A 57,671-nucleotide genomic window follows, 5' to 3' on the forward strand; every position below is an offset into this window, starting at 1 on the left:
CGCCACCGTAGTAGGTGTTGCCACCCGCGCCGCCCGCGCCGCCGTTTATTTGGCCGGTGTTGGTCAGCGTGAATCCGTTGCCAGTAACCCCAACGCCACCGCTACCGCCGCTTCCGCCGTTACCGCCATCGCCACCATTGCCGACAGGAGCACTCGAATCGATGTAGCCGAAACGACCACCCCTGCCGCCGTAACCGCCAGCACCACCGGTACCACCCGAAATCTGGCCCTGGTTAGTGACCGTGAAGCCTGTGCCGGCGATGGCATCGCCGCCCGCACTGCCGTCGGCGCCGTTGCCGCCAGCGGTCGGCAGCGTCGAGCCACTGCGGTTATAACCATTTGAACCGTAGGCACCCGTGTTACCCGAGCCTCCAGTGACCGATACATTGGCACCTACTCCCAGGGTGGTGCCCGAGGCCATGGTGAAGCCGCCGGTGAAGGTGCTGCCGGCGCCGGCCAGATCCAGTTCGCCACCCAGCACCGACCACGCCTCGCTGAGGCCCGCGGTGCCGGTCAGCGTCCATGTGCTGGCGCCGGTTTTTTCGTAGCTGGCGAAGCCCTGGTATTGCGCACCACTATTCAGTTCGCCCAACGAACCGCTGAGCGTGGCGTTGGTGTCGCCACCGAGATCCAGCGTATCGCCACCATTGGTCGTGCCACTGCTGCTGACCACATTACCGGTGATGGTGGAGCCGGCTTCCAATACCAACAGGTTACCGCCGCCACTCAAATCGATCGCATCGGCTTGCGCACCGTTGCCCATGCCACCGGCGATGCTGCCGCTGTTGGTCAACGTGGAACCACCCGTCGAGATCACACCCACGCCGCCGGCGCCATTCGTGCTGCCGCTACCACCGTTCCCACCGGCAATGCTGCCGGTATTGGTCAGCTGTAACGCCGAACCGGTGACGCCTGCGCCACCGGCGCCGCCCGCACCGGCCACACCGTTGCTGCCAAAGCTGCCTCGCTGGCTGGGGCCGCCGCGAGAGCTATATCCGCCGATACCACCCGTACCGCCCGTGCCACCGGCGCCGCCTGCGCCACCCTGGATGCTGCCGCTGTTGCTCAGCGTCAACGCGGCACCGCTAACACCCGCTCCGCCGTTACCACCCGCACCGCCGTTGCCGCCATTGCCGCCGGCACCACCATGCGCGTACTTGGAACCACCACCATTGCCGCCGTTGCCGCCATTGCCACCTCGGCCGCCGGCACCGCCAAGGATGCTGCCCGCATTGGTCAATGTGAAGCTCGCCCCACCCACGCCCGACGCGCCGATACCGCCCTGCGCACCGTTGGCGGCAGCGAAGGTATCGCCGCCATTGCCCAGATTGTCAAAGCCGCCCGGGCCGCTGGATCCGCCATTGCCGCCGGCACCACCCGCGCCACCGGCAACGCTGGCGTTGTTGGTAAACATGAAGCCTGATCCGTACACGCCCGCGCCACCACTCGCGCCGAGACCCGCGGCACCCGCCGCGCCACCGTGCGGATTCTCGCAACAGCTCGATCCGGCGTTGCCGCCATTGCCGCCATTACCACCGGTGCCGCCCAATCCACCGCCGACCTGGCTGTTGTTGATCAGCGTGAACCCGTTGCCGCTGGCGGCTACCCCGCCAGTGCTGCCATCGGTACCGGCGCTGCCGTCTCCACCACCGGTGTTGTAGCCACCAGAGCTGCCGTCGCTACCGCTAGCACCGTTGTCGCCGCCAGGGCCCGCGGCACTAATGCTTGCAATGGCATCGCCCACCGCCAACGTCGTGCCCGTCGCCAGCGCGAAGCCGCCGCTGAACGTGCTCGCATCGCCCAGCAGATCGAGTTCGCCACCGTTGACCGACCACAACCCACTGGCATTCGCATTGGCACCCGTCAGACTCAGCGTGCCGTCGCCCGATTTGCTCAGACTGCCGCTGCCGGCAACGGCTCCGCTCAACGTCAGGGTCGTACCGGTATCGGTGGCGATGCCGCCGCCGGAAGCGCCCAGCATCAGGTTGCGTGAGGAAGTGAAACTTGCCGAGGTCTCCAGCGTGCCGCCGTTCAAGGTGAGGCCGCCGCTGATGTCGCCCAGATTATTGTCCGCGCCGACCGACAGCACGCCACCGTCGATCGTGGTGCCACCGGTATAGGTGTTGGTGCCAGTGAGAGTGAGCGTGCCGGTGCCGATCTGATTGAGCGAACCGGTACCGCTGACCGCGCCAGCGAAACTCACCGCGTCGCTGCGATCAAATGCCAGCGCACCGTCGTCGATCACATCACCCATGATCGAGCCGGCGGTACCGCCATTGCCAAGCTGCAACGTGCCCGCGTTGATCGTGGTGCCACCGGTGTAGGTGTTGGCGCCAGTGAGAGTGAGCGTGCCGGTGCCGTCGCCACTGAGCTCCAGCGTGCCCGGCGAACCGCCGTCGGCGATCGTGCCGCTGAGGGTTTCGGTCTGGCCGCCGCTCAAGGTGACGGTGGGATCGCCGTTGAGGGTGAAGCTGTTGGCGATGTCGAGACCGTCGGCCACGAAGGCCAGGGTGGTGCCGGCAGCCATGTCGACGTTGCCGGTACCCAGGGCGCCGCTGTTGCCTGCGACCAGCGTGCCGCCACCGATGGTGGTACCACCCGTATACGTATTGTCCGCGGTGAGGATCGTCGTACCTGCCAGCGCATCAACCGCGCCGTTGCCGGTGATGGTCGGTGCGAACGTGTAGCCGGTGCTGGTGTGGTTGAACACCAGGGTGCCGCTACCCGAACCAAATCGCACTTGGCCATTGCCGCTGGTCACCGCGCCAGGTGCAGCGGCCGCGTCGCCTGCGGCCGCACCGATATTCAGCGTACCGGTCGAGCCGTCATTGCCGATCACGATGTCCGGCGCCGACACCGTCGCGCCATCGGCGATGGTCAGCGTGCCGGTGGCGTTGTGCGTGCCGACAGCCAGCTGCGCACCCGTCTCGACAATGGACGATCCCGCGCCGGTTACCGTCACGACACCCGTGGACCCGGCACCATCGCCAATCGAAAGATATTGACTGACGTTGACCATGCCACCGGCGGACACGTTCAACGTGCCCACGCCCAACTGGCCCACGTTCAAGTATCTCAGGGCATTTACCGTGGCACCGCTCGTGACGTTGAGCGTACCCGTATCCCCTGCATTGTTGCCGAGGTTCAACTCGGCGGTGCTGGTGATCGTTGCACCGTTGCTCACGTTCAGCGTACCGGTACCGTTGCTACCCACAAGGAATGGTGCGGCGCTCGTCGCGGTGACGCTCGAACCACTGCCGTCGACGTTGAGTGTGCCGTTGTCGACGACCGTGGCGGTATTCGCCACGCTGCCGCCATTGGTGATCGCCAGCGTGCCGCTGTCGATGGTGGTGCTGCCGCTGTAGGTGTCGGCGCCGGTGAGCGTGAGCGTGCCGCTGCCGATCTTGGTCAGCGCGCCGCCGGCGCCGCCATCCTGGATCACGCCACCGATGACGTCGTTGGTGTTCAGGCCGCCCAGGGTCAGCGTGTTGGCGCCGAGACTGATCACGCTGCCCGCGCCGCCGGAGACTTCACCAATGCCGACGCCGCCGGTGTGTCCGCTGATGTCGAGGATGCCGCCCGTGCCGTTGTCGATCGTCGCGGTGTCGCCAGTCGAAGTGCCGGTGAACAGTACGGTGCCGCCGAGAATCTGGTTGCCGTTGGCATCCGAGAGCGCGCCGGCGACACCGCCAACGCCTGCACCGTTGCTCATGCTCACGCCGTTGTGGATCGTCGCCGTGCCCGCGCTGGACGAGCCGCCGAATGTGACCGTGCCGCCGCGAATCGTATTGTTGCTGACAGCGACGTTGCCGCCGCTGATGTTGTTGCCGATACCGTCGTTATTTCCGCTCAGCGTGACACCGTTGTTGATGGTCGCGTTGCCGGCGTTCGCACTGTCATTGAAGCTGAGCGTGCCGCCGCCGAGCGTGTTGCCGGTGACGTTGACGGTGAAGTTGCCGTTGCCGAGTCCGTCGCTGTTGCCGATGCCATTGTCGGTGCCGCCGCCGCTCACCACGACACCATTGTTGAGCGTCGCGTTGCCGGCGTTCGCGCTGTTGTTGAAGCTGAGCGTCCCGCCGACCAGCGTGTTGCCGGTGACGTCGACGCTGCCGGTGAGATAACTGTTGCTGGCGTTGTCGCCGTTGCCGATGCTGGTGGCGCCGCTGCCCAGCACGACACCATTGTTGAGCGTCGCGTTGCCGGCGTTCGCGCCACCGTTGAGGCTGAGCACGCCGCCGGCCAGCGCCTGATTGGTGAAGCTGATGGAGCCGGCGCCGCCGTTACAGTTACCGATCCCGTAGCAGGATGCGCCGTTGTCGTTGATCCCGTTGGCAAGGGTCTGGCTGGCCAAGGCGGCATCGGTCAATGCGACGATGCCGGTGTTGTTCACGGCGTCGCCGAATGTGCCGGTGCCGGTGAGATTGAGAGTGCCGGCGGCATCGACCGTCACACCCCCGGTGCCCAGTGTGTTCACGTTGGTCGCATTCAGTGTGCCGGCACTGATCGTCCACGGCGTGATCGCTGCCGTCACGCCAGTCAGCGTCCAGGTGCTGGTGCCGGTCTTGAGGTAACTGCTGAAGCCGGTGAACTGGGAGCCTATATTTGTAACGCTAAAGCTGGCGTTGGCGGTGCCACCCAGAGCGAGGACGTTGCCCTTCCCCGAGGCCGATGCCACGTTGCCAGTGAAGCTGTAGCCGTTGTCCAGTTCGAGCGTGTTGTTGCTGCCGATGATGTCCACCGCATAGTTGCGGCCGACGCCGGCGCCGTTCAGACCGCCGCTGACGCTGCCAGCCACGATCAAGGTGTTGTTGTTGCCGGAAATGCCGATGCCTACAGCGCCGGCGCCAGCCGTATTGCCCGCACCTCCGTTGCCACCGGCGATGGTGCCCGTGGTGTTTATCGTGTTGCTGTCGCCAGTGACGCTGACACCCGCGCCGCCGCCGCCACCCGCCTTGTAGGAATCTGCGCCTGCACCGGCCGCGCCACCAGCCCCGCCCATGATGGCTCCGGAGTTCGACACCATGTTGGAGGTGCCGCCGATGCTGAGGCCCATTCCGCCGCCGCCGCCACCTGCCGCATAGCCCAGTCCAGCGTCCCCGTTGCCACCGATGCCGCCGGCGCCGCCAATGGTCGTTCCATCGTTGGTGAGTGTCGAACTGCCCAAGGCGAAACTGACACCCGCGCCGCCGCCGCCGCCGCCACCGCCACCAGCACTGGAATAGGAGCCGCCGTTGCCACCGGCACCTCCCGTGACAAGGACACCAGCGCCTACCGTCAAGCTTCCTGTGGCAACGAGTGCGGCGTTTCCGCCGCTGCCACCCGCCGCCGTATTGCCACTAAATTCCAGGCCACCGCCGCCACCGCCGCCGTAAATGCCACCACCACCGCCCCCGCCACTGAAATCACTGGCCCTGCCGCCATTACCTCCAAAAGCGGTACCTGAGCCACCTGATGCTCTACTGCCATTGATCCCGGCTCCGCCGCCGCTGCCGCCGCCCGTCCCGCTGCCAACGCCACCAGCTGATGGTGGATAACCTGCCGCGCCGCCATTCGTACTCGTCGTCCCGTTGCACGACGTACTGATCGTCCCCGATGTCGTGGTGCAGCTTTGCGCCCAGGTCGGCAACGCGACGGTTCCCAACGCCAGACCCAACGCGGCAACCAGCATGCGCACGCGCAGATTTGCGGCCGGCGATGCGGCTACGCCACCGACAACGACGCCGCCCGGCGCGCTCGCCAGCTCCGAAACCACTTGAGGCACACCCAAGGTGCGGTTGAAGACGATGCGGTAGATACGGTTCATTGGTGTGGCCCCTGAGTTGTAGCGTGGCGAAACAAGCCCGCTTGAAAATGGCGTAAGTGGTCGCCGGACCAGGTCAAGCCGGGTCCGGTAAGAAGTGACTGGAAAGAGGGATACCGGCGACTCTTCGCCGAACAGAAGATGGCTGCTAGATGACCTGCACCCCGCGCAGGTTGAGTGCGGGGTCGCGCCAGAAGGCGTCGTTCTCGAAACGGCGGAACACATCCGGCGGCAATACGCTACGGCGTTCGCGTGCCTCGATCTTTCTGCGCACGGTATGCAGCCCCGGCGTGCCGGCGCGCAGGTCGAACTCGTCGGCGTTGTAGCTGACGTTGTCGAAGTCGTGCGCAAACGCCGGCTCGCCAATGAAGTCGTAGATCGCCTTCAGTGCACCAGCAGGATCGCTCACCAGCGTCTCGTACTGCAGCAGCATCAGGTTCGCGGTGTCTTCGCCGTAATACGCTTCCTTCAGCGCGTTGTAGGCGAAGCCGACCATGCCGTCGCCGTTGGCGAGCCCCTCGCTGCGCGAGTAGACCGTGCCGCCGGGCTGGTAGTTGAAGATGGACGACGGCTGGAAGGCGTTGCGGCGGACCAGCTGCTCGATGCTGTCGATGATCCACGGCATATGGCGCACGCAGGCGATCACCTTGGCCTCGGGAAAAAGCTCCTTCAGGATGCGTAGCTTGCTGCACCAGACGCGGTTGGTATCGAACAGCACCTCGGCGGTGAATTCCGGGCCGTAGTAGTCGTCGAAAAGGCCTTCCAGAATGCGGCGGCGCTGCGCGTCGGTGATAAAGACCGAATATTCGTTGCGGCCGCTCATCTCACCTTGCAGCGTATTGAACAAGCCGCCGACGGGGCCGCTCATGCCCGCGTGGAAACGGGTGTTCTGGCGCAGGAGACCTGCCAGCAAGGTCGAACCAGATCTCGGCAAGCCCGAGATGAAGTGAATACTGCGCAAGCCGTTCCTCCAACCGTATTTCGATGGAAAGCAAACAAAGCAACGGACGCATCGGACCTGCGTGCAGAGAGTGATTTGCAACGCACTCGTCCACGCACAGAAGCCGGCTTTTTTTCAATGATGGAGACAGCACGACCATCACTCGCTAGCAAATACGAGGTTTACTGTCAGCGACATACATCACAGTTATCGAATACTAAGCGGAGGGCGTCGGAAGCAACATGTCTGTGCGTCGCATTCTCGGTACGCAGATGCCGGAATCGCACCTTCCGGACGAACGCGGCCTCAGTCGAGCTCGGTCAGGCTATGGGCCCAGCGCCGTGTCATGAAATCGATCGACGGGTTCTGCGCGCCCCGTATGCTGGCCGCGCGGTAAGCGCCCGGTGCAACACCGAAGGCCTGCTTGAACAGACGGCTGGCATGGCTCTCGCCGGAGAAGCCCGACAGCGGCGCCAGGTCGGCCAGCGATTGACTGTCGTACGCCCTGTCATCCAGCCATTCGCGCAGCTGCTGCAGCCGACGCAGCTGGATGAAGCGAATCACGCCGCCCTGGGACTCGAACAGGCGATACAGGCTCGCGCGCGAGATGCCCGTTGCCATAACGATGTCCTGCACCGACAAGTCGCGGGCACCGAGACGCGCCTCGATCGCGCGCTGGGCCGCTTCGCGCCGCGCATACTCCAGCCGGTAAAAGTCGGAACGCGCGCCGGTGCCGCCCGGGTTGATCGCTATCGAGAGCAAGTCCACCAGCGTGCGCGTGATGGCGGGTTGGGCACCAGGCGGCAGACGAGACGCCTGTTCGACCAGCGCACGCAGCAACGCGCCCAGCAGCGCTCCGTCCTGCGCCCCGATCCGAACACCATGCAGACCGTCGAGACTGCCGGCAGCCGCCCGCACAGCGTCTCGCGCCAGGCTGACCGTAATGAGGCGCACGGCACGAGCACCGCTCTCCATGGCCTCGCAGGTATCGAGCAGCAAAGTCTCTCCCGGAGCGACCGGCACCGCCGCACCATGAGGACCGCCGACCAGCTCGCCACTGACCACCTGATGCAGCACGAAGTGATCGAACCCGTCCTGCGCCACCCGCTCCCGGCGACGGTGGCGCATGCCGCCGTACTCCCTGTCGAACAACAGCATCCGATCCAGCCGCCAGCTGCGGACGCGGGCAAAAAACGGATCCGCCGTACGCTCCACATCCGTACCCATGGCATAGAGGTCGCAGTAACGCGCAAAGGCAACACCCGGCGCGTATCCCGCGCTGTCGAACGCGAACATCTCGCTCACCCGGCAGCCTCCACCACCGCGCCGCGCCAGCCCGCGCGCGCCAGCAACGCCGACACGATGCCAAAAGCCGCCGCGCCCGCGCACACGAGGTACAAGGCAGTGGACAGGCCACGACCGCCCATGCCGATGCCGTCGCTGATCAGTCCTGCGAAGAACGGCCCCAGTCCCACGCCCAGCACCGTGATGAAGGCGAGAAACAGGCGCAGCCCCGCATCGCGCAGCGGCGCGGGCAGTATCGAAGGCAGCCCTGCCAGCGCGGCTACAGCCGCGACGTCGCCGACCAGATAGGTGAGCGTCAGGAAACCGCAGGCCGCCGCCGCCGACGAGGCTCGCAACACCGCCCAGAGCAAGGGGACGGTTAGCAGCAGCGCGCCGGCCACGACGACCATCGGGGTCAATTTTTTCCGGCGCATATCGACCAGGATGCCGGCAATGAGATGACCCAGTGGCGCGGTGACCAGCAGTGCCGCGCCGAAGACGAGCGCCGCGGTGGCGGGCACCAGCCCTTCCTCGCGATGCAGCACCGAAGGTGCCCATGCGCCGATGGTCTGCACGATCAATACACTGGCTCCGGCGCCGCAAAAATACGTGCATATCAGCCCTGGACGCCGCCGAAACGCGGCCAGTATCTGCCCGGGAATCGCCACGGGAGGCGCCGCCGCCGGTGACCACTCGGCGCGGCGCAGCAGCATGAGCATAAGAATGAGGTTCGGCGCCGCCATGAGCAGGAACAGCAGACGCCAGTGCGCGAGGCCCAAAGCGGGAACCCACCGGGCGAGCAGAGCCAGCGCCCCACCGCCTCCAAGGAGGGCTACGCTGCGTCCGACCGCCGCCGCCGCTGTAAACACGGCCATCGAACGGGCTCGCCACTGCGGCGCCGAGCCTTCCACGATCAAGCCCAGCGCCAGCGGCACGAAGGCCGCCTGTCCCAGCCCCACCAGCGCGCGGGCAGCGACCAGCACGCCGAATGATTGTCCCAGTGCGAAAGCCGCCATGCCGAGCACCCATAGGGCGACACAGCCCGCCAGCAGGCGAAAACGATGCCGCGAGCTCGCCAATGGCCAGCTCGCAAGCATGCCGACGACATAGAGCAGGACGAAGGCCGGACCATCCAGCACACCCAGCTGGGCGTCCGAAAGACCCAGATCGGATTTGAGCAACGGCGCCGCCACGGCAGGCAGATTGCGGTCGGCGAAAGCCGCACAATGACCGAGGGCGAGCAGGCAGATGAGCGAAGCGGAGATACTCCCCGACATTGAACGAGAGTTGGGCAACGGCATTTTTCTCGGATCGAAGATGAGGGAACGGATCGAGAGTCGCGATGATTCTTGCCCCAGGTGATTCACCTGCGCGGCGGCAACTTAAGCACTGTTCGTGCCATGCCGATGTTCAATTGTGATTGGCATCACACTTTGTTCTGCTGACGGGGGTGGCGGAAGACACCGGATTGTGGTGCCCCGCGAGGTCACCTTGTGACCTTCGACTGACGTGATGCGGAGGCCGCGGCGTCGACGTGACCGGCTGATCCCTGGCCATCTTTCCAACTCCCTCAACGCGCCAGTCGCCCATCAGCACCGCGGGCAGGCCCCCTATCGGCCTCCGGGAAAAAAAACGAAAAACCGGCTGGAGGATTTATGTATTTTCAAGCCGCGCACCGCGTGCAAGGCTCGATGCTCTCTGGCGATCGAAGGACCGAAAGTGAAGCGTCTCCTGCTTGGCATGATCGGCGGACTGGTCTTTTCCATCGCTCACGCCTCCGTGACCGTCAAGGAAGTCAGCTACCGCGGCGACGATGGCAGCCCGGCTCTTTCACCGATGCAGTACCGCAACCCGGTGCTGGCCGGCTTTTATCCCGACCCTTCGGCGATCCGGGTCGGCGACGACTTTTACCTGGTCAACTCCTCGTTCGGGTATTTCCCCGGACTGCCGATCTTCCACAGCCGCGACCTGGTGAGCTGGACGCAGATCGGCAATGCGATCGACCGTCCCGGCCAGATCGACTTTGGCCATCATGAGTTGACCCGCGGCTTGTTCGCCGCCTCGATCAGCCATCACGGCGATACGTTCTACATCAGCAATACCTGCTTCTACTGCGATGGCGGGAATTACGTCATCACGGCAAAAAATCCGGCCGGCCGTGGTCCAACCCTGTCTGGCTGGACATCGAAGGCATCGATCCCTCGCTGTTCTTCGATGACGATGGCAGCGCCTGGCTGGTCAACAACGGTCTGCCCGAGGGCAAGCTGCGCTATGAGGGGCACCGAGCAATCTGGATTCAGCAGTTCGATGTGTCCTCAATGAAATTGGTCGGGCCACGCAAGGCGATCGTCGATGGAGGCGCGAATCCCGCGGCCAGGCCGGAGTACATCGAAGGCCCGCATCTGTTCCGCCACGACGGTTATTACTACCTGAGCGCGGCCGAGGGCGGTACCGGCGAGCAACATGCGGAGATGGTCTTTCGCGGCCGCGTCGTCACCGGCCCTTACGAGCCTTGGACCGGCAACCCGGTGCTCACCCAGCGCGATCTTCCCGCCGACCGCGCCCTTCCGGTGACGTCGACGGGCCACGCGCAATTTGTCGAATTGAAAGACGGTTCCTGGTGGGCGGTCTTCCTGGCGACCCGTCCTTATCGCGGGAACCAATACAACCTGGGCCGCGAAACCTTCCTGCTGCCGGTCACGTGGCGCGACGGCTGGCCGGTGATTCTTGCGCACGGCGAACGCGTGCCGCTGGTGGAACAGCGCCCCGCGCTGCCGCGTGATCCACGGGCGACGCCGATGAGCGGCGCATTCCATTGGACCGAACGCTTCCGTGCGCCAACGTTGCCGATGCCGTGGATGACGATCAACGTTCCGCATCGGCCCTGGTTCGCCACCGGCAGCGACGGGCTTCGCATCGAGCCTTCGGCGACGCCGCTGAGCAGTTACGAGTCGGGCCAGCCCGCCTACATCGCCCACCGGCTGCAACACCACAAGGCCATCATCGACATCCGGCTGGATGGACGCGGCGTGACTGCCGGCGAACAAGCGGGACTCGCCTTGCTGCAGAACGAAACGCACTTTTATGCCGCGGGCGTGACACGCGACGCTGCGGGTAGCTCGCTGGTGCTCTATCGGCGCAACGGAAAGGACGGTCCGCCCGCCGGCGTTGCGCTGAGCCGTGTCGCTCTGCCCGATAACAAGACCTCCGTTTCCATCCGTTTCCGGCTGGATGGTCCGCGCCTCGACGTCTTCTACGCTGTAGACGCGAACGAATGGCACCCTCTGCTGCAGGGACTGGATGCCAGTCTGCTGAGCACCGCCAGCGCAGGCGGCTTCACCGGAGTGACGTTCGGTCCTTATGCGTATCGGCCGAATCCGGCCGACTGACACCTCGATCGCCACGCCTCAGAGCTTTGCGGGATCGATCACCACGTGCTTGATGCGCAGCCGCTTCCATGTGTAGACGATATGGACCTTTCCATCGCGGCCCTGGATGACCGCCGGATAGGAGAACTCGGCGCCGAGCGTGTCTTCCAGGGTCAGCACTTTCGTCCAGTGTTCGCCATCGCCGGAGACGGCGACGGCGAGCGTGCCGCGCCCGTCCCACCAATTCTTGCCGGACTGCGTGGGGTTGTAGACCAGCAGCGCGCGATGGTCGGCCAGCATCACCGCGTCGATGCCGGAATTCGGGTTCGGCAGCGAGAGCAGCTTCAGCGCCGACCACGTGCGTCCGCCGTCGCCGGAGCGCGTCGTGAAGAGATGGTTCTGCCGGGTGCGCCCGATCGCCTGCAGACCGCCGCCGCTCCATGCGAGCAGGCTGGGCTGGATCGCCTCGATCGCGTCGGAATTCGCGATGGGCGCACTCGACGTCCAGCTCCGGCCGTTGTCGGTGGAGCGTTCGAAGTGAATGCGCCAGCGACCCAGCTCGGTGCTTGAAGGACTGACGATGCTGCCGTCGGCCAGTTGCACCGGCTTGTCCTTGATCGGGCCGAGCACGCCATCGGGCAGCCGCTGCGCCGTCGACCAGTGCACGCCATCGTCGTACGACGTCTTCAGCATGCCCCACCAGTGCGCGGGATCGGCACCGACTTTGTAGAACAGCATCAGCGGGCCGCCATGCGGATGGAACAGCACGGGATTCCAGCTGGGCTGGCGGGATCCGTCCGGCTGCTCTCCGTTGGCCGCTTCGATCGGCGCGGTCCAGTGTCCGCCCTGCTGTCGCGCGAGCCAGATACCCACACCCGCATCGCGTTCCTGCTTGCCGCCGAACCAGGCAACGACGAGTCCCGACGGCGTGTCGACCAGCGCCGATGCGTGGCTTTGCGCCGTCGGTGGCGAAGCGCTGACGAACTCGCTCAGGACGATGGCATGCGTGTTCACCGTTGCTCCGACGCAAGGATACCCGGGCAGCAGAAAGCCGAGGCAACCGATGATTCGCGCTGCCTTTGGAATATCGATTTTACCGGTTGACATGCGCGCTAATTGCAACCTCTAATGGCCGAATCCATATGGACGTTTTTACGTCCATACAAAAAAATCCTGACCTGGAGTACATGATGCCGATCCCCCGCCGCTTTCTGCGCCAGGCTGCCGTGACCTGCGCCGCGCTGTGGGTCGGTACGGCGTCGGCGCAGAACTTCGCCGACGTGAAGCCGTCGCCCCAGCAGACGCACTGGCAGGACCTCGAATTCGGCGTCATCGTGCATTTCGGCACCAATACCTTCCTCGATCGCGAATGGGGCGACGGCACCGCCAGTCCCAAGGTGTTCGATCCCGACCGGGTCGATCCCGGCCAGTGGGCCAGCGCGGCCCGGGCCGCCGGCGCCCGCTACCTGGTGCTGGTGGCCAAGCATCACGACGGCTTCGCGCTGTGGCCGACCGATGAGAGCGATTACTCGGTCAAGGCCAGTCCGTGGATGCACGGCAAGGGCGACCTGGTGCGGATGACCGAACAGGCTGTACGCAAGCAAGACATGGAATTCGGCATCTACCTGTCGCCGTGGGATCGCCACGAACCGAAGTACGCCGATGCCAAGACCTACGACAAGTTCTACATCGCGCAGTTGAACGAGCTGGTCCAGCACTATGGGCCGCTGGCCGAATGGTGGCTCGATGGCGCCGGCAGCGCCGGCCACGTCTATGACTTCAAAAAGTACGTCGAGGAGCTGCGCACCTACCAGCCCAACACCATGATCTTTGCCGACGTGTCGCTGTTCGGCTACGGCGACATCCGCTGGGTCGGCCAGGAGGATGGCCACATCCGCGGCGAGAACTGGAACACGATCGATCGGCACGGCGAACTGCGCTGGCGTCCGGTGGAAGTGGACACGCCGCTGCACAAGTTGCAGTGGTTCTGGCATCCGGACAGCGACAAGACGCTGAAGAGCGTCGATGAGCTGGTCGAGATCTGGGAGAACAGCGTCGGCCTCGGCGGCCAGCTGATGCTGGGCATCGCACCGAACCGCCACGGCCTGCTGCCCGAGGCCGACGTCGCCCGGCTGAAAGCGTTCGGCGCGGCGCTGCAGGCGCGCTACGGCGCGGATAAGGACTTGGCCCGCCACCACACCTCCACCGACGCCAACGTCGCCGCCGCGCTGGACGGCGATCGCGACACCTTCTGGTCGGCGCCGGACGACTCGCATCAGGCGACGCTCGAAGTCGATCTCGCGCAGCCGGTGACAATAGACCATGCGCTCACCATGGAGTGGTTGAACGCGGGCCAGCAGGTGCAGAAATACGCAATCGAGGCATGGACGAACGGCGGCTGGACGACGGTGGCCCGGGCCGAAGCGATCGGCCACATGAAGATCGACCGCTTCGCGCCGGTGACCACGAGCAAGGTGCGCCTGCACATTCTTTCCAGCGTCGGCGCCGCGCGCATCCGCGAATTCCAGCTGTTCGACGTCGGCCGCTGATCCGGCGAAGTCCCTTGTAGGAGCGACTGTAGGAGCGACCCCACGTCAGCCGCGCAGCAGCTCGGGACGACGGTGATGCAGATCGACGATGAGTTCGCCGAACAGCGTGTTGGCCCAGGCGAACCAGGGGCGCGTGAAATGCGACGGATCGTCCTGGTCGAACGCCTCGTGCATGAAGCCGGTGCCGGCATCGGTGTCGCGCAGCCATGCAAGGGACTGGCGGATCTCGGCGGGATCGTCGCTGGTCAGCGCACGCATCATGATGGCCATAGGCCAGATCATGCGCAGGCCCTCATGCGGGCCGCCGATGCCTTCGGCCGCGGTGCCCCTGAAGAAATACGGATTGTGCTCGCTCCAGGCCAGCGCGCGGGTACGTCGATAAAGCGGATCCGTGCGTTCGCAGCAGCCCAGATAGGCCAGGCTCAGCAATCCCGGCGCATTGGCGTCGTCCATGAAAAGCTGGTTGCCGAAGCCGTCGACTTCGTAAGCCCACACCTCGCCGCCGTCGGCATCGCGCATGCGGCCATCGCGCTGCACCGCCTGCTCCACTTCGCTCGCCAGCGCTTCGCACTCGGTGGCGAAATTCCCGTCGTGATGAATGGCGCGGCTCATCTGCGCCAGCTGGCGCAGCACGACCACGGCGAACAGGTTGGCCGGCACGAACAGCGGATACAGGCATGCGTCGTCGGAGGGACGGAACATCGAATGGATCATGCCGTTCGGCCGGGTCGGATTGCCGTAGCCGCCGAGGAACTGGCTCTCGGTGGGAACCTGCGAAGTACGCTGAAAATGGTAGGGCCCCGGCCCGTGCTTGCGCTGCTGCTCGCGGAAAGTCTCGAGCACGCGCTGCATGGCCGCGCGCCAATCGTCGTCGAACGGCTCCGTGTCGCCGGTGGCCTGCCAGTAGCCGTGGGCCAGGCGGATCGGATAGCACAGCGAATCGATCTCCCATTTGCGTTCGCCCACACCCGGCTTCATGTCGGTCTGATCATGCCGCGCCCAGCTCAGCGGCGAGGCATGCGGATCGGGCATGAACGCGTTGGCATAGGGATCGAGCCGGATGCAGCTGGCCTGACGGCGGATCAGGCCGCGAAACAGCCGCCGCAGCGCGGGATCATTCCTGGCCAGCGGCAGGTAGGGATGCACTTGCGCCGACGAGTCGCGCAACCACATGGCATCGATGTCGCCAGTGATGATGAAAGTGTCCGGCTTGCCGTCGCGGGTGCCCAGCTCGACCGTAGTGTCCAGCGTGTTCGGGTAACAGTTCTCGAACATCCACGCCAGCTTCGGATCGCCGATCGCCGCCTTCACCGTCGCCAGCTGTTGCTCCACCGCCTCGCTGACGAACTTGCGCCGGCCCGGCAACGGCCGCTTGCTGGGGAACGGCGAACGCGCGCCCGCAATGGTGCGAGCCGGTATGACGCCGGCGAAAGCGCCCGAGACGGCAGCGGTGCCGATCAACTTGAGAATGTCGCGACGGGTGGGCATGGTGTCGATCTCCTGCGGCGTTCGTCTTCAGCGCGGCAGCGCTTCGCGGCCGACGATGGTGAATGTGGCGGTGACACCGTCGGCAGTGCCGGGCTGACCGCCGCCGATGAACAGACGATACCGCCCTGCTTCGACGGCGCGAAGGCCGGCGGCATCGACCAGGCTGAGCTGGCGCGGCGACAACTCGAAACGGACGCGGCGGCTTTCGCCGGGAGCAAGGTGCACGCGACGGAAGCCGACCAGGGCGTGCAGCGGTGCCAGCGGTGCCGCTGGTGGGTCCAGATACACCTGCACCACTTCGTCGCCGGCGCGCTCGCCGGTATTGCGCACATCGACACTGACCGTCAGCGGCTGGCCGGCCGCGAACTGCGTCGTCGACAGTTCGGGTTCGCCATACGCGAAGCGCGTGTAGCTCAGGCCGTAGCCGAACGGATACAGCGGCGCGCCGGAGAAATAACGATAGGTGCGCTCCTTCATCGCATAGCTGGCGTAGGGAGGCAGGTCCTTGGTCGAACGGTAGAACGTCACCGGCAGGCGGCCGCCCGGGCTGTAGTCACCCGCCAATGTCTGCGCGATGGCGCGGCCACCTTGTTCGCCCGGATACCAGGCGGCGAGGATCGCATCGGCGTGCTGCTGCGCCCAGTTCAATGCCACCGCGCTGCCCGACATCAGCACCACCACCAGCGGCTTGCCGCTGGCGGCGACGTGTTCGAGCAACGCGCGCTGCGGCGCCGGCAAGGCGATGTCGGTGCGGTCGCCGCCGTCGAAACCCGGCACGTCGATCTGCAACTCCTCGCCCTCGACATCCGGCGACAAGCCGACGAAGGCGATCACCGCATCGGCGCGTTGCACCGTCGCCTCCGCCTCTGCCAGCTGTGCCGCGGGCGGCGCCAGCCATTGCAGGCGCACGCCCTGATCCTGTCCGCTGTGCACCAGTTCCAGCCGGATCGCACGGGGGTGCGTATCGGCGAAGTGCAAGGTCGCCTCGACTTGCTTGCCGTCGCCGTCGTCGACGACTACCGGCTTGTCGTCCACATAGAGGCGCACCGGGTCGTGCCCGGCGCAATCGAAGCAGCGGTCGACATGCACCACCAAGGTGTAGTCGCCGGCGCCGGGAGGAACCAGCTCGCCACTCCAGCGCACCGCGTAACGGTCTGCGCGCAAACCCTCGGCCGGCACGACATGGTCCCAGTCGAAATCGATCATGCGATCGATGCGGGTGATGTGCGGCCTTCCGCTGAAATCGAGCGTGTCGTAATACTCGCCCTTCAGTCCGATATCGGCGCCGGTGCGCAACACGCTCTCGGGAACCGGCACCGGCACGCCGTCGGCGATCGGCGCGCCTTGCGCATAGCTGACATGGTCGGCGCCGAAGCGCTGGCGCAATCCCTGCAGCGGGGTGACTGGCGCGCGTGCGGTGCCGTGATAGTTGGCTTCAAGTGTTTCCACAGTGTCGGCGTTCGGGCCGATCACCGCCAGCCGCGACCCGGCGCGCAGCGGCAGGGTCGCGTGCGCATTCTTCAGCAGCACTATCGATTGCAGCGCGGCCTGCAGCGCCAGTTCGCGATGCGTCGGGCCATCGACCTGATCCGGGCCGATACCGGCGTGGGGCTCGTTACCCTTCGCGCCCAACTCGCCCAGACGGTAGCGGGCGGCGAACAGCCGCGTGAGCGCGGTGTCCAGCACCGACTCTTTCACGTAACCCTTGCGCACGGCCTCGAGCAGGTCGGCATAAGCGACCCCGCAATCCAGGTCGGTCCCCGCGCGGAGCGCGGCGGCGGACGATTGCGCGTTGTCCGGCTTGAAGTAATGAAACTTGGTCATGTCGTCGACGGCGTCGCAATCGGACACGACATAGCCCTTGAAGCCCCAGTCCCCGCGCAACCGCGTAGCCAGCAGTCCACCGTCCGCGCACACCGGCGTGCCATGCAGCGCGTTGTAAGCGCACATCACCGAACCGGCCTGGCCCTCGGTGATCGCGGCGCGGAACGCCGGCAGGTAGGTGGCCTCCAGATCATGCGGCGAGACATCCACATCGAAACCGTGGCGGCCCGGCTCCGGCCCGCTGTGCACGGCGAAGTGCTTGGGCGTGGCGATGGCGAGCGGGTGCGCCGGATCGTCGCCCTGGATACCGTGGATGAAGCCGACCGCGAGCTGGCCGGTCAGGTAAGGATCTTCGCCATAGGTTTCCTGTCCCCTGCCCCAGCGAGGATCGCGAAAGATGTTGATGTTCGGCGACCAGATCGTGAGGCCTTGATAGCGCGCATGATCCCGACCCGCACCCACGGCGTTGAATTTCGCGCGGGCCTCGGTGGAAACCGTGCGGCCGACCTGCTGCAGCAAGTCGGGATTCCAGCTCGCCGCCAGCCCGATCGCCTGCGGGAACACAGTGGCGTAACCGTTGCGGGCGATGCCGTGCAGGCCTTCGCTCCACCACTCATACGCGGGTACGTTGAGCCGGGGGATCGCCGGGGCGGCGCTCTGCAACTGGGCGACCTTTTCCGGCAGCGTCATCTTCGCGACCAGCGCTGCGGCGCGCGCGTGGTCGTCGGCCGGTACTGCGGCGTGGGCGCCGACGGCGGTCAGGCCGGCCATGCCGAACACGGAGCCCAGGCCGAGCGCGAACATGGGGAAGAACCTGCCGCGCCATGTCGCGCTCACGGCGGGCACCGACCTCATCGCGCCGCACCCGCCATGACATCGGCCAGATTCTGCACGGCCAGCGCCTGTCGCAACGCATCGAGCCCGACCTTGCTGTGCACAACCACGGTGACGCTCTGGCCAGGCAGGATATCGAACGCGTTATCCGAGACCTCGGCGTCGAGGTCACCGAAAGACACCCACACGTCTCGCGCCAACGCGGCGGCCGTCAAGGTCAGCCGGTAGCCGCCGGTGGTGGCTTCCCACTGCGTGCGGATCTGCGGCGACGGCAGCTGCAGATTCTTCGCCTCATCGAAGAACACCAGGTTGCGCGACACGGTGTTGCCGCCATCGAGCAGTTCGAACACGGCGAAGCTCGCGCGCGGATCGGCTCCCTTGAGCAGTTGGGCATCGGTGTAGCTCGCCACCTTGGTGCTGGCCAGCGGCGCCACGCTGATGTCCGCGGCCTGCTCACGCAGCACCTTGCCGGCGAAGTCCATCACCCGCAGACGCCAATGCGCAGCCAGCGGCACGGTGCGATCGGACACCAGTGAAACGTCAGTGCTGCCGTCATGCCGCAGCGCGGCGATCAGCAGCGGCGCATAGAAGCGGCGTGCATGGAACTGCAGCGCCTTCCAGCGACCGTAGTAGTCGATGCTGGACCAGGATGCGCCGGGCCACACATCGTTCAACTGCCAGTACAGCGAGCCCATCGCCTGCGGCCGCGAGGCGCGCAGGTGTTCGGCGGCCAGCTGGATACCCTCGGCCTGCACTACCTGGCTGAGATAGACGAACGACGGGAAATCCTTCGGCTCGCCGAACTCGCGGCGGATATACAGCAGCAGGCGCTTGTTGCCGTTGCCGCTGTCGTACTTCTGGTGCCCGCGCATCACCGGCGATTCCGGCTGCAGATCGCCCGCGTCGGCGAACGCGCGGATGGTGCGCATCTCCGGGAACGACTGCAGGCCGTACTCGGACTGGAAGCGCGGCGTGATGTTGAGGTATTCGGTGATCGGCTTGGCCTCGCCCGACCACACATTCCAGTAGTGGTAATCGCCGTCGTCCAGCACATTGGCCGCACCGTCGTAGTCGGTGCTGGGCGAACTGGCCCAGTACGGCACGTCGCTGTCGTAACCCGCAACCACGTTGCGCAGCACATTGCCGAACAGGTTGACCATGCCAGTCACCACGCGCTCCTGCTCGTCCGGGCCGATCGCCTTCTTGAACGCCTGGCGATCGGGCCACGACTCCCAGCCGGTCTGCACTTCATTGTTGCCCGCCCACAGCACGATGCTGGGGTGATCGCGCAATCGCTTGACCTGCTCGATGGCCTCCTGCCGCACGTTTTCGCGGTAAGCCACATCGTACGGCGGGATCGCGCCGCCGAACATGAAGTCCTGCCAGATCATCAGGCCGAGCCGGTCGGCCATTTCATAGAATTTGTCCGATTCGTAATAGCCGCCGCCCCACATGCGCAACATGTTCATGTTGGCGTCGCGCGCGGATTCGAGCACCTGGCGCATCTGCGCGTCGCCGGTCCGCGTGGGGAAGCTGTCGAACGGAATCAGGTTGGCGCCCTTGGCGAAAACCGGGATGCCGTTGATGACGAACTCGAAACTCTTGCCCCACGCATCCTTCTGCCGGCGCAGCTCGACGGTGCGCAGGCCGGTGGCGCGTTCGGCGCGGTATTGCTCGCCGTCAGCGTCGCGGATGCTGGCCTTGAAGGTGTACATGTCCGGCGCGCCGTAGCCGGTCGGATACCACAGCTTGGGATCGGCAATGCGCACCGGCAGGCCGACCGTATGGCTGCCGGGATCGACCGTGACTTCGCGCTCGACGCGGGCGACCGGCTTGCCATCCGGCCCGATCACCTCGACGCCGACATGCAGCGGCCGGCTGACGTCGGCCTCGATCTCGAACTGCACCTCGACTTGTACGGCCTGCCGGCTGACATGAGTCTGCGCGACATGGAAGTCGGCCACACGCGCCGCATCCCAGCTGTCCAGGTGCACGCTTTGCCAGATGCCTTCGGTGACGATACGCGGGCCCCAGTCCCAGCCGTACTGGTAGTTGGCCTTGCGCACATAACCGGCGGTCTGCTTGCCCTTGGGCTCGTCGCCGAAGGCCGAATCGAATTCGCCCGGCAACGCGTACGGCTGCTTCAGCAACCACGGCTGCAATCGCTTGATCGGCGAATATAGCCGCACCTCCAGCGTGTTGCGGCCCGCGTGCAGCTGCGATTTCACGTCCACCCGCCAGCGCCGGAACATGTTGTCGGCGGCAAGCAGCTTGCGGCCGTTGAGGTAGACGTCGGCGAACGTATCCAGGCCGTCCAGCACCAGATCGACATGGCCGCGCGCCAGCGTGGCGCGATCCACGTCGAAGGTCGTGCGGTACTCCCAGTCGGACAGGCCGACCCACTGGATCGCCGCCTCGTTGTCGCGCCGGAACGGATCGGCGACCAGCTTCGCCGCCAGCAAGTCGGTCTGCACCGTGCCGGGCACCGAGGCAGGCAGCCAGCCGGCCGCTTGCGGATGGGCCTTGGCCTGGCTGTCGCCGGGTGCGAGCCGGAACTGCCAGCCACCGTCCAGCCGCTGCACCGTCAAAGGCGCCGCCAGGGACAGCGCCGGCATCGACAAGGCGAACAAGACAGCGACAGCCCGGCACACCCTCCGTAGAAACGACTGTGGGAGCGACTTCAGTCGCGATGGCCGCGGCAGCGGCCTGCCCCGTGCTACCGCGGCTCGATCGATACCGGCGCCGCAGCGCACTGCGTGCGCATCGCGACTGAAGTCGCTCCCACATCCGCTCCTACAAATGTCGCTCATTTTTGCCACCCTCGATAGACGATCCCGACCGACGCCTTGCGTCAATAGCATGGTCGAGCAGTTGTACGGACCCGATCGCATACAACGGCCCTTGGATCGGTGCAGTGAAACGCAGGCACAAGTCATGGTTGCCGGCATGCGGCGGCAGCGCGCCTTGCAGATCGAACCGCGTGCCGGGCGCATCGCCCGCCGGCAGCGGCAGCCGCGCCAGCACGGTACCGTCGCACGTGTCCAGCCGCACTTCCAGTTCGCCGTGCGCGGTGCTTGCGGGATAGGCGACGACCTTGGCCTGGTCGTGGGCCAGTCCGTAATTGCGGGCCAGCCGCGCCGCATCGACATGGATGGCCACGACGCCGTCGATGCGCGCCTGGGGATAGATCCAGCAGCTGTGGAACAGGTCGACGTTGTAGACCGGTGTGTCGGGGCGATCGCGATCAGGCAGCAGGGGCACACGCAAGCCGAGATCGCCACCGGGGCAGGCATGCAACTCGCTGCTGCTGCGGGTCGAGAGCGCAGCGCGATCCAGCACACGTGTCCGCGCCGCGGCCAGCGGCGTGCCATCGGCAGCGAACGCCAGCGCGCGTATCGTCGCCGGCAGCGTCACCTCGAACGGTGCGGCATACGCGGGAGATGCGATCGTCGGCGCGCTGCCGTCGATGGTGTAGCGGATGGCGCCGTCATGCGCCTGGTTGCCCAGGCTGACGCGGGCCTCGCCTGTCGTCGGGGCCGCGGCGGACCCACCTTCCAGCGTCGCCTCGACGGCGAACGCACTGTCGGCGAAGGCGATGCCTTGCGCGTGATAGCGCCGCAGCTGGGACGGCAGACGCGCGAGGAAATCCTGCCAGTCCCGCGACGCCTGCGGTGACCACGCCCGCTCCGCGAGCGCATCGATGCGGGGGAAGATCGCGTGCTGCACATGCCAATCCGAAGGCACGTATTCCGTCCACAGGGCACCTTCGAGACCCAGCACGTGCCTGGCCTGGTCCGCGTCTAGCGAGGCATCCACCGGTTCGAACGCATAGACCTTCGACAACGGCAGGACCGCCAGCCGTCCGCTGGGCTCGTCGGCGCGTGCGCTCTGCAGGTTGTCCAAGTACAGCGAGCCGGCGGGTGCGAGCACCACGTCGTGCCCGGCCTTGGCCGCGTCGATGGCGCCCTGGGTGCCACGCCACGACATCACTGACGCGCTGGCCGGCAGGCCGCCTTCCAGAATCTCGTCCCAGCCGATCAGGCGCCGACCGTGTGCGGCGAGATAGCGGCCGATGCGATCGATGAACCAGCTCTGCAAGCCATCCTCGTCCTTGATGCCGAGTGTGCGCATCTTCGCCTGCACCGCGGGCGAGGCCTTCCATTGATCCTTGATCGCTTCGTCGCCGCCGACATGGATGTAAGTGGAGGGGAACAGCGCCATGACTTCGTCGAGGACGTGCTCGATGAAGCCGAAGCTGGCGTCGTCCACGTCGTACAGGTACGGATTGACGCCCCAGTCGACGGAAACTGCCGGCCGCTGATCGGTGACGCCGATCAGCCGGGGATAGGCGGCCACGGCGGCCTGCGCGTGCCCGGGCATGTCCAGCTCCGGCACTACGGTGATGTGGCGGGCAGCGGCGTAGGCGACGATGTCGCGGATCTGCGCCTGGGTGTAGAAGCCGCCGTAGCGCTTCGGGTCGCCGCCCACGCCGGCGCCGGGCGGTGTGCGCCAGGCACCGATCCGGGTCAACTCGGGATAGCGCTTGATTTCGATGCGCCAGCCCTGGTCGTCGGTGAGATGCCAGTGGAATACGTTGAGTTTGTGCTCGGCCATCGCATCGAGCAGCTGCTTGATGGTGGCGGGACTCTGGTAATGCCGCGCCACATCCAGCATCAGCCCGCGCCAGGCGAAGCGCGGCCAGTCGCGGATGGCCAGCGCCGGAACCTGGACCGCTCCATGGGTGCTGTCAGGGGTCAGCAGCTGCCACAGCGTCATCGCGCCATAGAACAGGCCGGTGCTGCTGCGTGCACTCATACGGATGCCACGCGCGTCGACATCCAACGTGTAGCCCTCGGCCTGCTCGACCGCTGCCTGCGGATCCAGCCGCAGGCGGATGGCTCCGGCCGGTGCCATGCTTTGCACGCGCACGGCAAGCGGGAGGTGGCGCGTACGATTCAGCAGGTCCGCCAGATCGTGCGCGGTTCGCACCGCCGCGGCGTCGCCGGGCGACACCGAGATGACGGTGCCGGCGGTCACCTCGAAATGACCCGGCGCACGCTGGACTTGCGCCGGCATGGGAAGCAGCGGCAAAGCCGCGGCGGTGGCATCGCCGGCATGCGCCATCGAGCTGCACATGCCGCCGAGCAGCGCGACGAACAGCAGCACGCACTGGCCGGCGCTCTTCGTACGACGCCCCAAGCCCGGCCTCATGGTCAGCGTTGCGCGGTGGGCAGCTCGTCCCAGACCTTCGGATCCTCGGCGCCCAGCACCCAGGAGCAGAAACCTTCCAGGTCGTATTGTGCGATCAGCGCATAGCGGTCGCGGAAGCTGTGCGCGTCCGGCATGAACACCCACTCGCGCATGTCGTCGCGGTAGAAGTAATACCAGGACTCGTGGTCGACCGGATCCCATTGCACGGTCGCGTTCTGTTCTTTCGCCAGCGGGAAAGATTCGTCGGCATCGATGTAGTCCGCGCTGATGTTGGAGGCCTCGGTGCCATCCGGTTTCACCGGATCGCCGGTGTACCAGTGATAGCCGTACAGCGCGATGCCCAGCGACAGCTTTTCCTTCGGCACGACTTTCAACGCGTACTGCAGATGCATGAGCGTCCACGGCATGCCGTCGACCGGCCCCGGCGTGGTCCAGCGCGTGTGCTGGTCATACGTCATCAGGCAGATCAGGTCGGCGACCTTGCCCAGCGCCGCCAGGTCGTAGGCGCCGCGCCAGTACTGCCACATCCACTTGGTGAACTTGCCCTCGCCGGCGTGCCCCGGCGCGTTGGGAACCACGGCGATCGACAGTTTCAGGCCATGCTTGTGCAGTGCTTCGGCCGTCTGTTTCGCCAGCAGCGTGAAGGCGTCGCGGTCGGTCCAGGAGACGTTCTCGAAATCGAACTGGAAGCCGGTGTAGCCATGCTCCTTCGCCTGCTGCAGCATCGCGTCGATCATCTGGCGCTTGGCCGTCTCGTCCTGCAGCAGCGTGTGGAAGCCCTTGCGACCAGCGGTCATCGAGATGATCGGCATCACCGGCAGGCGATGCTGCTTCGCCATGTCGAGCACGTAGCGGTTAGGCCCGCCGTTGACCAGGCCCTGGTCGTCGACGCCGTACCAGGTCGGCACCAGCAAGCCGATCTTGTCGACATGGGCGACGAAGGAATTGACCGACTTCTGCGTGCTTATCAGGTAGAACAAGGCTGTCGGTTGCTTGGCGAAAGCGGGACCGCAGACCAGCATGGCGGCCAGCAACAGCCAGGTGAATCGTTTCATGGGTATCCCCTGTAAGAGCCTGCTCATAGAGCGGAAGCGGACAGCTCGATGCGAAAGACATAGGCGTATTCACCCGCGGGTTGCGCCGGCAGGTCCAGCTGCAGGCCGTCGGCCTGCTGTCGCCAACCCACCTGCCGTCCGTCGGCCAACAGCTTGACCGCGTGCACGTGGTCGCTGGGCTTGATCGAGTGGATCACGACCTTGCCTTCCTGCGGCCAGCCCATCTCGATCGCATAGAGCACGCCCGGCTGGGTGGTGAAACGAAAATCCTGCGCGGTATACGGCTTGGTCTTGGTGTCCTGGAAAGTGCCACCGACGACCTCGGTCGGCCCTTCGCCGAAGACCCGCCACGGCCTGCTGCCGTAGATCGCCTCGCCGTTGGTTTTCAGCCAGCGCCCGATCGCCAGCAAGGTGTCGCGCTCGCTGTCGGGAATGCTGCCATCGGCACGCGGCCCGATGTTGAGCATCAGGTTGCCGTTCTTGCTGACCACGTCGGCCAGCAGATGGATGATGGATTGCGGCGACTTGTACGTATCGTGCTCGATGTATCCCCACGAGGCATTGCTGATCGAGGTGTCGGTCTGCCAATGGGTGGGATGGATGCCGGTCAGCTGGCCGCGTTCGATGTCGAGCGTGCCGGCTCCATCGGGGAAGTCGCCCAGCTTGTAGTTGACCACCACACCGTCGCGCTGCGCGCCCTGGTTGTAGTAGTAGGCCAGCAGCTTCGGCAAGGTATTGCGGAACGTGGGGTGGCCGATCCACCAGTCGAAATAGATCAGGTCCGGGTGGTAGTCGTCGATCAACTCGGCGGTGCGCGCCAGCCAGTCGTCCAGCCAGGCCTGCGAGACATAGGTCCAGTCGCCCGCCAGATCCATGTCGTCCTTGCCGGGAATGCGCGGCTCGGCCGGACCATACAGCCCCGCGTACTTCGGATCGTTGACGTCCGAATCGAAGCGGCGGCCACCGTCGAAGAACCAGTCGTGCTCGGCGCGATGCGAAGAGACGCCGAAGTGCAGGCCTTGCGCGCGGATGGCCTTGGCGAGCAGGCCGATGATGTCCTTGTGCGGGCCCATCTTCGCGGCCGTCCACTCCGACAAGTGCGAGTCGTACATCGCAAAACCATCATGATGCTCGGCCACCGGCACCACGTAACGCGCGCCTGCCTGTCGAAACAGCGCGGCCCAGGCCTGCGCATCGAAGCGCTCGGCCTTGAACATCGGGATGAAGTCCTTGTAGCCGAACTTCGACTGCGGCCCGTAGGTCGCGATGTGGTGTTTGTAGTCGTCGCTGTCCTGCTGGTACATGTTGCGCGAATACCATTCGCTGCCGGACGCGGGCACCGAGTAGACGCCCCAATGGATGAAGATGCCGAACTTCGCATCGTCGTACCAGGCCGGCGAACGGTACTGCTGCAGCGACGCCCAGTCGGCGCGAAAAGATCCCTTGTCCATGTCCCTGGCTACCTTGGCCAGGATCGCCTGCCGCGCAGGTGCGAATTTAGCCGTGGCCTTTTGCCAGGCCAGATCCGCATCGCGGGGCGACAGCGTGGCAGCGGTGGGCGCCGTGACCGACGCGCCGGAAGCATGTCCATGCATCGGGACCACGGCGAGCAGACCGCAGAGCATCAGCGAGCATTTCATGGGCGAGGCTGCTCCGGACCGGTGCTGGCGAACGATGGCGCAGCGCCCAGAGCGGCTGCCTGCGGCGAGAGTAGGTGGACACTTTGCGTTGCAATCATTGCGCATCCACATATTGGGCGGGACGGCCGTGCCGGCAGCGACATGGCGGGCATTCTGCACCGGCAAATCCGGAAAAAACCACCGGCTGCGGACGGGAGAGGGAGGGCTGCCCGTCCGCGGCCGGTGTACCACACACACGTCAAAGCTTGAAGTTCAGACTCAATGAGTAGGTCCGGCCGTTCTTGTACATGCCGATCGGCGCGTACTTCACATCGTTGAACCAGTAGTAGGTGGAATCGAGCAGGTTGGTCGCGCTCAGCGTCACGCCCATCCAGTCGTTGACCTGATAGCTGGCGCTGATGTCGAGCTCCTTGTACTGATCGGAGAACACGTGGGAATCGAGCCGTCCGATCTGGGTGAAATACGGCGAGCGCCAGCTGTAATTGACGCGCACCATGTACGGGCCGTGCTCGTAGTACGGGATGATGTTGAGCGTGTTCTTGGACAGGAACGGCATGTTCAGGCCGGTGCTGGCGTCGGCATGAGCATAGGTGTAGTTGGTCTGCAGGCCGAAACCGTAGCCGAGATCCTGCTGGTACATCAGCGAGATGCCGCGCACCTTGGCGTTGGAGACGTTCACCGGCGAGGTGATGGTGTAGAGGTTGGTCTGACCGGTGGTCGGATCGAAGAACGAACGCTCGTCGGTATTGGTGACGATGTAATTGCCGATCTTGCGGTAGAACAGCTCGGTGGCCAGCAGGCTTGATGGCGCGAAGTACCACTCGCCGGCCAGGTCGAAGTTGGTCGACGAATACGGCTTGAGATTCGGGTTGCCGGCGCTGCCGGTGAAGTTGCCGCCCGTGCTGCTGAGCGACACGGATCCGGCCAGGTCCGAATAGCGCGGCCGCGCGATCACCTTGGCCACGCCGAAGCGGACGACCTTGTCATCGTCGATGTCGTAGGCCATGTTGAAGCTCGGCAGAGGCTTGTAGTAGCGACTCTTGTTCTGCACGAGGTAGTAGGCACTTCCGCTGGTGGACTGGTAGTAGGTCGACTTGTCGGTCGTGTCCACATAACGGACGCCGAAGTTGCCGTGCAAGCCGAAGTCGGTGGCGTAATTGAACTGCACGTAGAGGTCGCGCGTCAGCTCCTTCACTTTGAAGATCGACGGGTAATTGATGTTGTACGGACCCTGCGGCTGGGCGTTGAGGTAGCTCTGCACCGCGCCGAGGTTCGCGGTCGGCCAGTTGACCAGGTCGCCACTGGCATGCAGGCCGTCGTACAGGCCGCCGGGCGTGGTGCCCGGACTGAAATCCGACAGCGAGATGGCATCCGTGGTGTTGATGCGGTTGCCGCGCGAGAACTGGCTGTTGTCGTGATCGATGTATTTGCCGCCTATCTGCACCTGGTTGATCGGACCCCAGTCCAGATCGCGGCTGGCGTCGAACTGCGCGTACTTCTCGCGGTCCTTGGTCGTCTCGTAATAGATGCCGCCCGCCTGGTACTTGCCGTTGATGCTCGAATCGCCTGGCACCGAACCGGCCGGTGCAGCGGACAGGCCCCAGTTGCTGGCCGAGCCGTTGTCGTAGTTGACCGCGGTGTTCTTGCCGTCGTACGAGAAGTTGTAGCCGCCGGACTGCAGCAGATACTTCATGAGGTACTCGGGATCCTTGCCGCCTCGCGCCGCGGTGTAGCCGACCTGGCTGGTGAGCACCCATTTGTCGCCGTTGTAGTCGTGGCGGAAATTGAGGCTCTTGGTGGTGACTTCCGATTTGCGAAAGTTCGCATCGAGCTGCGCATACGGTTGCCCGTTCGCGGTGTTTCCGGAGACAGTCGCCTGGGTGATGTAGCCGTTGTTGATCGTGTAGTCGGTGATCTTGTTGAGATCGCCGCAACCCGGGCACACATAGCGCGACTCGCTGAAGTTGTCGTACTTGCCCTTGACGTAGATGCCGGTCAGGTTGAACTCGTTCTTGTCGTCCGGCCGCCATTCGAGGGCGGACTGGATGCCGTCGCGGCGCCGCACCTGCTGGAAGTAGGAGCTGTTGATGCCCACCGGGTACTTGGCGGTGGTCACGTCGCCGCTGCCGGTCTGGGTCGCGGTCGGAGAGATGCTGGTACCGGCCTTGCCGTAGCCGAAGAACTCGATACCTGCGCGGGACAGGTTTTCCTTGTCGTGGGTCAGCGCGGTGAGGAAGCCGAAGGTGCTGTCGCTGTTCTTCCAGCTCCACAGCACCGAGCCGCGAGGGTTCCCGTCCTTGGAACGATCGTTGTAGTTGTAGCCCAGCGAACCGCGCAGCGTGTTCGCCGGGAGATCCAGCGGCTTGCGCGTGTTGACGATCACGGTACCGCCGATGCTGCCCTCGTCGATGCGCGCCATGGGCGACTTGTACACTTCCATCGAGCCGATGATTTCCGGCGACAGCAGCGTGTAGTTGAAGGTGCGGCCGCTGGTGTCGGTGGGGTTGCCGCCCCAGTCGCCCGAGGCGATGGTCTGGCCATTGATCAGCACACGGTTCAGCGCCGGATCGGTGCCGTTGATGCTGACCTTCTCGCCCTCGCCGAACTGGCGATCCACCGAGATGCCGGGGAGGTGCGCCAGCGACTCGGCGGCATTGGTGTCCGGAAACTTGCCGATGTCCTCGGCGCTGATGGCGTCGACGATGGCGTTGGCGTTGCGCTTGATATCCATCGCCTTCTGCAGGCTCTGGCGATAGCCGGTCACCGTCACCGTCTGCAGGTTCTGCGCCTGTTTCTCCTGAGCGCGCTGCTGCGGCGTCTTGGTCTTGGCGGTATCGCCGGCGGCTGGCGCAGTAGCCGTCGTCGCGGAGGTAGCGTCTTGTGCATGTGCGCCGGCAGCCAGCCCCCACAGGATGCTCGCGCACAGAAATGTCTTGCTGATCTTCATCTGATTTTCCCCGACCCCGTTTCGTTGGTCATTGCGAACCATCCCTTTTGGAGGGTTCGCGTACGGCACTTTCACTGGCTTGCTGGTGGAACTGCAGCGCCGGCATGGATGCAGGCCCTGCGTTCAACGCCCCCCCGGCGCGAAGAACATTCAGATACCAGCTGGCGGCACCAATCACGCCGAGCTGGCCGTGGTCCACCACCCGAATGGGGACCTTGTTGAGGAACGGGCGCATCACGCCCTTGTCGAGGAAGCGCTCGACCAGGGGGCTGCAGCGCATGAAATCGACGATCTGCGAAAGAAATCCGCCGGCGAGATAGACGCCACCCGTGGCGCCGTACAGCATGGTCAGGTCGCCCGCGAACGATCCCAGCCAGCCGCAGAACATGGTGAGCGCCTCGCTCGCCATGTCGTTGCTGCCGGCGAGTGCGGCGGCGGTGATGGCCGCCGGTTCGTCGAGGACCGGATAGCGATCGCGCACCGCGCATAGCGCTGTATAGAGTCGGAGCAGACCCGGGCCGGAAAGCACCGACTCGTACGGGACATGACTGTCGGCCAGCGCCAGCTGCTCGAGCACTTGCTGCTCCACACCGACACGCGCGGCCAACTGGATCTGGCCGGCCTCGGTCGGCAGCACACGGGGCGGATCGCCGGGAAGCCAGACGGCAGCGCCCAGGCCCGTGCCAGGACCGATGATCGCGACGGGGCCGATCTCCGGCCTCAGCGGGGCCTTCAGCGTTGCCGTGTTGCTGGCGTCGAGGTGAGCCGTGGCGTACGCCAGCGCTTCGAAGTCATTGAGAAACCGGATGCAGTCGAGCCCCAGGGTCTCGGCCATCGCCGCGGGCGCGACCGGCCAGGCCAGATTCTTGTTGACCACCACGCCCGCATGCACGCAGCCGGCGCAGGCCAGCACCAGTTCGCGAGGCTGCACATCGAGTTCGGTGCAGAAGCAGCGAACGATGTCGGCCAGATGAGGATGGTCGGCGCAGCGGTAGGTGCGATAGGCGAGCAGCTTCGGCGCGCCTTGTTCGGTGCGTGGCGAGACCAGCCCCAGGCGCGCATGCGAGCCACCGACATCGGCGGCGAGGAAGGGCTGACCGGAGTCCCCGCACAGGAACGTCCCGGCACCCGCAATCGCTCCGGCCACAAGCCGCTGCGGAGCGCATGCCGCCCTTGCCGAAACGGCGCTCATGCGCCACGGCCCCTGCATGAAACGCGCTGGGACGGGCCTCGGATACCGCTGTTCTGTCGCATCGGGAGTTGCATTGTTCGCACCACGAATGCTTGTTGCTGGCCTTACCGCCTTGCAGCCAGATCGCTGGAAATGTTCACTGGCGAAACGAAGATTTATATATACTTTAGATCGTGACAAGCTGCACTGCAACATAACGGTAGCGCTGTTGCCAACAAACTCACATATAAACTTTAGTTTTATCTATACACACAAGCGCAAATACGCGATCATGAACACGCTGCGATGAGCCGGTGAGGGCCAGGCTCCGCTAGCGCAGTACTCGAAGGCATCGGGAGTGCTCAATGACCGCATCCGCTACAAGAGAAGATCCGGGCAAGGCCGTAACCGGCGTGCGCGGACGACGGCTTTCACGGCTGTCCTTCGGCGGTGCGCCGATCGGCAACCTCTACGAGTCGGTCGATGACGCCATCGCCGCCACCGCGGTCATGCGCGCGTGGCAGCAGGGCATCCGGCATTTCGACACTGCGCCCTACTACGGCTACGGCCTCAGCGAAAGCCGGCTGGGCGCTACGCTGCAGGAGCTTGACCGCGACAGCTACACCTTGTCGACCAAGGTCGGCCGACGTATCGAAGCGGATGCCGGACGTTCCGATCATGCCGACGGCTTTGTCGTCGACGGTCAACGCGCCCGCTTCGACTACAGCCGCGATGGCGTCATGCGTTCGCTCGAAGCCAGCCTCAAACGCCTGCGTACCGACCATGTCGAGCTGCTGCTATTGCATGACATCGGCGCACTGACCCATGGCATGCATCATCCGGAAGTGTTTCGCCAGGCATTGGACGAAGCGCTGCCGGCCATGGCCGAGTTGCGTGCCCAAGGGGTATGCGGTGCGATCGGCATCGGCGTCAACGAGGAGGCGATCTGCCTGGAGCTGATGCCGCGCTTTCCGCTCGACGCGATCATGCTGGCCGGCCGCTATACGCTGTTCGAGCAGCAGCACAGTGAGGGAGTGATGGCGCTGGCGCTGGCGCAAGGTGTGGCGATTCTGGCTGCGGGACCTTACAACTCCGGCCTGCTCGGCGGCGCGTCCGCACCCGGGCCTTTCTACAATTACGCGCCCGCCGACGATGCGGTGCTCGAGAAGGCCCGCCGCTTCTACGACGTCTGTGCGCAGACCGGCAGCGAGGTCGGTGCGGCTGCCTTGCAGTTTCCTCTGGCGCATCCGGCGGTGGCGACCGTGGTTTGCGGCCTGCGCTCGGCGGCCGAGGTCGACAGCGCCGTGGCGCGGCTGCAAGCCGGCGTCCCGGCCGCGACCTGGAGCGCGTTGCGTGCGGCCGGCCTGTTGCTGCACGGCGTGCCCACGCCATGATCATCGTCGACGCCCACCAGCATTATTGGCAGCCGGCACGCGGCGACTACGGCTGGCTGGCGCAGGCGCCGGCGGCGCTGCAACGATCGTTCCTGCCGACCGACCTGCACGCGCAGCGCGAGGCGGCTGGCGTGCAATTCAGTGTGCTGGTGCAGGCGGCGCCCAGCGAAGCGGAGACCCGTTACCTGTTCGAGCTGGCACGGCGGGATCCGGCCGTTGTCGGCGTCGTGGGCTGGGTCGACCTGGAAGCCGCGGATGCCTGCGCACGCATCCACTCGCTGAAGCGCGATAGCGATGGCCTGCTTTGCGGGCTGCGGCCGATGGCGCAGGACATCGCCGATCCGGACTGGCTTTCGCATGCGGCGCTCGATCGCGCGTTCGACTGCATGCAGGACATGGAGCTGGCGTTCGACGCCCTGGTCACGCCGTTGCAGTTGCCGGCGCTGTGCCGGCGGCTGGCCCGGCATCCGCAACTTCGCAGCGTGCTCGACCACGCCGGCAAGCCGTCGATCGCCCACGGAGACGATGGACAGTGGCTAGCGTGGATCGACCAGCTGGCGCAGCATCCGCAGCTTCACTGCAAGCTGTCCGGACTGCTCACGCTGCTCGACCCTGGCACGCAGGAGGACGCCATCGATCGCTGCGTGAAAGATCTTTTCGACCGCTTCGGTGCATCGCGGCTGATGTGGGGCAGCGATTGGCCGGTGCTCACCACACGCGCCGACTACGGCCACTGGCTGCGCTTGTCCAAGGTACTGACCGAGCGCTACGCGCCGGGACGGCAGGCCGATGTCTTCGGCGCCAACGCCACGCGTTTCTACGCGCTGGACGTCTCCATCCTTTCGTGACTACTGCAGGACCCGCTCATGACTCCTTATCTCACCCACTTCCTCGCCACGCACTTCTTCGCCACGCCGGCCGGAGCTCTCGCATGAGCGGCCGGCTGTCCGGCAAGCATGCGCTGATCACGGCCGCGGGCGCCGGCATCGGTCGCGCCACCGCCCTGGCATTCGCCCACGCTGGCGCGAGCGTGCTGGCCACCGACATCGATGCCGAAGCGCTCGCCAGCCTGGCAGCGGCGCATCCGTCGATCACCACCCAGGTACTGGACGTGACCGACCCCGCCGCCATCGCCTCGCTGGTCGGCGCCGCCGGGCCGCTCGACACGCTGTTCAACTGCGCCGGCTATGTGCATGCGGGCACCATCCTTGAGACCGACGAAGCCAGCTGGAAGCGATCGTTCTCGATCAACGTCGACAGCATGTTCCACCTGTGCAAGGCGGTGCTGCCAGGCATGCTAGCGCGCGGCGGCGGCAGCATCGTCAACATGTCTTCGGTGGCATCCAGCATCAAAGGCGTGCCCAACCGCTTCGCCTACAGCGCGACCAAGGCCGCGGTCATCGGCTTGACCCGATCGATCGCCGCCGACTTCGTGGCCCGCGGCGTGCGCTGCAACGCGATCTGTCCGGGCACGGTGAAAACCCCTTCGCTGGAGCAGCGCGTGCGCGCGCTCGGCGGCGATCAGGAAGCCGCGTGGCGCAGCTTCACCGACCGCCAGCCGATGGGCCGGCTCGGCCGGCCGGAAGAAATCGCCGCGCTGGCGTTGTACCTCGCTTCGGACGAGGCCTCATTCACCACCGGCACCATCCACGTCGTGGATGGCGGCTGGTCCAACTAACCGGAGACCATCGATGAAACTCGCCCGCTACGGCAACCCCGGCCAGGAAAAGCCCGGCATCCTCGACGCCGACGGCCAGCTGCGCGACCTTTCCGCGATCGTTGCCGACATCACCGCTGAGGTCCTCACCCGCGACGGGCTGCGCCGGCTGGCCGCGATCGACCCCGCCACGCTGCCGCTGGTACCCGGCACGCCGCGTTACGGTGCGCCGGTGGCGCAGGTCGGCAAGATGCTCTGCGTGGGTTTGAACTACGCCGAGCATGCCGCCGAAACGAATACGCCCTTGCCGGAACAGCCGGTGCTCTTCATGAAGGCCACCAGCGCGATCATGGGCGCCAACGACGACTTGATGATTCCCCGCGGCTCGGTGAAGACCGACTGGGAGGTGGAGCTCGGCATCGTCATCGGCGACGTCGCACGCGATGTTTCCATCGGCGAGGCGCTGGCCCACGTGGCCGGTTATGTGGTGATCAACGATGTCTCAGAACGCGAGTTCCAGCTCGAACACGGCGGCCAGTGGGTGAAGGGCAAGAGCTGCGATACCTTCGGCCCGATCGGTCCGTGGCTGGTGACCGCCGACGAGATCCCCGACCCGCAGAAGCTGTCGCTGTGGCTCGAGGTCAACGGCCACCGCTACCAGAACGGCAACACCCGGACGATGGCGTTCGGAGTGGCCCATCTGGTGAGCTACATCAGCCGCTACATGACCTTGATGCCGGGCGACGTGATCAGCTCGGGCACACCTGCCGGCGTGGGCCTTGGCCAGCACCCGCCCACTTATCTGCGCACCGGCGACGTCGTCGAACTCGGTATCGAGGGCCTGGGGCGGCAACGCCAGCAGGTGGTCGCCCATCCCGCCGACGCCGTCCGCTCCTGAACGCATATCTCTTTTCTTTTGTCGTCATTCCTTCCGGCATTCTGGAGGCCGGACACCCATGGTAAAAATTACCGCGCTGGAAACGCACGATGTCCGCTTTCCGACCTCGCTTGCGCTGGACGGATCGGATGCGATGAATCCGGATCCGGACTATTCGGCCGCCTACGTGGTGCTGCGCACCGACAGCCCGGATGGTCTGTGCGGTCATGGCCTGGTGTTCACCATCGGCCGCGGCAACGACGTCCAGACGGCCGCCTTGGCCGCGCTGGCACCGATGGTGGTCGGGCAATCCGTCGAGGCGACGATCGCCGATCTGGGCAGCTTCGCCCGTCGGCTCACCGGCGACTCGCAGCTGCGCTGGCTGGGCCCGGAAAAAGGCGTGATGCATATGGCCATCGGCGCGGTCATCAATGCCGCCTGGGACATGGCGGCGCGCCATGCAGGCAAGCCGCTGTGGCGATTCATCGCCGACATGACGCCGGAGCAAATCGTTTCCCAGATCGACTTCCGCTATCTCACCGACGCGCTCACCCCGGACCAGGCGCTGGAGATCCTGCGCGCCGCCGAGCCGGGCAAGTCCGAGCGCATCGAACGCCTGCTCGCCGAAGGCTATCCGGCCTATACGACATCGCCCGGATGGCTGGGCTATTCGGACGACAAGCTGCAACGGCTCGCCCGCGAAGCGGTCGAGGAGGGTTTTCGCACGATCAAGCTCAAGGTCGGCCTCAGCCTCGATGACGACATCCGGCGTTGCCGCCTGGTTCGTGCCACGGTCGGTCCGGATATCGCCGTCGCGATCGATGCTAACCAGCGCTGGGACGTGCAGCAGGCGATCGAATGGCTACGGCCGTTGAAAGAGTTCGGCCTCGCCTGGATCGAGGAACCGACCAGCCCCGACGACGTGCTGGGCCACGCGGCGATCCGCCGCGGCGTGGCGCCGACTCCGGTCTCGACCGGCGAGCACACGCACAATCGGGTGATGTTCAAGCAGCTGTTCCAGGCGCAGGCGGTGGATCTGGTGCAGATCGACGCCGCAAGAGTGGGCGGCGTCAACGAGAATCTGGCGATTCTGCTGCTTGCCGCGAAGTATGGTGTCAGAGTTTTTCCTCACGCCGGCGGAGTCGGCCTGTGCGAATTGGTGCAGCATCTGGCGATGGCGGACTTCATCGCCATCACCGGCAAGAAGGAGGACCGCGCCATCGAATTCGTCGATCACCTGCACGAGCATTTCATCGATCCGGTGACGATCCGCGCGGGCCGCTACCTGGCGCCGACCCTTCCGGGCTTCTCGGCGGAAATGCATGCGCGATCGATCGCCGAACACACCTTCCCCGGCGGTATCGTATGGCGAGATCTTCCCGCCGCCGAAAGCGCCTGACGACATGAGCGAACCCGTCACCAACATCATGGACCTGCGCGCGCTGGCGCGACGTCGCGTGCCGCGGGCGTTCTTCGAATATGCCGACCGCGGTTCGTACGACGAGTCCACGCTGCACGAGAACCGGGCCGCGCTGGCGCGGCTCCGATTGCGCCAGCGCGTGATGATCGATGTCGACAACCGTTCGCTGGCGACCGAGATCGTGGGCCAGCCGGTCAGCATGCCGCTGGCGATCGCACCTACCGGGCTGACCGGGCTGCAGCACGGCAGCGGCGAAATCCACGGCGCGCGCGCCGCCGCGCGTGCCGGCATTCCGTTCTGCCTGAGCACCATGTCGATCTGCTCGATCGAGCAGGTGCGCGCCGCCACCGACACGCCGTTCTGGTTCCAGGTCTACGTGATGCGCGACCGCGGCTTTACGCGTGAGTTGATCAGTCGTGCGCGCGAGGCGGGCTGCTCGGCGCTGATGCTCACCGCCGACCTGACCGTGCAGGGACAGCGTCATCGCGAGATCAAGAACGGCCTGGCGGTGCCGCCCAAGGTCACCTTGCGCAATCTCTTCGACATCGCCAGCAAGCCGCGCTGGGCATGGAACGTACTGCGCGCACCGAGCCGCTCGTTCGGCAATCTGGAGGGCCGCATCGGCGGCGCCGACAGCCTGACCACGCTGGCGCAGTGGATCGCCAACCAGTTCGATCCCACGCTGAGCTGGCAGGATCTGGCATGGATCCGCGAGCTGTGGCCCGGCAAGCTGATCGTCAAAGGCATCATGGATGCCGAGGACGCGCGTCTGGCCGCCGAGCACGGCGTGGATGCCATCGTGGTTTCCAACCACGGCGGCCGCCAGCTCGACGGCGCGCCCGCCACGATCGACGTATTGCCGCAGATCGTCGACGCGGTCGGCGGCCGGATCGAAGTGCTGTTCGACAGCGGCATCACCAGCGGGCAGGACTTGCTCAAGGCGCTTGCCCTAGGCGCGCGCGCCGGCCTGATCGGCAAGGCGTTCCTGTATGGGCTGGGCGCCAACGGCGAGGCCGGCGTGACCCAGGCGATCGAGATCATCCGCCGCGAATTGAGCGTGACGATGGCCCTGACGGGGCAGCGCGATGCGCGATGCATCTCGCCGGATGTCCTGCTGCGGACGAGCTGAGCCGCGATCAATCCGCCGGGGGACCGCACTCGGCCAGGTTGAAGATGCGCGTCATCGGCACCCACTTCTGTCCTGGCACAGCCCACGGCAGCGGCTGCTGGAAGGTGTTCATCAGCGCTTCCCAGGCCTGTATGCGTTCGTTGGCGGCATCGGCCGCCGCCTTGCTTGCCGCGTCGTAGCCCGCACCGGTTTCCATCGCCATGACCAGGCGGTTGCCCGTGCGGAAGATCTCCATCGACTCGATGCCGGCCGCACGTATCGAGGCGACGACTTCGGGCCAGATGGATTCCGAGCGATGCCAGCGCTCGTATTCGGCGATGGCTTGCGGGTCATCGTGCAGGTCGAGGGCGAAATAGAGCCGGGCCATTTCAGCGCCCCATCGGCCGCGGGCCAGCCCAATGACGGCTGGCGAACAGCAAGACCATGGCAAAGCAGCCGGCCGGCACCAGCATGGCGTGCGCGATGCCGGCGACATCCGAGGTCGCTCCCATCGCCGCGGTCAGCACGGCGCCGCCGATGATGGCCATCACCAGCACCGCAGAACCGAACTTGCGTTCGGCATCGTCGCGGCCTTCGACGCCGAGCGCGAAGATGGTGGGATACATCACCGACATGAAGAAGCTGCACGCCACCAGCGCATAGACGCCGGCCGGGCCGGGCACGAATACCGCCACCATCGCCAGAACGATGTTGATCGTCGCGAAGGTCGCGAGCAGGCGCGCCGGCTGCAGGTATTTCATCAGCGCCGCACCGGCGAACCGGCCGACCATGAAACACACCAGCGACGCGGTGAGGAAATTGGCCGCGCTCCTCGCCGGCGTGCCCGGCACGGTGGCCTGCACGTAGCGGATCAGGTAGCTCCAGACACCCACCTGCGCGCCGACATAAAAGAACTGCGCCGCTACCGCGGCCATGAAGCGGCCGCTGCGCAGCAGCCGGCCCAGCGTGCCGTGGCGGGTCGCCGCGTGCTCCTCCGGCGCGACGCCCGTATCGGGGAAACGGGTCAGCAGGATGATCACCGCCCAGCCGATCACCACCAGGCCGATCACCAGGTAAGGCCACTGCACGGCGGCGGCCTCCTGCACCAGATAGGCATGCCGTTCCGCAAGACTCATCGCCGCCTGCTGTTCCGGCGTGTGTTCGATTCCGGAAAAGATGAAGAGCTGGCCGATCAGCACGCCGGAGATCGAACCCAGCGGATTGAAGGCCTGCGCCAGGTTGAGCCGGGCCGCGGCCGTTTCCGGGGGGCCGAGCAAGGTCACCAGCGGATTGGCCGAGGTCTCCAGGAAGGCCAGGCCGCTGGCGATCACGAACAGCGCGAACAGAAAGATGCCGTACGTCGCCGAGGCCGCCGCCGGCCAGAACAGCAAGGCGCCGATGCCATACAGCATCAGGCCGAAGACGATGGCGCCCTTGTAGCCGAACCGCCGCATGAAGATGCCGGCCGGAATCGCCACCAGAAAATAGCCGAGATAGAACGCGCTCTGGACCAGACCGGCCTGCAGATCGGAAAGCGTGAATGCCTTCTTGAACTGGGCGATGAGCACGTCGTTGAGGTTGTTCGCCACGCCCCACAGAAAGAACAGGCTGACGACCAGGATCAACGGCAGCAGCCGTGCGGATGCCGCGGCCGAGGGCCTCGCATCGAAAGTGGCGGTGGTCGCCTGCGACATGTCTTGCTCCGGATTCGGCGTTGGCGCTGCGGCCGGCGATCGGCGACGGCGCTGATGTATTCGTGCAAATATGAACTTATTATTCATTAGCATAACAAGGTGCAGCGCAACATCCTGTTCCGGCCGGCCGGACACTGCGTACACTCCGCAAGCCGTGGCACACGCTGCCGTCGTTGCGGCAAACTCGATCCCGTCCCATCGCGGCGAACCTCATGCCCAAAGCCACTCCCAAGTATCGCGCCCCCGCCCTCGACAAGGGGCTGGACATCATCGAGCTGCTGGCCGCCGCGTCGGCACCGATCAGCATCAGCGAGATTTCAGAAGGTGTCGGCCGCTCGCGCGGCGAGATCTTTCGCATGCTGCAAGTCCTGGAGGAGCGCGATTACATCAGCCGCGGCGAAGGCGACAGCGGCTATTCGATCACGCCCCGCCTGTTCCGGCTGGGCATGGAACAGCCGCCGGTGAAGAGCGCGGTGGAGACGGCCTTGCCGATCATGCACCGGCTGGCCGACCAGGTGGATCAGGCATGCCACCTGGTGGTGCCGTCGCGCGAACAGATCGTGGTCATCGCCCGGGTCGACCCACCCGGCGACGTCGGCCTGGTGGTGCGCGTCGGCCATCGCCGGCCGCTCTCGCAATCGGCATCGGGCCATGTGCTGCTCGCCTGGCAAAGCGATGAAATCCGCGAGCGCTGGCTGGACACCATGGCCGAATACGAGCCCAAGCTGGACCGCCGCAAGTTGTTGAAAGAGGTCCAGCTGATCCGCAGCCGCGGCTACGCCAGCAACGTCAGCAGCGAGGTCGATGGCGTTACCGATCTCTCCGCGCCGATCCTGGAACATGACCATGCCGTATGCGCATTGACGGTGCCCTTCATCGAGCGCCGCTCGGCATCGACCGGCATCGAGGCAGCACGGGAGTATCTGCAGCAGGCAGCTGCCGATATTTCGGACGCGCTGCAATACGGCAGTCCTGCGCGCTCCGGCTCCGCGTAGCGCACGGTTTTTCACAGCCGTCTGGTCGGTCGCGTTGGTTCCCGGATATCGCTTCGCGATTCGGGGATGACGAACAAGATCGGGGCGCCCTTAGATAGAAAATCTATCTTTTGAACATGCCGGGCCTGCTCGATTCACGGGATGCCTTGCCGCACACTGCCGCTCATGATGAGTATGGCGATCGGCGGGCAGCCCCATGCGTAGCAAGTTGTTCGTGCCTGGTGCGCGGCCGGAGCTGTTCGCCAAGGCGCTGGCCGGCGACGCCGATGCGCTGTCGTTCGACCTGGAGGACGCCGTAGCCGAGGAGCGCAAGGGCGAGGCGCGCCAGGCCGTGGCGGACTTTGTCGCCAGTGCGGCCGTGGCGCAAGCGGCCAAGGTCATCATCGTGCGCACCAACGCACCGGATTCGCCGCATTTCGCGCAAGACCTCACCGCGGTCGTCCACCCAGGCGTGACCTTGCTCAACCTGCCCAAAGTCGGATCGCCGGAGGCCTTGCTGGCCGCCGTCGCGATGATCGAGGACGCCGAACGCGCGAACGGCGTGGATCGCCCGATCAGTCTGCTGGTAAACATCGAGACGCCTTCGGCGCTGGCTGCGGCGGCGCGCATCGCCGGTGCGCATCCGCGCGTCGCGGGACTGCAGCTCGGCCTGGGCGACCTGTTCGAACCGCACGGCATCGACCGCACCGATCCGCGCAACGTGCACGCGGCGATGTTCGCCCTGCGCATGGCCGCGGCCCAGGCCGGCGTGTTCGCGATGGACGGTGCCTTTGCCGGACTCGGTGATGACGCCGGTTACACCGAGGAGGCACGCATGGCACGACGACTGGGTTTCGTAGGCAAGTCCTGCGTACACCCGCGGCAAGTCCCTTTGGCAAACGCGGCCTTCGCTCCCTCGGAAGCCGAACTCGCGGCGGCGCGGCGTATCGTCGAAGCGGCACACGCAGCCCGCACACAATCGCGCGGCGCCTTCGTGGTCGACGGCAGGATGGTCGACCTGCCGTTCCTGAAGCGCGCCGAGGCGTTGCTCGCCGCCGCCGCACGTCGTCCCGGCTGATGCGCATGCGCCCATGCTTGCGTACGCTGCTTTGCATGATGCTGCTCACCGTCGTGGCACCGCTGCACGCCCGCAGCAGCCTCGCTCCGGTGCGCAGTGGCGAGCTGCCTTCGCTGGAAACCACTTCGCCGCCCAGCGCCATTGCCGTCGTCGATGGGCAGCCGCTGGCGATCTCGGAGACCACGGCGTGGCGCCTCGATGACGCAGGCCATCGCTGGGTTCGCCTGGCGTGGCCCGCGACGCAGTCCGGCGCGGCGGGGATCATCGAAGGCGGGACGCAAACCTGGCTGCTGACCACCGCGCCGGACACCCGGGCCGTGACGGGTGTGGCACGGCTCCGGATACGGCACGACGAACTTCAGCAGCAGCCGCTGGCAGCGCTGCCCGCTCCGTTGCACGACGCGCGTGGCGCATGGTCCGGCGACATCTTGTCGGTGGCGGGTATCGACGCGGCGGGAACAGCGCATCTCTGGCAGATCCGGCCATACGCGGAGCATCCGCAGTGGAGCGCGCTCGCCGGATGGCCGGGCGCCGCACCGCCGACATCGCTGGTCGCCCAGTCCGCAGCGGTATTCATTACCGTGCCCGACGTTTCCGGCGGCACCGAGCGGCTGCTGCGCTGGACCGCCGACGCCGGCTGGACCGAACGCGGCCGCGTGCCCGGTCGACTGGTGCCTGGCTCCGGACATGCGCTGGGACAGGCGGATGCGCTCTACCTTGTGCGCGAAGGCGCAGGCGACGATGCGCCGGCGCAACTGAAGACGTTCCAGACCATCACCAGTGCCTGGGCCACGCTGCCGGGCGCAGCGCCCGCCGATGTGATCGCTACCGGCGCCTGGACCGACGGCATGTTCTGGGCCCGACGCGATGCTGATGGAAAACGCATCGACTTCGGCTATGCGCGCGTGCAGTCCACCACGCTGCTGCTGAGATGGCTGGACTGGATCGTGATCGTGGTCTATCTCGCGGGAATGATCGGTATCGGACTGTTCTTCTATCTGCGCGAGAAACGCAATTCCACGTCCAACTTCTTTGTCGGCGGCCGCACCATCCCTTACTGGGCCGCGGGTGTGAGCCTGTACGCCGCCAACACCAGCTCGATCAGCTTCATCGCGATCCCGGCCAAGGCGTTCGAAAGCAACTGGCAATACCTCACCAACAACCTGATTGCCGTGTTCGGGCTGATGTTCGTCGCGATATGGATCGTGCCGCTGCTGCGCCGGCTGGACCTGATGTCGGTGTTCTCGTACCTGGAGACGCGCTTCCACCCCGGCATACGCATGCTGGCCAGTGCGCTGTGCATTCTCACCCAGCTCGGCAGCCGCATGAGCGTCATCCTGTTTCTGCCGGCGCTGGCGATCGCCACCATCACCGGCATCAGCGTCGCCTGGAGCGTGATCCTGATGGGCGGCTTCACCATCATCTACACCGCGATGGGCGGCATGAAGGCGGTGATCTGGACCGACTTCGTGCAGGTGATCGTGAAGATGGGCGGCGCCATCTTCGCCATCGGCTTCATCATCTGGGGCCTGCATGGCGGCGTCGGCGAATTCATGTCCACCGCGATGGCCGAGAACAAGATGCACCTGTTCGACTTCAGCTTCGATCTCACCAAGGCCACCGTGTGGGGTTTCCTGTTCCTGGTGCTGTTCGACGTGGTGCTCACGTTTCCCAAGGATCAGGTGCTGATGCAGCGGACCTTGTCGACAAAGTCGGACAAGGAGGCCGGGCGTTCGATCTGGATGTTCGCGGCGATCATGATTCCGGGCGGATTCGTGTTCTACATGATCGGCACCGCGATGTTCGTGTTCTACAAGATGCACCCGGAACGGATGAATCCGCTGCTGCCGATCGATGCCACGTTTCCGCTGTTCATCGCGGCGGAACTGCCGATGGGCGTGACCGGGCTGATCATCGCGGGCATCTTCGCCGCGGCGATGGCGACCCTGTCCGGCATCATGAACAGCGTGGCGACGCTGATCTCGGTGGACTTCTATGATCGCCTGGTGAAAGACCCCACGCAGAAGAAGAGCGTGTTCTTCGCCGAGCTGATGACGATCGCGGTGGGTCTGATCGGCATCGGCCTCGCCTTGCTGCTGTCGCGCTTCGACGTGCACTCGCTGTTCGATGTATCGATAGAACTGGCCGGGTTGCTGGGCGGCGGTTTCGCCGGGGCCTACACGCTGGGCATGTTCACGCGCCGCGCCAACTCGCCGGGCGTCGCCATCGGCATCGGTTCGAGCATCTGCCTGACTTTGCTGGCATGGTGGTTCAAGCTGGTGCATCCGTATTTCTATCTCGCGATCTCGATCCTGCTGTGCATCGTGATCGGCTACCTGGCGAGCCTGTTCTTCCCCATGCCCGCACGATCGCTGAAGGGCTTGACCATCTACGCCGATCGCGCCGGCCACGATGAATGAAACGGCATTCGCGCGTGCAGCCATCCGGCGCCATCGTCAAACCGCCGCGAACGTGATGCCTGCAGGAACGACGTCGGTGAAACAGCCCTCATCGAGGCGCGCGATCACGACCGGAGGTTTTTGGCCCATCATGCAGCCTGCCGCACCTGCCTAGCGAGTCGCCCGTGGACACCCAGTTCCTGCATACCTTCATCACCATCGTCGACCAGGGTTCGATGGCGGCCGCGGCGCGCGTGCTGAACATCACGCCGGCCGCGGTGGCGCAGCAGATCAGGACGCTGGAGCGGGAGATCGGCGCCACCTTGATCGCCCGCGTCGGCCGTACGGTCAGCGTTACCGAGGAAGGCTCGCGCATCCTGCAGCGCTCGCGCGACCTGCTGCGCAACGTCGCCGACCTGCGCAGCGTAGCCAACGAAAGCGGCGTCTCCGGCGAGCTGCGCCTGGGTGCGTGCCCGACCGCGCTGGCCGGCATGCTTCCCGACGTGCTGGCGCGCATGGTCGACACGTTTCCGGAGATCAACGTCTTCATCAAGCCGGGCTATTCGGCGGACCTCTATCGCGCGGTGGAGGCCGGCGATCTCGATGCGGCAGTGGTGCTGCAGGCGCCGTTTCCGCTGCCCAAGACCTGCGAATGGCTGCTGCTGCGCGAGGAACCGCTGATCGTGCTGGCGCCGAAGAGCATGGCCAACGAGGATCCGCACGTGCTGCTCGCGACGCAGCCGCTGATCCGCTACGACCGCAACCAGTGGGGCGGCCGCCAGGCCGACGAGTACCTGCGCGCCAGAGGCATCGTTCCACGCGAGCGCTTCGAACTGAACGCGCTCAATGCGATCGCCGTGATGGTCGATCGCGGACTCGGCGTCTCGCTGGTGCCCGACTGGGCACGCCCCTGGCCGGAGGGCTTGCAGCTGGCACGCATACCGCTGCCGAACCCCACGGTACCGCGCCGCATCGGCATCGTCTGGTCGCGTTCGAGCGTGCGCGTGCGCCTGGTCACCGTACTGCTGCAGGAAAGCCGCAAGGCGATGCTGGACCGCCAACGCTGAGTCCGCGTACCGCCTGCCCGCTGCACGACTGACAAGACGGTACCCGCGTGCACGTCGATGCTGCGATGCGGCAACTTTTGCCTGCTTCGTAAGCAACAAAAACTAGTCTCTGAACATAGTCCGCGACGGTTCTACCCGCGCAGCGAAGCGCATAGGCTCGCTCGAAAAGGGGACCAGGACTTTCACGACTCCGGGGGAGCGGCGTCATGCGTGGATGAGACCGACTGCATCGTTCCTGATGCGTCACAGAGATATGCACCGGGTACGCCATCTCGGCCAGCCCGCCGCCACCAAGCACAACAACGAGACACGACATGATCAAGCCACTTTCTGCAGCGATCAGCAGCATCCTGCTCATCTACGCCATCGCAGGCAGCGCGCACGCGCAGGACACCCCGCCCGCCAACGACACCAGCACCGCGCAAGACGCCAACTCGAAAGACGCCAAGAAGAAAGACAAGGCCGTCAACCTGGGCCAGGTCATCGTCACCGGCACGCGCAGCCCGAAGGCGGTCGACGAGATTCCGGGTGCGATCACGGTGGTGTCCAAGGAAGAAATCCAGCACACCTTGCTGGTCACGGAAGACGCGACGGCGGTGTTGGCGCGGACGGTGCCCGGCTATGCCGAATCCTCGCAGGCGATGAGCAATACCGGCGAGACGTTGCGTGGGCGCATCCCGTTGCGCCTGTTCGATGGCATTCCGCAGGGTTCGCCGCTGCGCGAGGGTACCCGCAACGGCACCTTCACCGACATGGGCATCATCGGCCGCGTCGAGGTGATCAACGGCCCGTCCGCCTCCGAAGGTATCGGCGCCGCCGGCGGCATCATCAACTACATTTCCAAAGTACCCACCAAGGAAGGCAACGAAACCACCTTCACCACGCGCTACCAGACCCAGAACCATTCCGACAGCGAGGGTTGGAAGACGGGCCTCACCTTCGCGCACAAACAGGATGCATACGATCTGCTGCTCGCCGCGTCGTACATCGACCGCGGCATTTCCTACGACGGCAACGGACGCCGCATCGGCATGAACACCAGCGGCTCGCTGGCCGACTCCACCTCGAAGAACCTGTTCCTCAAGGGCGGCGTCAACTTCGGCGAGGGCGACACGCAGCGCCTGCAGGCGACCTACAGCCGCTTCAAGATCGAGGGCAAGGGCAACTACATCCAGGTATTGGGCTGCCGCGGCCCGGACGACAACCCGCCGTGCGCCGTGCCGCGCACCAACACCTCCGAAAAAGGCCACATCTTCGGCTCCAAGGATGCGTTCAACGACTTCAAGCAATACAGCGTGGAGTACAGCCACAGCAACTTCTTCGGCGGCTCGCTGGACATCAACGCCTACAAGGCCGACCAGGCGATGCGCTACCTGCCCGAGCTCGACCCTGCGAAGCAGGACCCGCTGTTCGCACCGCTGGGCACGCTGTACGAGCAGTCGGAAATCGACTCGCACAAGAAAGGCCTACGTACCTCCTGGACGCGTTCGGACCTGTTCAACGTGGAAGGGCTGGAACTGCATACCGGTATCGACTTCGGCAAGGACCAGGCGCAGCAGCGGCTCGCGCTGACCAACCGCCTGTGGGTGCCGCCGATGAACTACAAGAGCACCGCACCCTACGCCCAGCTGTCCTGGGACATCGGACCGGTCACCCTCAGCGGCGGCTACCGGCGCGAGGATGACAAGCTCACCGTCAACAGCTACACCTCGACCTATTACAACAACCGCGTGTTCGTGCAGGGCGGCGGCGTGAAGTACACCCAGAACCTGAAGAACCTCGGCGCGATCTGGCGCATCGGCGACGAATGGTCGGTCTATGCTGCCTACAGCGAAGGTTTCACGCTGCCCAACATCGGCATTCCGCTGCGCAACATCAATGTGCCGGGACAGTCCGTCAGCCGCATCAAGGACCTTGCCGCGATCATCTACAAGAACGATGAAGTCGGCTTCAACTGGCGTGGCGAGCATGGGTCATTCGGCGCCACCCATTACATCTCCAAGTCGCCGTTCGGCGCCTCGCTGGCGATCGATCCGAAGACCAACGACTTCATCCTGTCGCGCGCGCCGGTGCGTATCGAGGGCACGGAAGCCACCGCCGAATGGCGCTTCGACGAGCAGTGGAAGGTCACCGGGCTGTACTCGCACATCACCGGCAAGACCTCGTTCTGGTCCGCCGACTCGGCCGGAAGGTATCCGGCGGGTGGCCTCAACAAGCCGCTGGGCGTTCTCGACATCAACCCGGACAAGTTCGCCGCCGCGGTCACCTGGAAATTCCTGCCGAATGCGGATGCCACGCTGGGCTTCACCTCGCTGTTCGGCCGTCACGTCTCCGGCAGCGACAGGCGTGCCTACGACAGCAAGACCTACAGCTACAGCGAACAGACCCACGGCTACACGCTCTTCGATCTGGGTGTGAACTACGACATGGCGCGCTACGGCAAATTGTCGCTCGGTGTCGAAAACCTGTTCGACAAGCAATACATCCTGAGCTGGTCGCAGCTTGCCGGCTATCAGAACTACTGGGCCGGTCGCGGCCGCATGATCTCGCTGACGTATACGATCACGTTCTGATCCCGACGTGACGCATACCGGTCGCGACGCCTCGCCTCCCCATGGCGTCGCGACCGCGGCGAGGACTACCGATGATCGATATTCGCGGCAGCAAGGTTCACGGCAACATGGTTAGCTTCAAGATGCTGGCGACGGTGCTGCTGTGGATAGCGTTGCCATGGGCGGCAGTGGCGACATCGCCGCTGCCGGCGAGCAGCCCCGAATCGCAAGGCGTGTCGCCGGCACGCCTGCAGCGCTTGCATGACTACATGCGCCAGGCCACCGATGCGAAAGGCTATCTCGGCGGTGTTTCGCTGGTGCTGCGCAACGGCAGGCTGGTGGACTGGCAGGCGTATGGATATCGCGATCTCGGGCGCAGCGACCCGATGCGCAAGGACGCGATCTTCCGCATCTACTCGATGACCAAGACGGTGACGTCGGTCGCGGTGATGATGCTGGTGGAAGAAGGCAGGATCACGCTGGAGGATCCGGTATCGCGCTACCTGCCCGGCTTCGACCATCCGCAGGTGCTGGTGGGCGGCACCGCCGACGCGCCGAAACTGCGACCGGCGGACAAGCCGGTGACCTTGCATGCGCTGCTCACGCATACCGCCGGTTATCCGGCCGGCCTCAACGGCGACCTGCAGGCCGTCAAGCTGATGGAACGCATCGACCCGCACGGCGCCACCGACCTGCGCGACTTCGCCGAACGCATGAGCCACGTACCGCTGGCCGCCGACCCCGGCACGCGTTTCGGTTACGACGGTGCATCGCTGGAACTGATGGCGCGCGTGGTCGAAGTGGTTTCGGGGCAAACGTTCGACCGCTTCCTGCAGCAGCGCATCTTCGACCCGCTGCGGATGCGCGACACCGGCTTCAGCGTACCGCCGGCGCAGCGCTCGCGCGTGGTGGACATCACCACGATGGACAAGGACGGCAGACTGGCGATCGCGGACGGTCCCAGTGCGGCGCATCCGGGCCAGCCGCTCAACGCGTATACCAGCGGCGCAGGCGGCCTGTATTCGACCGCGGGCGATTACGCCCGCTTCGCGCAGATGCTGCTCGACGGCGGCACGCTGGACGGGCACCGACTACTGGGCCGCAAGACGGTGGAACTGATGATGCGCAACCACCTCGGCATGCTCGATCCACCGGTCACGCAATTCAGCGATGCCGAAGGGTTCGGCATTGGCGGCTACGTGGTGATCGATGCGGCAGGGCGCGGCCAGCTCGGTTCACTGGGACAGTTCGGCTGGACCGGCGCCGCATCGACCTACTACACCATCGATCCGCACGAGCATCTAGTGGCGATCCTGATGCTGCAGCACCTGCCGCGCGACGATGGCGGCAAAGACTTGCCGCGGATCAGCCGCAACTTCTACGACCTCGTCTACCAGGCTTTGCAATGACGATACTGCGGCGCGGCAGCGTTCTGGTGGCGGGATCGGCCAACCTGGACTTCGTGGTGCGTGCGGCACATGTGCCCGCCCCGGGTGAGACCGTGCTCGGACGTGCGTTCGACACCTTCCCCGGCGGCAAAGGCGCCAACCAGGCGGTGGCCTGCGCCCGTGCAGGCGGCGCCTCCACGCGACTGCTGCTGGCGCTCGGTGACGATGCCAACGCCTTGCCGCTGGAGGCATCCTTGCGCGATGCCGGCGTCGATCTGGACATCGTGCTGGTGCACGACGAGCCGACCGGCGTCGCCTTCGTCTGCCTGTCCGACACCGGCGAGAACGCCATCACCGTTGCGCCGGGTGCCAATAGCCGGCTGCGCCCGGATCACCTGCCGTCGCTGGCCGGCATCACGCATCTGCTGCTGCAACTGGAAACGCCGCTAGCTAGCGTCGAGGCGTGGGCGCGCACCGCGCGAGACGCCGGAGCCGCCGTCGTGCTGAATGCCGCACCGGCACGGACACTGCCCCCGAATCTGCTGGCGGCTGTCGACATCCTCATCGTCAATGAAGGCGAACTGGCTGCGTTGACCGGCGTGCAAGGCGATATCGGCCGGGCCATGGCCGCGTTGGAGGTCGCCTGCGTGGTGGTGACGCTGGGTGCACGCGGATGCTGCGCACGCATCGGGACGCAACAGCTGCTGCAGCCGGCATTCGCGATCCAGGCGCTGGACACGACCGGCGCTGGCGATACCTTCTGCGGCGCACTGGTTGCCGCGCTCAGCCGCGGCATGCCCTTTGCGACGGCACTGCGACGCGCCTGTGCGGCCTCGGCGCTGGCCTGCACGCGGCTGGGCGCCCAAGCTGGCGTACCCTCATACGACGAGGTCGAACGCCTGCTTGCGGCCGAGCGCGAGCCCGGCGCCATCGACGACCTCGCCGCGTATTGCCGCCTCGCCTGATTCCCCGCTTCCATACGAGTCTTCCATCCGAGTCCCACGCCACGCCATGAAAACTCCACCTGATCACCGCGCCGATCTCCGCGCCGACCCCCCAGGCGACGATGCGAACGGCGACGCCACGCCACGCGTGAAAACCGAATACAAGTTTTCCCACGTCACCACCGGCCGCTATCTGCCTGTGCCCGGCAAGGCGCCGGGCTGGCCGTTCGCCGAGATCGGCCACTGGAAGATGGATGTCGACGGCAGCGCGGACGACTGGATCGCCGAGCTGACCGACTGGCGGCGCGAGCACCTCACCCGTATCGGCTACGACGACGCCAACTACCGCCGACCGGCATTGCAGTGGGCGCAGCGCAACTTCGTGCACGCGCAGATGATGGTCGAGGACCGCTACTTCCACGACCCGCTTACCGGCCGCTACACCGTCGACCGTTACCTCGACGATCTCGAGGCGCGCTTCGGCGGCATCGACAGCGTGCTGATCTGGTTCGTCTATCCCAACATCGGCATCGACGACCGCAACAAGACCGACCTGGCGCACGACCTGCCCGGCGGCCTCGATGGCCTGCGCGGCGCGGTCGCGGATTTCCACCGTCGCGGCGTGCGCGTGTTCCTGCCCACGATGCCGTGGGACAACGGCACGCGCGAGCCGGAGCAGAACGACTGGCAGGCGATGGCGCAACTGGTCAAGGCGGCCGGTGCCGACGGCATCAACGGCGACACTTATAACGGCGTACCGCGCGCGTTCTTCGACGCTTGCGACGCGCTAGCCTGCCCGGTGGTGGTACAGCCCGAATCCACCATCAGCGCCGAGGAACAGCTGATCTGGAATGTGCAGAGCTGGGGCAAGAAGGCGCCGAACGAGGTCATTCCGCCGGTGGCCAAGTTCAAGTGGCTGGAACCGCGCCACATGATCAACTACGAGAACCGCTGGGGCCGCGACCGCAACCACGACCTGCAATACATCTTCTTCAACGGCATCGGCTACAACGCCTGGGAAAACGTCTGGGGCATCTGGAACCAGTTCACGCCGCGCGATGCGGAAGCGTTGCGCCGCATCGCCATGATCGAGCGCCGGTTCGCGCCGCTGATGGTCAGCATGGACTGGCGGCCGTACGTGCGCACCTTGCAGGCCGGCGTGTTCGCCAGCCGCTTCCCGTCCGACGGCCTCGTGTTATGGACGCTGGTCAACCGCAACGAGTACAATGTGGCCGGCGAGCAGCTTGCCGTGCCGCATCGCGATGGCACGCGCTACTACGACGTGTGGCACGGCGTGGCATTGCAGCCGCGCGTGGCCGGCGATCTGGCCATCTTCGACTTCGCCATCGAGGCGCATGGCTTCGGCGCCCTGCTTGCGGTGAACGACGGCTCCCACGCCGATGGCCTGGACGACTTTCTCGCCCAGATGCAGGCGCTTGCCGCCGTGCCGCTGCAATCGTTGTCGAATCAGTGGCGCTCGCTGCCGCAGCAGCTTGTTTCTATCGAAAACACCCGGGCCGTGGCGGAAGCGCCGCCGGGGATGGTCACCATTCCCGCCGGCGAATTCGATTTCGTGGTCGGCGGTGTCGAGATCGAGGGACAGACCTGGGCCGGCGTGGACGTGCAGTATCCCTGGGAGGACAGCGCGCGCCGCGGCCATCGCCGGCGCATGGCGTTGCAAACCTTCCACATCGACCGCACGCCGGTGACCAATGCGCAGTACCGCGCCTTCCTCGACGCCAGCGGCTGGCGTCCGCACGACCCGCACCATTTCCTGCGCCACTGGCGAAACGGCGCGCCGCCGGCCGGCTGGGACAACAAGCCAGTGACCTGGGTGTCGATCGAGGACGCCCGCGCCTATGCACAGTGGGCCGGCAAACGGCTGCCGCGCGAATGGGAATGGCAGTACGCCGCGCAAGGCAGCGACGGCCGGCGCTACCCATGGGGTAACGACTGGAACGAGGCGATGGTGCCGGCGACGCATCGCGGACGCCGGTTGCGCGCACCTGACGATGTCGATGCGCATACCGACGCCGCCAGTCCGTTCGGCGTGCTGGATCTGGTCGGCAATGTCTGGCAGTGGACCGACGAGTACGTCGACGAACACACCCGCGCAGCGATCCTGCGCGGCGGCAGCAGCTATCAACCGCAGACCTCGCATTGGTATTTCCCGCAGGCGCATCGGCTCGACCAGCACGGCAAGTACCTGTTGATGGCACCGTGCAAGGATCGCTCCGGCTGCGTCGGCTTCCGCTGCGTCGTGGATGCCGTCTGATGGGTCCGACGACCCGCCTGCAAGGCCTGCTCGGCGATGCGCTGGACGCCAATCTGCACGGCCGTCTTGCGCACTTCATCGTCGACGAGCACAGCCCGGCGATCGCCTTGTTCGCACCCGAGCGGCGCCAGCACAACCGCGAAGGTGACTGGTACGGCGAACATGCAGGCAAGTGGTTGTATGCCGCCGCAAGAGCCGCCGCGCGCAGCGGCGATACGGACCTGCGCGCGCGACTGCGGCGGGTCGCCGACTATCTCGTCTCCATCCAGGAGGACGACGGCTATCTGGGCACCTATGCGCCGGATCATCGCTTCATGTGCCCGCAGCCCCCAAAGCCCGGCAGCTGGGACGGCGCGCCCAGCGTACGCACCTGGGACATCTGGACGCATGCGTACCTGATCCTCGGCCTGCTCGAAGTGCATCGGCACTTCCCGGAACCGCGCTACCTCGACGCGGCGCGCCGGATCGGCGACCTGTGCTGGCGCACGCTGCACGAAGGCGGCATCGACATCACCGAACTGGGCAACCATCACGGCATGTCGGCGACGGTGCTGATGGATCCCGCGGTCGAGCTTTACTTCGCCACCGGCGAGCAGCGCTACCTCGAGCTCGCCCAGCGCGTGCTGCAACAGGCGAACGAACAGCGCGAGCTCGCATTGCTGCCGCGCGCCCTGGCCGGCGTCGACGCGGCGGGCATCGCGACCGGCAAGGCGTACCAGCTCGAATGGAATCTGGTCGGCCTGGCCAAGCTGCACAAGGCGACCGGCAACGCGGACTACCGGCATGCGGTGGATCATCTATGGCGCAGCATCCGCGACCACCATCTCACCTTGGGCGGCGGCCCCTGGGGTGGCGTGGCGCATCGCTCGCGCGAAGTGTTCAATCCGCCCGGCGTATTCAGTCCGTATGGCTATGTCGAAACCTGTTCGACGCTGTCCTGGATCCAGTTGAATCGCGAGCTGCTCGCCCTTACCGGCGAGGCGATCTACGCCGAGGAGATCGAACGCAGCGCCTACAACGACCTGCTCGGCGCGCAGGCGCCCGACGGCGAGGACTGGTGCTACTACGTTTTTCCCAATGGTCGCCGCGTGCACACCACCTACTGGCGCTGCTGCAAATCCAGCGGTGCCATGGCGCTGGAGGAGTTGGCCGCACTCGCCTGCACGTTCGACGGCAAGAGCGACATAGCCATCCACATCTACGGGCCATGCGAAGCACGTTTCACGCTGGCCAGTGCGGGCGAGGTACGCATAGCGCAACACACCGCATATCCGTATCCCGGCGATATCCGCTTGCGTATTTCGGTCGAATTCACGGCACGTTTCGCGCTGAGGCTGCGCATTCCGACCTGGGCCGACGGCGCGACGCTGGCCATCGGCGACGAGGATGCCGGCGTCGCGGCGGTGCCCGGCCAGTACGCGTCGATCGAGCGCGAATGGCACGACGGTGACGAGATCGTGGCGCGATTCCCGATGCGCCCAGTGCTGCATCGTGCGGTGAATCGCAACGTGCAGGAGTCGCTGGCGCCGGACGGCAGCGACGTGCGTCAGCAGGTGCTGCGCTTCGACTACGCCGCCGTCACCTGTGGACCACTGGTCTACGCGACCGGGCTGATCGACGGGTTCAAGATCGAGGAAACGCTGCGCCTGCCCGTTGCGGCGCAAGACACCTGGCTGAGCTTGTTGCCCGTGCAGGAGGACGGCGTTCCGCGCATCCTGCTGGACCCGGGATACCGCGCACCGCTGGTGTTCACCCCGTATTTCGGGGCGGACGGACGTGCCGATGGCGCGTGGCGCCTGACCTGGCTGCAGCTGGCGCCGGAGCCGTCGCCGTGATGCCGGCGCGCTTCGTCACCCAAGAAATTGTGGCGCCAGAACATATCCACCGCGCCTGTTTCTTCACCGGTGCATGGTGCAAAGTGATTCCGGCAATGAAGACGAACCTTCGTGGATGCGCTGCGCATGGATATCTCCCCGCCTGAATCGAAAGCCGACCGCGATGGTCCGGCCGGCCCGCTGGAGGGCGTGCGCGTGCTCGACCTGAGTGCGTATATCGCCGGCCCCTACGCCTGCTCGCTGCTGGCCGACCAGGGGGCCGACGTGATCAAGGTGGAACCGCCCGACGGCGACAACCTGCGCCAGTATCCGTCGACGCTGCCCAGTGAAAGCCGCGCCTTTCTCGGCGTCAACCGCAGCAAGCGCGGCATCGTGCTCGATCTCAAGCGCACCGAGGATCACGCGGCCCTGCTCAAGCTGGTCCGCGATGCCGACGTGCTCGTGCACAACTTTCGGCCCGGCGTGCCGAAGCGCCTGGGCATCGACCACGACAGCCTCAACCTGGTCAATCCGCGGCTGATCTATTGCGCCATCACCGGCTATGGCGAAACCGGTCCGATGAAGGACAAGGCCGGCTACGACCAGGTGCTGCAGACCATGACCGGCATGTGCACGCTGCAGGGCAAGCGGGACGGTGCGCCGGAGATCATCTACGGGTCGGTGGTCGACTACTACGCTGCGGCGCTGCTGGCCGCCGGCGTGTCGTCGGCGCTGTACGAACGCGAGCGCAGCGGACTGGGCCAGTTCGTCGGGGTGTCGCTATTGCGCGCGGCGCTGACCATGCAATCGGCGCGGATGATCTGGGCAGAGGGCGAATCGCTCGACATCGGCCGCGACATGCGTTCCGGCGGCGTCACCGGCATCCATCCGGCGCGTGCGGGCTACATCTACATCTCCGCCAACACCCCGCGCTTCTGGAAAGCGCTGTGCGAAAAAACCGGCCTCACCGCACTCGCCGACGACCCACGCTACGACACCGTGCGCAAGCGCGCGCAGCATTTCTCGGAGATCGTGCCGAAACTCCATGAGGCCCTGGCTGCGCATACTGCGCTGGAATGGGAGGCCATCTTCGGCGACGAGGTGCCATGCGCCGCCGCACGCCAGATCGAGGACATGTTCGATCATCCGCAGGTACAGGCCCAGGGCATCATCGATACTTTCGAACATCCGGTGGTGGGGCGCTACCGCGGCGTGGCGCAGTCGATCAGGTTCGGACGCACCCCGGGCCCCGCGCCCTTCGCTGCACCGGTGCTCGGTCAGAACACCGAAAGCGTGATCGCCGCGATCGAGTCGGGGCCGGGTATGGCATTCGGGCCACGCCGCCATGCGAAGCGCTGAGTGCCGCTGAAGACCGCCACTGCACGCGCACCGATACACGCGCCGGCGCCGATCCGCTCAGTCGGCGACATTGAGCTGCAGTGAACTGAAGGCACCCTCGCGGGTGAGTGCGGTCACGGTATGCCTGCCCGATTGAGCCAACGTCAGTGTCAGTGACGCCGCGCTCTCGCTGGTACCTTGCAGGCGACCATCGAGCAGCCATTGCACGGTGCCCTGTGCGCCCAGTGCCTGCAAGGTGACGCGCAACGGCTGATCGCTGTGCGGTGCGCGGCGCAGGCTGGTGCCGTTGCTGAGGCCGGCGATGCGGATCGGGCTGGCGACGTCCAGCGAATCGGCGGCACAACCCGGTGCGAGTGGCGGCAACGCCGAGCTGGCGCGGTCGTCCACGCTCAGCCATGGCGTGGCGAGGGCGGGCCAGCGTGCGAGTTGCAGCGTGCGCTCGTGATTTGCATGACAGGCACCGCTAAGGCGTTGGCCCTTGCCGTTGACGCGCAAGGTGACCAGGCCGGCAGCCCATGCACCCAAGTCGCGTTCGGCAAACGTGGGCGGCAGCGCGCCGTCGAGTACCCATGCCGCGCGGCGCTGACGGCACTGGGCCGGCGCGGTGGCATCGAACGCGCCGCCGAGCGGCCAGCAGATGTCGACCGCACGCACGCTGGCCGGCTGCGCCGCATGCGGGCGACCGCCACGTTGCGGCAGGATGTCGACGATCTGGAACAGCAGCGGCAGCGCGGTCACCGCGCCGTACTGGCCGGGTGATGGCGTGCCGTCCGGACGGCCGATCCATACGCCGACGGTCCAGCGATCGATGACGCCGATCGCCCACGCATCGCGGTAGCCGTAGCTGGTGCCGGTCTTCCATGCCACCGAATCGTGGCGGTCGATGGCACCGGCCAGCGGCGCGCCTTCGACGTCGGCCGGGTTGCTGGCGAGGATGTCGCGGATGATCCATGCCGCGCCGGACGACAGCAGCCGGCGTGGCTGCGCCGGTTGCTCCAGCGTGTAGCGCGGCGTGCCGGCAATGCCGCCGTTCGCGAACGCGGTGTACGCGCCGACCAGGTTTTCCAGCCGCGTGGCGGCGCCACCGAGGATGATAGCGAGATTCGGCTTTGCGCCGTCGGGCAAGCCCAGGTCGACACCGCCGTTGGCCAGCCGTGCCATGAAGCGGGCCGGGCCGACCCGGTCGAGCACATCCACCGCCGGCACGTTGAGCGAACGCTGCAAGGCCTCGGCCACACTGACCGGGCCGCTGAACGCCTCGTCGAAATTGCCCGGCTTGTAGCCGCCGAAATCCTGCGGCGCGTCGACCAGCAGGCTCTGCGAAGTGATCAATCCGTCGTCCAGCGCAAGACCGTACAGGAACGGCTTCAGCGTCGAGCCGGGCGAACGCGGCGCGCGCACCATGTCGACGTGGCCCAGTCTGACCGGATCGGCGAACTCGGCGGTGCCGACGTAGATGCGCGCCTCCAGCGTGGCGTTGTCGACCACCAGCACGGCGGCCGAAGTGCGCGCCGGCAACCGCGACAGGTACGCGGTGACCCTGTCCTCGGCGGCCCGCTGCAGGTCCGCATCGATAGTGCTGGCGATGCGCCGCGCCTGCGGCTGTTGCTGATGCAGGCGCTCGGCCAGCAGCGCGGCAGACAACGGCGCGCGCAGCGAACGCGCGACCACCGGCTCGACCGCCGCGTCGCGCACCTGCGCGGCGCTCCATATGCCGAGATCGCGCATGCGCTTGAGCACCTTGTCGCGTGCGGCGCGCGCGGCCTCGGGACGGCGATCCGGACGCAGCCGGCTGGGCGACTGCGGCAACACCGCCAGCAACGCCGCTTCGGCACGCGAGAGCTGGCTGGCCGGCTTGCCCAGGTACGCCCACGAGGCCGCCTCGACACCTTCGATCGGGCCACCAAACGGCGCGTGGTTGAGATACAGGTCCAGGATCTGCGGCTTGCTCAGATGCGCCTCCAGCTGCAGCGCACGGAAGATCTGCACGAGCTTGCCGCCGAACGTGTGGGGACGGAACCCATCAGGGCCGGGCTCGATGATCCGCGCCACCTGCATGGTCAGGGTCGAGCCGCCCGATACGATATGCCCATGCCGCAGTCCGCCGGCGAGGCCGCGCATCAACGCATACGGATTGACGCCGGGATGCCGGTAGAACCAGCGGTCCTCGTAGTGCAGCAGCGCCGCGAGATACAGCGGCGAAACCCGCTTCGCGGTAGTCGGATAGCGCCACACGCCATCGCTGTCGGCGAACGCGCGCAGCGGCGTGCCGTCACGTGCCAGCACCACCGTGCTGCCTGTATCGGGCGCGGGCAGGTGCAACGGGAACAGGCGGTCGAGCAGCAACGCGATCAGCAGCAGTGCCGCCAGCGTCATGACGCCGGCACGCAGCCAACGCCGCCGATGACGGCGCGGTGACCCGGGCGCGGAAGTAGGAGTGGCCGTGGTCATGACGCTCGGGACGAATGAGGTGGCGCATCGGCGCGGACAGTTGTCCGCGCCGATGCTTCGTGCGGGTTACGGCTCGACCACGGTGATCTGCGCCGGCACCGGCTTGCCGATGCCGCGCACCGCCGGACGATACATGTCCTCAACCAGCGGCGGCGGCACGGTGTAGACACCGGGCGTGACCGCGCGCACCAGGTAGAACACGTGGGTCGCGTTCTGCGCGTCGCCGAATTGCGCATTGCCACGCTGCAACTTCAACGCGGCGGCGTAGCGGTCGTCACGGTATTCCTCGTGCACGACGTCAGCTGCGCCACTGTGCTGGGCGAGGTTGATGCCATCGATCACCACGCCTTCCCATTGCCCGGCGCTGCCGAGGTTGAGGTTTTCCACTTCGAGCCCGCCGGGCAACAGATCGGTGACCATCGCGTCGGGGATGTTCATGCGCGCCTCGATGCTCAGCTCGACGATCAGCGTGTCGCCTTCCTTGAGCGTGTCGCCGGTCCACGGCTTGCCGTCGGTGGTGAAGTAACTGCGCCGCACATCGATCTGGCTTGGATCGGCTGCCGGCGCCTTCTGCGGAATGCCGGCCACATCGAGCGTGGCGAACACCGTGGCGCTACCGGTGGGTTGCACGGTGACACCGCTGGCGAGCTCGGCCACGCTCAGCTCGCGGGTCCACATATGCTTGCCCGCCGGCGCCTGCTCGACTTTGCCGCCCACGCTTACCGATACCGCCAGCGGTGCATCCGCGGCCGCATCGAACGCGCGGGCGACGCGAGCGATCGCCACTTGCTCCTGTGTGCTCAGATACGACCACGACCAGTGGTAGTACGGGATCTTCTGCTGCATCTCGTGCTCGCGCACACTGGCGTTGCGCGCCCAGTCGATCAGCTTGGCGTCGTAGTCGGGCTTGCTCATGCCGTAGCTGTGGGTCAGTGCGACCATCACCGCGAGATCGCGCAGATCCGAGCCGTAATCACCGACATACCATGGGCGCTCCTTGCTCCAGGCGAAGGCTTCGGCGATCGCCTTCTGCGCACGCTCATTGTCGCCCATCAACTTCAGCGCGATGCCCAGGTGCACCAGCGGCAACGGACCGACCAGCTTGCTGC

Annotated in this window: 34 protein-coding genes and 1 pseudogene (2 of these 35 only partly in view); 18 read left to right on the forward strand and 17 right to left on the reverse strand. The window is 65.8% G+C overall.

Annotation, left to right across the window (positions count from 1 at the left end; all coding sequences use genetic code 11):
- The 4 genes from BUA26_RS20715 to BUA26_RS08185 all read right to left on the reverse strand — a co-directional run.
- Positions 1-5,803, reverse strand: the 5' end (the start) of a protein-coding gene (locus tag BUA26_RS20715) for an autotransporter-associated beta strand repeat-containing protein (RefSeq protein ID WP_178368555.1). 6,422 nt of this gene lie to the left of the window's left edge; only the first 5,803 of its 12,225 coding nucleotides appear in the window; it begins with the start codon at positions 5,801-5,803; its stop codon lies off the left edge, out of view.
- Between the two features lie 145 nt (positions 5,804-5,948).
- Complete coding sequence (locus BUA26_RS08175) at positions 5,949-6,761, reverse strand: sulfotransferase family protein (RefSeq protein ID WP_072759399.1); 813 nt, start codon at positions 6,759-6,761, stop codon at positions 5,949-5,951.
- 285 nt (positions 6,762-7,046) lie between these two features.
- The gene (locus BUA26_RS08180) at positions 7,047-8,036 is read right to left on the reverse strand and encodes a helix-turn-helix domain-containing protein (protein ID WP_255368243.1); all 990 of its coding nucleotides are present in this window, start codon (positions 8,034-8,036) and stop codon (positions 7,047-7,049) included.
- Between the two features lie 5 nt (positions 8,037-8,041).
- Positions 8,042-9,301 carry an MFS transporter gene (locus BUA26_RS08185; protein WP_072759403.1) on the reverse strand — a complete coding sequence of 420 codons (1,260 nt, stop codon included), beginning with the start codon at positions 9,299-9,301 and terminating at the stop codon, positions 8,042-8,044.
- A 463-nt stretch (positions 9,302-9,764) separates the two neighbouring features.
- On the opposite strand from BUA26_RS08185, the pseudogene BUA26_RS08190 reads away from it, so the two are divergent.
- Positions 9,765-11,413 (forward strand): annotated as a pseudogene (locus BUA26_RS08190) (glycoside hydrolase family 43 protein).
- Positions 11,414-11,431: 18 nt separating this feature from the next.
- On the opposite strand, the gene BUA26_RS08195 reads toward BUA26_RS08190, so the two are convergent.
- Entirely contained in the window at positions 11,432-12,406 is a 975-nt protein-coding gene (locus BUA26_RS08195) for a sialidase family protein (protein WP_072759405.1), read from the reverse strand.
- 176 nt (positions 12,407-12,582) lie between these two features.
- On the opposite strand from BUA26_RS08195, the gene BUA26_RS08200 reads away from it, so the two are divergent.
- Positions 12,583-13,941 carry an alpha-L-fucosidase gene (locus BUA26_RS08200; protein ID WP_255368207.1) on the forward strand — a complete coding sequence of 453 codons (1,359 nt, stop codon included), beginning with the start codon at positions 12,583-12,585 and terminating at the stop codon, positions 13,939-13,941.
- A gap of 45 nt (positions 13,942-13,986) precedes the next feature.
- Here BUA26_RS08200 and BUA26_RS08205 read toward each other — a convergent pair whose 3' ends face one another.
- The 8 genes from BUA26_RS08205 to BUA26_RS08240 all read right to left on the reverse strand — a co-directional run bounded on the left by BUA26_RS08205 (position 13,987) and on the right by BUA26_RS08240 (position 30,132).
- Positions 13,987-15,429 (reverse strand): glycoside hydrolase family 125 protein, encoded by a 1,443-nt coding sequence (locus BUA26_RS08205; RefSeq protein WP_072759409.1) that lies wholly within the window; start codon positions 15,427-15,429, stop codon positions 13,987-13,989.
- A 27-nt stretch (positions 15,430-15,456) separates the two neighbouring features.
- Positions 15,457-18,024 carry a glycoside hydrolase family 3 C-terminal domain-containing protein gene (locus BUA26_RS08210; RefSeq protein WP_072760191.1) on the reverse strand — a complete coding sequence of 856 codons (2,568 nt, stop codon included), beginning with the start codon at positions 18,022-18,024 and terminating at the stop codon, positions 15,457-15,459.
- Positions 18,025-18,104: 80 nt separating this feature from the next.
- Positions 18,105-20,702: a beta-mannosidase gene (locus BUA26_RS08215; protein ID WP_255368208.1), complete on the reverse strand. Its 2,598-nt coding sequence runs from the start codon at positions 20,700-20,702 to the stop codon at positions 18,105-18,107.
- A gap of 178 nt (positions 20,703-20,880) precedes the next feature.
- Positions 20,881-23,223 carry a family 20 glycosylhydrolase gene (locus BUA26_RS08220; RefSeq protein ID WP_255368245.1) on the reverse strand — a complete coding sequence of 781 codons (2,343 nt, stop codon included), beginning with the start codon at positions 23,221-23,223 and terminating at the stop codon, positions 20,881-20,883.
- Positions 23,224-23,300: 77 nt separating this feature from the next.
- Positions 23,301-24,353: a glycosyl hydrolase family 18 protein gene (locus tag BUA26_RS08225; RefSeq protein ID WP_072759413.1), complete on the reverse strand. Its 1,053-nt coding sequence runs from the start codon at positions 24,351-24,353 to the stop codon at positions 23,301-23,303.
- Between the two features lie 23 nt (positions 24,354-24,376).
- Positions 24,377-25,978 carry an alpha-L-fucosidase gene (locus BUA26_RS08230; RefSeq protein ID WP_178368578.1) on the reverse strand — a complete coding sequence of 534 codons (1,602 nt, stop codon included), beginning with the start codon at positions 25,976-25,978 and terminating at the stop codon, positions 24,377-24,379.
- Between the two features lie 253 nt (positions 25,979-26,231).
- Entirely contained in the window at positions 26,232-28,940 is a 2,709-nt protein-coding gene (locus tag BUA26_RS08235; RefSeq protein ID WP_083572921.1) for a TonB-dependent receptor, read from the reverse strand.
- Positions 28,941-28,968: 28 nt separating this feature from the next.
- Positions 28,969-30,132: a glucokinase gene (locus BUA26_RS08240; protein WP_083572922.1), complete on the reverse strand. Its 1,164-nt coding sequence runs from the start codon at positions 30,130-30,132 to the stop codon at positions 28,969-28,971.
- Positions 30,133-30,476: 344 nt separating this feature from the next.
- On the opposite strand from BUA26_RS08240, the gene BUA26_RS08245 reads away from it, so the two are divergent.
- From BUA26_RS08245 to BUA26_RS08270, 6 genes are all read left to right on the forward strand, one after another.
- Positions 30,477-31,505, forward strand: coding sequence for an aldo/keto reductase (locus BUA26_RS08245; RefSeq protein WP_072759417.1), 1,029 nt, complete (start codon positions 30,477-30,479; stop codon positions 31,503-31,505).
- Positions 31,502-32,353 (forward strand): amidohydrolase family protein, encoded by an 852-nt coding sequence (locus BUA26_RS08250; protein WP_072759419.1) that lies wholly within the window; start codon positions 31,502-31,504, stop codon positions 32,351-32,353. The genes BUA26_RS08245 and BUA26_RS08250 overlap by 4 nt, the downstream gene beginning before the upstream one ends.
- A gap of 83 nt (positions 32,354-32,436) precedes the next feature.
- Positions 32,437-33,183 (forward strand): SDR family oxidoreductase, encoded by a 747-nt coding sequence (locus tag BUA26_RS08255; RefSeq protein WP_072759421.1) that lies wholly within the window; start codon positions 32,437-32,439, stop codon positions 33,181-33,183.
- Between the two features lie 13 nt (positions 33,184-33,196).
- Complete coding sequence (locus BUA26_RS08260) at positions 33,197-34,060, forward strand: fumarylacetoacetate hydrolase family protein (RefSeq protein ID WP_072759423.1); 864 nt, start codon at positions 33,197-33,199, stop codon at positions 34,058-34,060.
- A 58-nt stretch (positions 34,061-34,118) separates the two neighbouring features.
- Positions 34,119-35,438 (forward strand): L-fuconate dehydratase, encoded by a 1,320-nt coding sequence (locus BUA26_RS08265; RefSeq protein WP_072759426.1) that lies wholly within the window; start codon positions 34,119-34,121, stop codon positions 35,436-35,438.
- Positions 35,439-35,442: 4 nt separating this feature from the next.
- Entirely contained in the window at positions 35,443-36,588 is a 1,146-nt protein-coding gene (locus BUA26_RS08270; RefSeq protein WP_072759428.1) for an alpha-hydroxy acid oxidase, read from the forward strand.
- Positions 36,589-36,595: 7 nt separating this feature from the next.
- Here BUA26_RS08270 and BUA26_RS08275 read toward each other — a convergent pair whose 3' ends face one another.
- Both BUA26_RS08275 and fucP read right to left on the reverse strand, forming a co-directional pair.
- Positions 36,596-36,955, reverse strand: coding sequence for an L-rhamnose mutarotase (locus BUA26_RS08275; RefSeq protein WP_072759430.1), 360 nt, complete (start codon positions 36,953-36,955; stop codon positions 36,596-36,598).
- Between the two features lies 1 nt (position 36,956).
- Positions 36,957-38,261, reverse strand: coding sequence for an L-fucose:H+ symporter permease (gene fucP, locus BUA26_RS08280; protein WP_072759432.1), 1,305 nt, complete (start codon positions 38,259-38,261; stop codon positions 36,957-36,959).
- A 212-nt stretch (positions 38,262-38,473) separates the two neighbouring features.
- Here fucP and BUA26_RS08285 point away from each other — a divergent pair, with 212 nt between their 5' ends.
- From BUA26_RS08285 to BUA26_RS08330, 10 genes are all read left to right on the forward strand, one after another.
- Positions 38,474-39,256 carry an IclR family transcriptional regulator gene (locus tag BUA26_RS08285; protein WP_072759434.1) on the forward strand — a complete coding sequence of 261 codons (783 nt, stop codon included), beginning with the start codon at positions 38,474-38,476 and terminating at the stop codon, positions 39,254-39,256.
- Between the two features lie 196 nt (positions 39,257-39,452).
- Entirely contained in the window at positions 39,453-40,313 is an 861-nt protein-coding gene (locus BUA26_RS08290) for an HpcH/HpaI aldolase/citrate lyase family protein (protein WP_072759436.1), read from the forward strand.
- Positions 40,314-40,348: 35 nt separating this feature from the next.
- Positions 40,349-42,733, forward strand: a complete 2,385-nt coding sequence (locus tag BUA26_RS08295; protein ID WP_255368209.1) for a sodium:solute symporter family protein — start codon at positions 40,349-40,351, stop codon at positions 42,731-42,733.
- A gap of 164 nt (positions 42,734-42,897) precedes the next feature.
- Positions 42,898-43,779, forward strand: coding sequence for a LysR family transcriptional regulator (locus tag BUA26_RS08300; RefSeq protein WP_072759440.1), 882 nt, complete (start codon positions 42,898-42,900; stop codon positions 43,777-43,779).
- A 314-nt stretch (positions 43,780-44,093) separates the two neighbouring features.
- The gene (locus BUA26_RS08305; RefSeq protein ID WP_072759442.1) at positions 44,094-46,352 is read left to right on the forward strand and encodes a TonB-dependent receptor; all 2,259 of its coding nucleotides are present in this window, start codon (positions 44,094-44,096) and stop codon (positions 46,350-46,352) included.
- 71 nt (positions 46,353-46,423) lie between these two features.
- Positions 46,424-47,740 (forward strand): serine hydrolase domain-containing protein, encoded by a 1,317-nt coding sequence (locus BUA26_RS08310; RefSeq protein WP_072759444.1) that lies wholly within the window; start codon positions 46,424-46,426, stop codon positions 47,738-47,740.
- Positions 47,737-48,684, forward strand: a complete 948-nt coding sequence (locus BUA26_RS08315) for a ribokinase (protein WP_072759446.1) — start codon at positions 47,737-47,739, stop codon at positions 48,682-48,684. Before BUA26_RS08310 ends, BUA26_RS08315 begins: the two co-directional genes overlap by 4 nt.
- A 46-nt stretch (positions 48,685-48,730) precedes the next feature.
- The gene (locus tag BUA26_RS08320) at positions 48,731-50,938 is read left to right on the forward strand and encodes a formylglycine-generating enzyme family protein (protein WP_083572924.1); all 2,208 of its coding nucleotides are present in this window, start codon (positions 48,731-48,733) and stop codon (positions 50,936-50,938) included.
- Positions 50,938-52,773, forward strand: coding sequence for a glycoside hydrolase family 127 protein (locus BUA26_RS08325; RefSeq protein WP_072759448.1), 1,836 nt, complete (start codon positions 50,938-50,940; stop codon positions 52,771-52,773). The genes BUA26_RS08320 and BUA26_RS08325 overlap by 1 nt, the downstream gene beginning before the upstream one ends.
- 126 nt (positions 52,774-52,899) lie before the next feature.
- A complete protein-coding gene (locus BUA26_RS08330; protein ID WP_072760201.1) occupies positions 52,900-54,111 on the forward strand; it encodes a CaiB/BaiF CoA transferase family protein in 1,212 nt (403 codons plus the stop codon).
- 57 nt (positions 54,112-54,168) lie between these two features.
- On the opposite strand, the gene pbpC is transcribed toward BUA26_RS08330, so the two are convergent.
- The gene (gene pbpC / locus BUA26_RS08335) at positions 54,169-56,562 is read right to left on the reverse strand and encodes a penicillin-binding protein 1C (protein WP_072759450.1); all 2,394 of its coding nucleotides are present in this window, start codon (positions 56,560-56,562) and stop codon (positions 54,169-54,171) included.
- A gap of 66 nt (positions 56,563-56,628) precedes the next feature.
- Positions 56,629-57,671, reverse strand: the final stretch of a protein-coding gene (locus BUA26_RS08340; protein WP_072759452.1) for an alpha-2-macroglobulin family protein. It continues 3,997 nt past the right edge of the window; the window shows 1,043 of its 5,040 coding nt (coding positions 3,998-5,040); its start codon lies off the right edge, out of view; its stop codon occupies positions 56,629-56,631.

It is taken from the genome of Rhodanobacter sp. OK091, assembly GCF_900142825.1.
Classification (GTDB): Bacteria; Pseudomonadota; Gammaproteobacteria; order Xanthomonadales; family Rhodanobacteraceae; genus Rhodanobacter.

Coding starts and splice junctions, on each gene's coding strand:
- BUA26_RS08180 (WP_255368243.1), bottom strand. CDS start 8,036: ATGTTCGCGTTCGACAGCGCGGGATACGCGCCGGGTGTTGCCTTTGCG.
- BUA26_RS08185 (WP_072759403.1), bottom strand. CDS start 9,301: ATGTCGGGGAGTATCTCCGCTTCGCTCATCTGCCTGCTCGCCCTCGGT.
- BUA26_RS08200 (WP_255368207.1), top strand. CDS start 12,583: ATGCCGATCCCCCGCCGCTTTCTGCGCCAGGCTGCCGTGACCTGCGCC.
- BUA26_RS08205 (WP_072759409.1), bottom strand. CDS start 15,429: ATGCCCACCCGTCGCGACATTCTCAAGTTGATCGGCACCGCTGCCGTC.
- BUA26_RS08210 (WP_072760191.1), bottom strand. CDS start 18,024: ATGGCCGGCCTGACCGCCGTCGGCGCCCACGCCGCAGTACCGGCCGAC.
- BUA26_RS08215 (WP_255368208.1), bottom strand. CDS start 20,702: ATGCCGGCGCTGTCCCTGGCGGCGCCTTTGACGGTGCAGCGGCTGGAC.
- BUA26_RS08220 (WP_255368245.1), bottom strand. CDS start 23,223: ATGTGCAGCTCGATGGCGCATGCCGGCGATGCCACCGCCGCGGCTTTG.
- BUA26_RS08225 (WP_072759413.1), bottom strand. CDS start 24,353: ATGAAACGATTCACCTGGCTGTTGCTGGCCGCCATGCTGGTCTGCGGT.
- BUA26_RS08230 (WP_178368578.1), bottom strand. CDS start 25,978: ATGCTCTGCGGTCTGCTCGCCGTGGTCCCGATGCATGGACATGCTTCC.
- BUA26_RS08235 (WP_083572921.1), bottom strand. CDS start 28,940: ATGAAGATCAGCAAGACATTTCTGTGCGCGAGCATCCTGTGGGGGCTG.
- BUA26_RS08240 (WP_083572922.1), bottom strand. CDS start 30,132: ATGAGCGCCGTTTCGGCAAGGGCGGCATGCGCTCCGCAGCGGCTTGTG.
- BUA26_RS08245 (WP_072759417.1), top strand. CDS start 30,477: ATGACCGCATCCGCTACAAGAGAAGATCCGGGCAAGGCCGTAACCGGC.
- BUA26_RS08250 (WP_072759419.1), top strand. CDS start 31,502: ATGATCATCGTCGACGCCCACCAGCATTATTGGCAGCCGGCACGCGGC.
- BUA26_RS08255 (WP_072759421.1), top strand. CDS start 32,437: ATGAGCGGCCGGCTGTCCGGCAAGCATGCGCTGATCACGGCCGCGGGC.
- BUA26_RS08260 (WP_072759423.1), top strand. CDS start 33,197: ATGAAACTCGCCCGCTACGGCAACCCCGGCCAGGAAAAGCCCGGCATC.
- BUA26_RS08265 (WP_072759426.1), top strand. CDS start 34,119: ATGGTAAAAATTACCGCGCTGGAAACGCACGATGTCCGCTTTCCGACC.
- BUA26_RS08270 (WP_072759428.1), top strand. CDS start 35,443: ATGAGCGAACCCGTCACCAACATCATGGACCTGCGCGCGCTGGCGCGA.
- BUA26_RS08275 (WP_072759430.1), bottom strand. CDS start 36,955: ATGGCCCGGCTCTATTTCGCCCTCGACCTGCACGATGACCCGCAAGCC.
- fucP (WP_072759432.1), bottom strand. CDS start 38,261: ATGTCGCAGGCGACCACCGCCACTTTCGATGCGAGGCCCTCGGCCGCG.
- BUA26_RS08285 (WP_072759434.1), top strand. CDS start 38,474: ATGCCCAAAGCCACTCCCAAGTATCGCGCCCCCGCCCTCGACAAGGGG.
- BUA26_RS08290 (WP_072759436.1), top strand. CDS start 39,453: ATGCGTAGCAAGTTGTTCGTGCCTGGTGCGCGGCCGGAGCTGTTCGCC.
- BUA26_RS08295 (WP_255368209.1), top strand. CDS start 40,349: ATGATGCTGCTCACCGTCGTGGCACCGCTGCACGCCCGCAGCAGCCTC.
- BUA26_RS08305 (WP_072759442.1), top strand. CDS start 44,094: ATGATCAAGCCACTTTCTGCAGCGATCAGCAGCATCCTGCTCATCTAC.
- BUA26_RS08310 (WP_072759444.1), top strand. CDS start 46,424: ATGATCGATATTCGCGGCAGCAAGGTTCACGGCAACATGGTTAGCTTC.
- BUA26_RS08315 (WP_072759446.1), top strand. CDS start 47,737: ATGACGATACTGCGGCGCGGCAGCGTTCTGGTGGCGGGATCGGCCAAC.
- BUA26_RS08320 (WP_083572924.1), top strand. CDS start 48,731: ATGAAAACTCCACCTGATCACCGCGCCGATCTCCGCGCCGACCCCCCA.
- BUA26_RS08325 (WP_072759448.1), top strand. CDS start 50,938: ATGGGTCCGACGACCCGCCTGCAAGGCCTGCTCGGCGATGCGCTGGAC.
- BUA26_RS08330 (WP_072760201.1), top strand. CDS start 52,900: ATGGATATCTCCCCGCCTGAATCGAAAGCCGACCGCGATGGTCCGGCC.
- pbpC (WP_072759450.1), bottom strand. CDS start 56,562: ATGACCACGGCCACTCCTACTTCCGCGCCCGGGTCACCGCGCCGTCAT.